Origin of the sequence: Filimonas effusa, from assembly GCF_004118675.1 — a bacterium.
Lineage (GTDB): Bacteria > Bacteroidota > Bacteroidia > Chitinophagales > Chitinophagaceae > Filimonas > Filimonas effusa.
In genome coordinates, this window is sequence record NZ_SDHZ01000002.1 from 1326446 (window position 1) to 1384116 (window position 57671).

46 protein-coding genes and 1 riboswitch (2 of these 47 running past the window's edge) are annotated in these 57671 nt (G+C 46.6%); of the genes, 14 read left to right on the forward strand and 32 right to left on the reverse strand.

Going from position 1 to position 57671, the window contains the following annotated elements; translation table 11 throughout:
* The 3 genes in view from ESB13_RS16575 to ESB13_RS16585 are tightly spaced (at most 50 nt apart) and all read right to left on the reverse strand, a layout consistent with a single transcriptional unit that may run on beyond the window.
* A protein-coding gene (locus ESB13_RS16575; RefSeq protein ID WP_220399692.1) for a TonB-dependent receptor crosses the window boundary here: on the reverse strand, positions 1-2472 show its 5' portion. It extends 624 nt beyond the left edge of the window; 2472 of the gene's 3096 nt are visible here — the first part of the coding sequence; its start codon is at positions 2470-2472; its stop codon lies off the left edge, out of view.
* Positions 2473-2509: 37 nt separating this feature from the next.
* A complete protein-coding gene (locus tag ESB13_RS16580; protein ID WP_129004744.1) occupies positions 2510-3547 on the reverse strand; it encodes a FecR family protein in 1038 nt (345 codons plus the stop codon).
* A 50-nt stretch (positions 3548-3597) separates the two neighbouring features.
* On the reverse strand, positions 3598-4164 hold the full coding sequence (locus ESB13_RS16585; RefSeq protein ID WP_164974245.1) for an RNA polymerase sigma factor: 567 nt from the start codon (positions 4162-4164) through the stop codon (positions 3598-3600).
* A 743-nt stretch (positions 4165-4907) separates the two neighbouring features.
* Here ESB13_RS16585 and ESB13_RS16590 point away from each other — a divergent pair.
* Positions 4908-5138: a DUF3820 family protein gene (locus ESB13_RS16590; protein WP_129004746.1), complete on the forward strand. Its 231-nt coding sequence runs from the start codon at positions 4908-4910 to the stop codon at positions 5136-5138.
* Between the two features lie 191 nt (positions 5139-5329).
* Here ESB13_RS16590 and ESB13_RS16595 read toward each other — a convergent pair whose 3' ends face one another.
* Positions 5330-6418, reverse strand: coding sequence for a DUF5074 domain-containing protein (locus ESB13_RS16595; RefSeq protein WP_164974246.1), 1089 nt, complete (start codon positions 6416-6418; stop codon positions 5330-5332).
* A 173-nt stretch (positions 6419-6591) separates the two neighbouring features.
* Positions 6592-6797, reverse strand: a riboswitch (cobalamin riboswitch).
* 190 nt (positions 6798-6987) lie between these two features.
* Here ESB13_RS16595 and ESB13_RS16600 point away from each other — a divergent pair.
* The gene (locus tag ESB13_RS16600) at positions 6988-7812 is read left to right on the forward strand and encodes a murein L,D-transpeptidase catalytic domain family protein (RefSeq protein ID WP_129004748.1); all 825 of its coding nucleotides are present in this window, start codon (positions 6988-6990) and stop codon (positions 7810-7812) included.
* 13 nt (positions 7813-7825) lie between these two features.
* On the opposite strand, the gene ESB13_RS16605 is transcribed toward ESB13_RS16600, so the two are convergent.
* From ESB13_RS16605 to ESB13_RS16635, 7 genes are all read right to left on the reverse strand, one after another.
* Entirely contained in the window at positions 7826-8485 is a 660-nt protein-coding gene (locus ESB13_RS16605) for a hypothetical protein (protein ID WP_129004749.1), read from the reverse strand.
* Between the two features lie 73 nt (positions 8486-8558).
* Entirely contained in the window at positions 8559-10037 is a 1479-nt protein-coding gene (gene rpoN / locus ESB13_RS16610) for an RNA polymerase factor sigma-54 (protein ID WP_129004750.1), read from the reverse strand.
* A 484-nt stretch (positions 10038-10521) separates the two neighbouring features.
* On the reverse strand, positions 10522-11253 hold the full coding sequence (locus ESB13_RS16615; protein WP_129004751.1) for a DUF4397 domain-containing protein: 732 nt from the start codon (positions 11251-11253) through the stop codon (positions 10522-10524).
* Between the two features lie 174 nt (positions 11254-11427).
* Positions 11428-12264, reverse strand: coding sequence for a CvfB family protein (locus ESB13_RS16620; protein ID WP_129004752.1), 837 nt, complete (start codon positions 12262-12264; stop codon positions 11428-11430).
* A gap of 54 nt (positions 12265-12318) precedes the next feature.
* Positions 12319-14328 (reverse strand): M48 family metallopeptidase, encoded by a 2010-nt coding sequence (locus ESB13_RS16625; protein ID WP_129004753.1) that lies wholly within the window; start codon positions 14326-14328, stop codon positions 12319-12321.
* A gap of 45 nt (positions 14329-14373) precedes the next feature.
* Complete coding sequence (locus tag ESB13_RS16630; RefSeq protein ID WP_129004754.1) at positions 14374-14673, reverse strand: chaperone modulator CbpM; 300 nt, start codon at positions 14671-14673, stop codon at positions 14374-14376.
* Between the two features lie 11 nt (positions 14674-14684).
* The gene (locus ESB13_RS16635) at positions 14685-15596 is read right to left on the reverse strand and encodes a DnaJ C-terminal domain-containing protein (RefSeq protein WP_129004755.1); all 912 of its coding nucleotides are present in this window, start codon (positions 15594-15596) and stop codon (positions 14685-14687) included.
* 97 nt (positions 15597-15693) lie between these two features.
* Here ESB13_RS16635 and ESB13_RS16640 point away from each other — a divergent pair, with 97 nt between their 5' ends.
* Together ESB13_RS16640 and ESB13_RS16645 are read left to right on the forward strand one after the other, a co-directional pair.
* Positions 15694-16509, forward strand: coding sequence for an alpha/beta hydrolase (locus ESB13_RS16640; RefSeq protein ID WP_129004756.1), 816 nt, complete (start codon positions 15694-15696; stop codon positions 16507-16509).
* 130 nt (positions 16510-16639) lie between these two features.
* Complete coding sequence (locus ESB13_RS16645; RefSeq protein WP_129004757.1) at positions 16640-17737, forward strand: GAF domain-containing protein; 1098 nt, start codon at positions 16640-16642, stop codon at positions 17735-17737.
* A gap of 5 nt (positions 17738-17742) precedes the next feature.
* On the opposite strand, the gene ESB13_RS16650 is transcribed toward ESB13_RS16645, so the two are convergent.
* Positions 17743-22920, reverse strand: coding sequence for an AAA domain-containing protein (locus ESB13_RS16650; protein WP_129004758.1), 5178 nt, complete (start codon positions 22918-22920; stop codon positions 17743-17745).
* Positions 22921-22979: 59 nt separating this feature from the next.
* Positions 22980-23195 (reverse strand): hypothetical protein, encoded by a 216-nt coding sequence (locus ESB13_RS16655; RefSeq protein WP_129004759.1) that lies wholly within the window; start codon positions 23193-23195, stop codon positions 22980-22982.
* Positions 23196-23364: 169 nt separating this feature from the next.
* Between ESB13_RS16655 and ESB13_RS16660 the strand changes: the two genes are divergently transcribed.
* Entirely contained in the window at positions 23365-23835 is a 471-nt protein-coding gene (locus tag ESB13_RS16660) for a DinB family protein (protein ID WP_129004760.1), read from the forward strand.
* 82 nt (positions 23836-23917) lie between these two features.
* Here the strand turns inward: ESB13_RS16660 and ESB13_RS16665 are convergent, their stop codons facing one another.
* A complete protein-coding gene (locus tag ESB13_RS16665) occupies positions 23918-24226 on the reverse strand; it encodes a hypothetical protein (RefSeq protein ID WP_129004761.1) in 309 nt (102 codons plus the stop codon).
* A 217-nt stretch (positions 24227-24443) separates the two neighbouring features.
* Here ESB13_RS16665 and ESB13_RS16670 point away from each other — a divergent pair, with 217 nt between their 5' ends.
* Together ESB13_RS16670 and ESB13_RS16675 are read left to right on the forward strand one after the other, a co-directional pair.
* On the forward strand, positions 24444-25442 hold the full coding sequence (locus ESB13_RS16670) for an alpha/beta hydrolase (RefSeq protein WP_129004762.1): 999 nt from the start codon (positions 24444-24446) through the stop codon (positions 25440-25442).
* Positions 25443-25555: 113 nt separating this feature from the next.
* On the forward strand, positions 25556-25999 hold the full coding sequence (locus ESB13_RS16675) for a YMGG-like glycine zipper-containing protein (RefSeq protein WP_129004763.1): 444 nt from the start codon (positions 25556-25558) through the stop codon (positions 25997-25999).
* 3 nt (positions 26000-26002) lie between these two features.
* Here ESB13_RS16675 and ESB13_RS16680 read toward each other — a convergent pair whose 3' ends face one another.
* Complete coding sequence (locus ESB13_RS16680) at positions 26003-27262, reverse strand: NAD(P)/FAD-dependent oxidoreductase (RefSeq protein WP_129004764.1); 1260 nt, start codon at positions 27260-27262, stop codon at positions 26003-26005.
* A 117-nt stretch (positions 27263-27379) separates the two neighbouring features.
* On the opposite strand from ESB13_RS16680, the gene ESB13_RS16685 reads away from it, so the two are divergent.
* Positions 27380-28612: an MFS transporter gene (locus ESB13_RS16685; protein ID WP_129004765.1), complete on the forward strand. Its 1233-nt coding sequence runs from the start codon at positions 27380-27382 to the stop codon at positions 28610-28612.
* A gap of 64 nt (positions 28613-28676) precedes the next feature.
* On the opposite strand, the gene ESB13_RS16690 is transcribed toward ESB13_RS16685, so the two are convergent.
* Positions 28677-29999, reverse strand: coding sequence for a M23 family metallopeptidase (locus tag ESB13_RS16690; protein WP_129004766.1), 1323 nt, complete (start codon positions 29997-29999; stop codon positions 28677-28679).
* Between the two features lie 149 nt (positions 30000-30148).
* Here ESB13_RS16690 and ESB13_RS16695 point away from each other — a divergent pair, with 149 nt between their 5' ends.
* Together ESB13_RS16695 and ESB13_RS16700 are read left to right on the forward strand one after the other, a co-directional pair.
* Entirely contained in the window at positions 30149-31027 is an 879-nt protein-coding gene (locus ESB13_RS16695; RefSeq protein WP_129004767.1) for a hypothetical protein, read from the forward strand.
* Positions 31028-31056: 29 nt separating this feature from the next.
* Complete coding sequence (locus ESB13_RS16700; protein WP_246022588.1) at positions 31057-31602, forward strand: prolyl-tRNA synthetase associated domain-containing protein; 546 nt, start codon at positions 31057-31059, stop codon at positions 31600-31602.
* 13 nt (positions 31603-31615) lie between these two features.
* Here the strand turns inward: ESB13_RS16700 and ESB13_RS16705 are convergent, their stop codons facing one another.
* From ESB13_RS16705 to ESB13_RS16715, 3 genes are read right to left on the reverse strand one after another with little or no spacing between them, the layout of a single operon-like run.
* Positions 31616-32092, reverse strand: a complete 477-nt coding sequence (locus ESB13_RS16705; protein ID WP_129004768.1) for a GAF domain-containing protein — start codon at positions 32090-32092, stop codon at positions 31616-31618.
* 9 nt (positions 32093-32101) lie between these two features.
* Positions 32102-32734, reverse strand: coding sequence for an alpha/beta hydrolase (locus ESB13_RS16710; RefSeq protein ID WP_129004769.1), 633 nt, complete (start codon positions 32732-32734; stop codon positions 32102-32104).
* Between the two features lie 18 nt (positions 32735-32752).
* A complete protein-coding gene (locus ESB13_RS16715) occupies positions 32753-33691 on the reverse strand; it encodes a ring-cleaving dioxygenase (RefSeq protein ID WP_129004770.1) in 939 nt (312 codons plus the stop codon).
* Positions 33692-33835: 144 nt separating this feature from the next.
* On the opposite strand from ESB13_RS16715, the gene ESB13_RS16720 reads away from it, so the two are divergent.
* Complete coding sequence (locus tag ESB13_RS16720; protein WP_129004771.1) at positions 33836-34066, forward strand: DUF6965 family protein; 231 nt, start codon at positions 33836-33838, stop codon at positions 34064-34066.
* A gap of 133 nt (positions 34067-34199) precedes the next feature.
* Here the strand turns inward: ESB13_RS16720 and ESB13_RS16725 are convergent, their stop codons facing one another.
* The 10 genes from ESB13_RS16725 to ESB13_RS16765 form a co-directional block, all read right to left on the reverse strand.
* A complete protein-coding gene (locus tag ESB13_RS16725; RefSeq protein ID WP_129004772.1) occupies positions 34200-34595 on the reverse strand; it encodes an acyl-CoA thioesterase in 396 nt (131 codons plus the stop codon).
* 55 nt (positions 34596-34650) lie between these two features.
* Positions 34651-34908, reverse strand: coding sequence for an outer membrane beta-barrel family protein (locus tag ESB13_RS16730; RefSeq protein WP_246022589.1), 258 nt, complete (start codon positions 34906-34908; stop codon positions 34651-34653).
* Positions 34877-35083, reverse strand: a complete 207-nt coding sequence (locus tag ESB13_RS24075) for a hypothetical protein (protein WP_246022590.1) — start codon at positions 35081-35083, stop codon at positions 34877-34879. The genes ESB13_RS16730 and ESB13_RS24075 overlap by 32 nt, the downstream gene beginning before the upstream one ends.
* A gap of 35 nt (positions 35084-35118) precedes the next feature.
* On the reverse strand, positions 35119-37902 hold the full coding sequence (locus ESB13_RS16735; RefSeq protein ID WP_129004774.1) for a PAS domain-containing protein: 2784 nt from the start codon (positions 37900-37902) through the stop codon (positions 35119-35121).
* A 345-nt stretch (positions 37903-38247) separates the two neighbouring features.
* Positions 38248-40692 carry a beta-galactosidase GalB gene (gene galB, locus ESB13_RS16740; RefSeq protein ID WP_129004775.1) on the reverse strand — a complete coding sequence of 815 codons (2445 nt, stop codon included), beginning with the start codon at positions 40690-40692 and terminating at the stop codon, positions 38248-38250.
* A gap of 9 nt (positions 40693-40701) precedes the next feature.
* The gene (locus ESB13_RS16745) at positions 40702-43314 is read right to left on the reverse strand and encodes a membrane or secreted protein (protein WP_246022591.1); all 2613 of its coding nucleotides are present in this window, start codon (positions 43312-43314) and stop codon (positions 40702-40704) included.
* Between the two features lie 108 nt (positions 43315-43422).
* Entirely contained in the window at positions 43423-44451 is a 1029-nt protein-coding gene (locus ESB13_RS16750) for a glycoside hydrolase family 53 protein (RefSeq protein ID WP_220399693.1), read from the reverse strand.
* Between the two features lie 20 nt (positions 44452-44471).
* Positions 44472-45533, reverse strand: a complete 1062-nt coding sequence (locus tag ESB13_RS16755) for a SusE domain-containing protein (protein ID WP_164974248.1) — start codon at positions 45531-45533, stop codon at positions 44472-44474.
* Between the two features lie 32 nt (positions 45534-45565).
* Entirely contained in the window at positions 45566-47155 is a 1590-nt protein-coding gene (locus ESB13_RS16760; RefSeq protein ID WP_129004777.1) for a RagB/SusD family nutrient uptake outer membrane protein, read from the reverse strand.
* 19 nt (positions 47156-47174) lie between these two features.
* Positions 47175-50093, reverse strand: a complete 2919-nt coding sequence (locus ESB13_RS16765) for a SusC/RagA family TonB-linked outer membrane protein (protein ID WP_246022592.1) — start codon at positions 50091-50093, stop codon at positions 47175-47177.
* Positions 50094-50312: 219 nt separating this feature from the next.
* On the opposite strand from ESB13_RS16765, the gene ESB13_RS16770 reads away from it, so the two are divergent.
* The 3 genes from ESB13_RS16770 (at position 50313) to ESB13_RS16780 (ending at position 55686) form a co-directional block, all read left to right on the forward strand.
* Entirely contained in the window at positions 50313-54509 is a 4197-nt protein-coding gene (locus ESB13_RS16770; protein WP_164974249.1) for a hybrid sensor histidine kinase/response regulator transcription factor, read from the forward strand.
* A gap of 130 nt (positions 54510-54639) precedes the next feature.
* A complete protein-coding gene (locus ESB13_RS16775; RefSeq protein WP_129004780.1) occupies positions 54640-55365 on the forward strand; it encodes a pirin family protein in 726 nt (241 codons plus the stop codon).
* A gap of 9 nt (positions 55366-55374) precedes the next feature.
* A complete protein-coding gene (locus ESB13_RS16780; protein ID WP_129004781.1) occupies positions 55375-55686 on the forward strand; it encodes a hypothetical protein in 312 nt (103 codons plus the stop codon).
* Between the two features lie 16 nt (positions 55687-55702).
* On the opposite strand, the gene ESB13_RS16785 is transcribed toward ESB13_RS16780, so the two are convergent.
* The 3 genes from ESB13_RS16785 to ESB13_RS16795 form a co-directional block, all read right to left on the reverse strand.
* Positions 55703-56281 carry a Crp/Fnr family transcriptional regulator gene (locus tag ESB13_RS16785; protein ID WP_129004782.1) on the reverse strand — a complete coding sequence of 193 codons (579 nt, stop codon included), beginning with the start codon at positions 56279-56281 and terminating at the stop codon, positions 55703-55705.
* A gap of 28 nt (positions 56282-56309) precedes the next feature.
* Complete coding sequence (locus tag ESB13_RS16790; protein ID WP_129004783.1) at positions 56310-57284, reverse strand: hypothetical protein; 975 nt, start codon at positions 57282-57284, stop codon at positions 56310-56312.
* Positions 57285-57457: 173 nt separating this feature from the next.
* On the reverse strand, positions 57458-57671 hold the 3' end of the coding sequence (locus tag ESB13_RS16795) for a hypothetical protein (RefSeq protein ID WP_129004784.1). The gene runs 890 nt beyond the window's last position; 214 of the gene's 1104 nt are visible here — the last part of the coding sequence; the start codon falls outside the window, past its right edge — the gene reads right to left on this strand; its stop codon occupies positions 57458-57460.

The following is a 57671-nucleotide window of genomic DNA, read 5'->3' on the forward strand; positions in this document are numbered from 1 at the left end:
TTTATTGAGGATGTCCCTGTTATTGGAAGCCATTTTATAGTTGGCTACTTCTGTTGCGTAGGTCACATTGGAACTGAGGACCGGTTTCTGGCCTGCGGGGGCGCTTTCCACGGTGTACTTGGGGATAGATGCAAAATGATAAGCATTGATGTTATAATCATTCATTTCGTATCCATTCCTTGTTTGTTCGTAGTAAGCAGTTACAGCGAGTCTTTTCTTTTTAGCAAAAGTCCAGTCGAAGCCCAGTTCGTTCTTGCTGGTTTTCGCAATTTTCAGGTCTTTGTTTTCGGTATTATAGACTTTGGTAGTCATGATAGCCAAACGTTCGGCCGGGTTATCCTTATAGTAGTTGAGGCTAACGTAGTCGAAGTAAGCGTTTTCGGGATAGAGGTATAGCAGTGTAGGCGCTTTGGCGGTAATGCCGTAGCCGCCGCGAACTGCGAAGTTTTCGAACAGTTCGTAAGAGGCGTTGATACGTGGCGCCAATACATATTTACTGTTGTTTGAGAAGGGCTGGATATTATCGTAACGCAGGCCCAACTGGACGATGAGGCTGCGGTTAGCGATCTTAGCGGAGATCCTGTCTTCGGCATAGAGGCCCAACTGGTTAAGCGCGGGGATCTCTTTAAATGCGCGTGTTCTAAAGCCTGCGTTGTCGGTTGTACGCGGCGGCAGTTTTTCGTCGAAGGTTTTACCTGCGCCATAGTTGGCATCGAGTTTCCAGTCGCCTCCAACAATGAAGCTATGTGTGATGGCTCCTGTTTTAACGTAGAAGTTATCGTTGAGTTTGGCGAAGATGTTAAGGGGTTTACCGTCGATCCAGAGCTGGTTGAGGTACCTGGAAGCGAGGTAGTCGACTTCCACCGTTGTATTTTCCCTGGCGGTAGAAACCGGTGAGATGTCGGAGGTATAATATTGTTGCTGGAAGCCTTTCTGATGTGCATAGCTGGCAGAGAGCGTATAATTGAGGCTTCGTGCCAACTGTTTACCCAGCACCCATTTACCCGTGGTAGAGAAGCGGAATGAATAGTCCTGCATTTTACGCACCACCTGATCTATTTCGTAATCGGGATCGACCTTATTTTCGTCGAGGTTCATGGCGAATGCGAAGGTGGTATTGGTGAAGAGCTGTTTTGTTTTGCCGAAAGTGCGTGTATACTGCAGAGAAGAAGTTACCCTTTCGTAGGCATCGTTGGCTTTTATCTGATCGTCGTATGCTTTTGTAAAGTCGATATCTGCAAACAGGGCGCCTTTGTCTTTACCAAGGCCAAAGCCTTTGCCCAGCCAGAACTGGGTAAGTTTGGGATTAATGCGTGCCTTGAACTGGGCTGGTTCTTTGCTTGCTTTTGTTTTTACGATAATAGCTCCTGCTGTAAGATCGCCATATTCGACGGAGGGGATACCTCTTATTACTTCAACCGATTCGACATTGTCGGCCGAAAGCTGCCGCATATCGATACCCATGCCGCTGGCGGTAGAGAAGTTTGCCATTACGCCGCCTGTTGCCGTGTTGGCAGCCTGAAGGTTGGCATTATTGGAAAGGGGCGCTCCATTGATCACTACCGAAGTACCCAGGGAGCTGGCATAGGAAGCTTCGGAATTGTTTGATTCGTACTGGCGGATAGACGTCATGTTCACGTTGGTGAAGCTGGGGTTAAACGCCACTGCTCCGGGAAGCAGCTGCAATACTTCGCCAAGGTTTGTAGCCTGCATGTGTTCTATGGCTGTACGTCCAATGAGCGTAGCGCGCGACAGAGATTTGCTTTCAACGCCCACCACCTGGACTTCTTTCAACGACAGCACATTTTCTTCGACCTTCAGGTGTACTACCTGGCTGATCCCTGCTATTGTGGTCACCTTTTTTTCAAGCGGGACTGTATTTACGCCCTGAACATTAAGTGTGAAGGTTCCTGCCGGCAGATTAGGGAGGCGATAGAGCCCTTTGTTGTCGGTTACTGAGAAAGCGCCCAGTTCAGGAATAGATACGCTGGCTGCTTCGATGGGTTTATTATTGGAAGCATTTGTTACTATGCCTGTAATAAGAGCGCCCTGTGGTTTAAATGCGTTTGGTTCTGCATTCGCAGAGATCGTCCGTGGCGCATTATTGGCGGGCACTATAGCGCCCTGCACGGCCTGCGGTTTGTTTTCCTGTTTGCGGACTATCGTAAAATAATTTTTACTAATAGCTACAAACGACAAACCTGTTTGGCTGAGCACCTGTTGCAGTACCAGTTCGGGTTGTGCTGCTTTAACGGCCGCCCAGTTATAAGTGACTTCGATACCGTTCACGAGGGAACGTTCGTAGGCGAATTTGATATTGTGTGCATTACCTATGATCTCCAAAGCTTTTTTCAGAGAGATGGGTTTAGCACCGGAGGTTTCCGTTTGTGCCTTTAACTGGGCTGACGGGCTAACTACATTGCACATAAATAACAGACACGACAATGCAGCAGGCAGAAGTAGTCGCTTCATCCTGAATGGTTAAGGTTATAGATATTGAGAGATTGCGTTAGTTCTTTTTGAGCACGAGGGTGCCATTTGTGTGCTCACGGAATTCGGCATCGAGGATGCTGGAAAGGGCCATGAGCGCATGTTGTTCATTGTTTAGCGGCAGGATGCCGTCTACACGTTTATCAAGCAATTCCGGGGAAGCGACTTTTACGGTTCTATTGTAGTTGTCTTCCAGCAGTTGCAGGATTTCGCGGACGGAGGTATTGTTCAACATGAGGTTACCGGAGCGCCATTGTGTGGGGATGCTATCCTTTTGCGGGTGGAGTTCAACCAGGTTTTGCTGCGGGTTGAGCTCTACTGTTTCTCCGGGTTTCAGCATCAGCTGTTGTTGCCTTGTTCCGGCGATATTCACTTTTACGGATCCTGATTCCAGCGAAACTGCAGTTTTGCCTCTGCGGTTACGGACCAGGAAAACAGTACCGAGCACTTCTACCGTGATGTTGTCGTTAACATGCACGAGGAAGCGCTGTGCGGGTGTAATATGGGCGGAATCCTTATTCAGGTGATTGATTTCGAAATAAGCTTCTCCTTTCAGCCATACTTCGCGTGGCTTACCGGGCTGCCAGGTATTATAAGACAATGAGGAATTGGCTCCGAGGGTTACAACGGAGCTATCCGGTAAAACCATACGCTGCCGTTGGGCTGCCAGCGTTTGTTGCTGCAGTTGTGGCTGCTTTGAAAGCAGGAGCCATGATGCTACGGCAAGCAGCACGATAGCGGCGGCTACCGCCGCATACCTGATCCAAGAAATGGTTTTGCGCGTCGTGTGGCCGTTGATCTGGGTTTCGATAGTTTTCCATGAGAGCTGCTGACCGTTGAAAGTAGCAGAAGGGGAAGGCTGGCTGAGTTTCCGGATGATGGCTACTGCCTGGCCGATAGTGGCTTCGTGCTGCGGATAGATGCCGATAACCTGTTGCCAATAAGTTGTGGTATTGGCGTCGGCGGTTCCTTTTGCCCAGGTTCTGAACGACGGATCGGCCAGGAAATGTTCCAAGGTAAAGTCCGTGTAGTCTGTCGTCACCTGATTATTTTGCATATGAGAATCCGCGAGGGTATTTTATAATAATACAGTCAGCGGAAACGGAATTATCCCACGGGATTTCTTTTTTTTAAAAAAAACTGCAAACGGAGGCTTTCGAGTGCGCGGTAAAGGAGTTTATAGGCGCCGCCTTTATTCATGTCAAGGATCTCTGCTATTTCGTCGTAGGACAGATCTTCGACGTAAAAGAGGTAGATAATTTCTTTCTGGCGCGGGGTAAGCCCGTTGATCTTATGCTGAAGTGCAGCGGATAAGGGTTGGGCTGCTGTAAGAGAGCGGGGATCGTCGAACACGAGATTGAAGCTGTCGAATTCTTCTATACCTCCTATATGCCTTATTCTTTGCCTGGCGCTGAGTTTATTATAGGCCAGGTTACGAAGGGATTTCAGCAGGTAATGCTTTACTGAAGCGGGGCGTCCGAGGTTGGATCTATTATGCCATAGTTTAACAAACAGGTCCTGGATGCACTCCTGTACCAGTACAGGGTCGTCCAGGAATTTTCCTGCATATGCCAGAAGATGGGCGTAATAGGTATTGTATAAATACTCAAAATCCGCCTTATGACCTTCTACAAAGGCATCCCAGATTTCTATTTCACTGCGCCTTAGGTTCATGTTATAATATTCCAAAATTAGCGGACCAGGCATTTGGGAGCGGTCGTGATGCGGAAAAAAACTTACGGATTAGGGAAAGCTGTATTTTATAATAATATTTGGTCCGAATCGGGAAAAAAGGACCCCGGGGTTCTGTCCGGTAGCCCTTTTATAGCACTTCACCCCAAAACCCTTTACAGCAAAGGGTTTCAGAGGATACCCCTGCTTCAAATCTCATAAAAACAGAAAAAACAGAAGGGAAAAGCGCTTACATTTAACCCCTTTTTTAGAAAATTTTCTACAATTATGTGATTTTTAATTTTGCCAGATCAAAAGAGAATGTAACTTTACTGTATCAAATCGAAACAATAGAAACTTTCTATATAACGAGATTTAAGATGGTGTTTTTCATAGGTTAGCAACGGCCTGTCTTGTCTAAGACTCAGGCCTTTTTTTTTGCCCTTAGCTTTCCTATTCTTTATTTCTGTTATTCAATTAGCACCCCCAAGTTTTCAACTTGATCCCAGTTATCCAGATCCAAGTTTGTTTCGGAATAAGCCTTAGCACAGGTTGTAGTGTTTTCACATGCGTTTAACCGACCGTTGTACTGTTCCAGATTGTATTACCTGTTCATTGTAAAGACTGCCGTGATCAATAGTCTTTCAGGCTATAACAGCAGCTACTACTACCATAGAGATCTATTATAAGCGTTAAGTTTGTAGAGAGATAAGCTTGAGAGATACTATTTTAAAACAAATTATTACGTGGAAATATTTCAGCCTGACTCTTCAATATTAAAGGAGCTAGTGACGATGAAGATGCCATTTGGCAAGTATAAGGATACGGTGTTGTGTTATTTACCGGTATCGTACCTGGAGTGGTTTCAGCGGAAGGGGTTTCCGAAGGGAAAGCTGGGAATGTTGCTGGCGACGATGTACGAGATAAAAACGAACGGATTAGAAGAACTGTTAAGCCAGGTCAGGAAGTCGTTATAGTATCATTTGCATTTTACCGGTATCAACTGGCTGCTGGGCGTGTGCAGCCAGTGCTGCACGAGCGCAGCGATACCAGTAATAGAATTATTTATGAAACGGTTACTGTGCGCCCCGGTTAACGAAGCGCGACTTATACCGCCATATACGAATGAAGGGCAAAAAGAGTTTGCCCCTATGCCCCAAAACATTTACTAATAGAACACAGGCATTGCCGGGAAATGCCATCCGTTATACGTCAATGTTTTTTTGAGCTCACCTGTGGCGGCGTTATAAAAAAGCACCCTATTGATATTACCTGTATAGGCGCCATTAAGTGTAGTGACAATAAGTTCGTCGGCTGCCTTATTATAAGCCACTGCTTTACCATAGCAATACTGGCCTTCGGGTAATGTGATAAAAGGGGTAGTGGCTGAAGCGGTATTTCCCACAACATATTTATAGATCCTGGTAGCGCCGGTGAAGCTTTTGTTTTCGGCGTAGAACACTGCATTTTCCCTGGTTGAGCTGGTTATAGCGGTAGAGCGCCAGGCGCCATAGGGTGAAACAGCGGTGAACGCAAGTTTCACCGTATCGGCGGTGAGGGTTTGGGCGTTGATCTTCAACAAATTATTTCCAGCTATTGCCCAAACACCTGAGCCATCGCCAGAGACAACAGGTCCCATTTGAACGTTTGCAAAAGATTTGACGGTACTGAATGTATTGTTATTCAGGACTACGAGGCCGGTTTTCTGCGAACCGACAAAGAGATACGCGCCCGTTTTAACCATATCGCCGATAGCGCCGGTGATTTCGGTTACTTTGGCGCCAAGAGAAAGCGGGGATAATCCTAAGAGATAGAGGCCATTTGTGGTACCTAACAATCCCTGGTCGTCGTTGAGGCCGAGGAAAGAGACGCCATTGTTGCCCGGCAGGGGTTCAATACGGTTGATTTCCTTCATGGTAGCGGGGTTAACTACTACGAGAGGGCCACCCACTTTTACCACCATGTACATTTTATTATTGAAAATAGTAGCGTATTGGAGGGTGGAGGTAATGGTACCCAATACTTTATCGGGATTTTCGGCCTGATAAATATTAGCCCGGAGAGAGTCGCCCCGGTGGTCGTAGAAGTAAACGGTGCCGGTTTCGTGGCCATACCAGCCTTCATTGATGATAAAGAAGCCGTCCTGATATTTACCGATTTGAGCGGGCGTATCGTCTTTTTGACAGGAGAACAGGAGTACAGGGATTGCGAGCAGGCAGAGCGCCAACCGGCTCCATGAGCGAGACATTGTTTTCATTATATCCATTTTGGTTTAAGACAGGACTGGCAGAAACAATGCTATGGGGCAACTATAACCTGGTGAGGTATAGCGACTACTGTGCTATACTGTCATTACAGCCATTTATACCATAAAATGTGAGAAAGCGTTTATGCTCTTCAATCATTCATGCTTCAATCCCCGGAAGCGTTGAATCCAAGTTGCTAAAGGCAGGTCTTCTGGCTCATTTTCTCTGCCGGGTGACCTTCCCGTGACATGGGTCACAGTGGTATGGAGTACGGCAGTGGTAAAAGTGGATCTTACCTGAAAACTTACAGCTGCGGGACAGCCCCGGATTTACACCGGGTTCCCTTTTAATTCCCGTTGGAAGCGGGAAACCAAAAGCGGCGGCAAATGTAGGGAATTGTTTGAGGAATGTCATAAAACCCGGGAATTGTTAAGGGAAGGGAGGAATGGCGTTAAAAATCCATAAACAGTGGGCAAAATCTTAAAATATTATGAAGAACTGCAATAAATTTACCATTCTGAGCATTAATAGTATGTCGTAATAATTCAATAACCACCCCAACTAAAAAGGAAAGAACTCGATGAAAAAAGTAGTGTTTGCGGTAGCTGTGTGTGTGTGTGCTTTTACATCTATTGCGTTTACAAGTGCCCACCGTGCGAATGACAATGACGGAAAAAAATTCCCCTCCCTATTACCCGACAATGCTAATGCGGTTCCAGCCCGCCGGCTTTCTGATTCCATCTATACCCGTTTAGGTTTAGACAGTAATGGCTTAAGCCGTGAGGCTTTTTTCAAGGCCTATAAGGGTTATCAGTATCTGCTGGAAAAAGGTCAACTGGCGAAACCAGACCTGTTATCAATTGTAGATATGAGCCAGAGCAGTACCAAAAAGCGTTTATACGTTATAGATATCGCTCATTCCAGGGTATTATTCAATACCTATGTATCACATGGCCGTAATTCCGGCGGAGAATATGCTACAAGTTTTTCGAACCTGAACAGTTCACACAAAAGCTCGCTGGGCTTCATGATCACCGCCGAGACCTATACAGGCAAAGCCGGTTACAGCATGCGTTTTGATGGAATGGAAAAAGGCATTAACGACAATGTACGTATGCGTGATATTGTAATGCATGGCAGCACTTATGTAAATGCCAGCCGTTGCGAAAGTGCTATGGGCAGAAGTTATGGCTGCCCTGCAGTTTCTTATTCTGAGCATAAAGATATTATCAATACGATCAAAGGTGGCAGTTGCTTCTTTATCTATCATAATGACAACTGGTATCAGCGCAGCTCCAAGATATTGAATGCCAACTTCATGTGGCCTGCTTTAAAACCTGCTATCGCGCAACAGCCTATAGCCGCCCAGGAGGCATCACCCTTAGCGGACGCTGCCAAGGGATAAGCAAGCTTTTTGATCAGAAAATCATAGTAAAATAGTACGCAATAAACTGGCAGGTAACCCCTGCCAGTAGTCCTATATAGACCTCTGCAGCAGCGTGTTCGCTCAGCGCCAGCCTGGCTGTACAAATAAGGCCGGTAGCCACTACAGCAACAGAAATATCTGCGCCCAAGTGCATGCCGTAAGTAAAACAGGTAAGGATAACGAAAGCCATTGCGCCTGCCGCCCCCATAGCGTGCATACTGATCTTCAGGAAGTTATTAACGACCAAACCGGCTACTGTTGTTAAGAAGATACCCAGATAGAAGCATTTGATCACTATTGGCTGATCGGTGAAATTGCGGCTGAGATACCACATCCACCAGTAAAAGAACATTGTGATCATATATGGCACGATCCTGTCTTTAGGCGTACGCAGCATAATGCTATTGATGAATTTAAGTCGCCATAGCAGCAATACGGCAAATGCGGGGAAGAAGGCTGTCATCCAGAAGACGCTAAAGATCCTGTAACGCACTGCGACGGGGGAAATGCCTGCAAATTCGTAGGGAAAGCGAAAAAGCAGCCATAAAAAAACGAAAGTAGGTATAAACAGCGGGTGGAAAAGATAGGACACCAGTTTTGCCAGTAATTTAACCGGCATGGGCTGCGTTGTAACAGTTTGATTATCAGACATTATATTCAATTGGGCCGGATACAACCGGAATATACTTTAGGGAAAACAGCCGCGTAGAGGCCGTTTTCCTGTTTTATAATTCTTTTCGCAAACGCGCTACGGGAATATTGAGCTGTTCCCGGTATTTGGCAACGGTACGACGTGCAATATTATATCCTTTTTCCTGAAGGAGCTCAGTAAGCCTTTCGTCGCTGAGTGGTTTACGTTTGTCTTCGCCTTCGATGAGATCGCTGAGTATTTTCTTGACTTCGCGGGTACTCACTTCTTCACCACTTTCGGTGCTAAGCGATTCGCTGAAGAAGAATTTAAGGCGATAGGTTCCGAATTCAGTTTGAACGAATTTGCTGTTTGCCACGCGGCTCACGGTAGAGATATCGAGCCCTGTAACCTCTGCTATATCTTTGAGGATCATTGGTTTAAGGTTAGTTTCATCGCCTGTGAGGAAGAATTCGCGCTGGTATTCCATAATTGCGTTCATGGTACTGAGCAGGGTATGTTGCCGCTGCTTGATCATATCGATGAACCATTTGGCCGAGTCGATCTTCTGTTTGATGAACATGACCGCTTCTTTCTGGCGTTTATCTTTTTTAGCCCCTTTGTCGTATTCACGGAGCATATCGCGATAACCTTCGCTGATGCGGAGGTCTGGAGCGTTTTTGGCATTGAGGGAGAGTTCGAGTTTGCCGCCGGAGTTAAGGATAAAGAAATCGGGCACCACGTAACTCTCCGCCTTATTGATCTCACCGAGGTTTCCGCCTGGTTTGGGATTGAGCTTAATGATGGCATTGATGACATCGCGAAGCTGGTCGTCGTTAAGGTTGAGGCCTCTCTGGATTTTTTCGTAGTGTTTTTTTGTGAACTCTTCGAAGTATTTATCGAGCACCTGGATGGCGAGGCTCACCTCTTTTCCGCCGGCAAGCTGTCTTTTCAGTTGTAACAGGAGGCATTCCTGGAGATTGCGGGCGCAAATACCGGGGGGATCGAACTGCTGGATCTTGTGGATCACGGCTTCTATCTCTTCTTCGGAGGCATCGACATTCTGGCGGAAAGCAAGGTCGTCGACCATGGAAGAGAGTTCGCGGCGGAGGTAGCCATCGTCGTCGAGGCTGCCTACTACCTGTTCTGCTATTTTGTAGTTTTTTTCGTCGAGGGAGAGGAGGCCAAGCTGATCGACCAGGATGTCGTGAAAACTGCTTTCAATTTTAAAAGGCAGTGTTTTTTTGTCGTCGGCATCGGGGTAATTGTCGTCGCGGAGTTTATAGTCGGCAACGTCATCGTCGCTATCGGAGACATAATCGCTGATATCTATATTTTCGTATTCGTCTTCGGAGCCATCCATTTCGTACTCCTCTTCCTGGGTATCGAACTCTTCGGCTTCATCGTAGTCATCTCTTTCTTCGTCGGTAACCTCGAGCGCAGGGTTTTCTTCGAGTTCCTCTTTAATACGTTCTTCCAGGTTGGCCGTGGGGACCTGTAGCAACTTCATTAACTGAATCTGCTGAGGAGAGAGCTTTTGTAAGAGTTTCTGTTGTAATGATTGGCTTAATGACATGCTGTTATTAGTTCTTCTAAGATTAACAGGTTCCTTGAGATACTGATTTTTCGGGGTAAATTTACGTACTTCAAACCAATCGAATGCCTAAAATTCTCTTAATATTGTTCATTTTTCTTTTTTCGGCATCTTTCTTGTTCGGCCAAAAAATCACATACAGGTTATCTAAAGACAGTATTTTACCCATTTTTCGTTTACCTGTCACCTATTCGCTGCCAGAACGGGGGAATCCGGGGTTACCGGCCAATTTTTACAGTAGTCATCTGGGGTTTTTCTGCCACAAAGAGCTTCAATTGGAGAAAGCTTCGGGCATACCATTACGAATAAGGTTAGGGTCGTTGTCTTATGTTAACAAGTTAGAGGGGAAAAGGTTCTAAAAAAATGAGGTGATACAAAGTTCAGACTTTTGTATCACCTCAGTGTTATTTTAACCTCGTTTATAACGGCTTTAAAACCCGTTGAAAGCGGCTTTTATTCAACTTTTTTAGTTGGAGAGCTGTGCAAGGGGAGCAAACTTCACATCAATACTATCTGCACCGGTAGAAGAGGGGATTCCAGCAAGAAGCACTGCATAAACCTGATTGCTTTTAATATCCTCTTTCTTTTTCGAAGCCACTATATTGCTGCCGTTGGTAATGGATACTATGACATTGCCTGCAGGCAATTCTTTAAAATCGGATATGGCGCCGAATCCAACGTTGGCATCCGTAATAGCGGGATTACCTTCGGGGGTTATAGTGACAGTAAGTTTTGAAGAATCGGGGATCGTATTAAAATAGCGAATAAAGATATTACCATTGGAAGTTGGCAACTCATCATATTTATCTTCTACTACCAGGTTGCGATAGTTACCATTTGCACCTGCCACCACTACTGAATAATATTTTCCCAATTCAAAATTCGTGGTTGTTTGCGCCATTGTGCTACCTGTTGTAGCGCTATAAGAACGAACTATGCGCTGACCTGTTGCCACTGCCTGATAGCCCCCTGTATAGTTTGCATAACCCAGTGCTGAACTCAGGAATTCGCTGCCTGATAAGGAGATGCCGATTCCATAATTCTGATCCGTTGCAACGTTAAAGGCAATTAATCCGGCAATGGGCGTATTTTCTGCGTCGACAGATTTGGAGCAAGAGGAGAGCGCCAGTGATGCGGCTACAACCGTTCCCATAATTAACATAGTCCTTTTGAGACCTAACGTTAAGTTAGTTTGCATTACTTACAATTTAAAGATTCTCTAATCGGCATTCCTGTGCCATGTTCTAAACGGAATAATGATGCCAATTTGCATAAATCGTTGCCTGCGGTTTGCCACATTAACATATTCTTAAAACAACCTGACCAGGCAGCAAAGCTGCATCCCGGATCATTTATTGTTTGCAGGCGGTTATTAGTCGTTGGACAGCAATTTGATGCCTGATTGTGTAAAGCTGATCTTTTGTTGTTTGTATAAGGCGCCGGTTGTCATTTTAAATGTTTTTTTACTCATGCCGAAGAAGTCGTAGATCTCCTGGGGATCGGATTTGTCGTGATAAGGCAGGTATCCGTCATTTTCACGCAGCAGGCGCAGTATTTTCCCGGTTTCGTCTTCTACTTTATCGTACCCTGGTTTTCCAAGGCCTACGTCGATCTTATTATCTTCTCTTATTTTCTTAATAAAGCCGTCGAGCGTATCGCCTATTTCAAGTTCTTTAAAGACTTCATTGAAGTAAAGTAATCCTGTATGGATACCGTTGATAATGACAACATAGCCCAGTTCTGATCTGCGGTAGACCAGGAGTTTTACCTGTTGTTTTTCGGCAACAGTAAGGTGTTCATTATCAAGGAGGCGTTCAATTCTTTCTGTAGCTGCGACGCGTCCGGTTTGTTCGTCGACATACAGTTTCACAAGATAACCTGCACCTACGCGCATGAAACTCTGTTGTTGTGATTTTGGCACGAAGAGGTCTTTCATAAGGCCCCAGTCGAGGAAAGCGCCTTGCGGTGTGACGGCCACGACCTGCATGAAGGCGATATCTCCAACTACTGCATTCGGCTTCTGGGTAGTAGCAATAAGGCGGTTATCGGAATCGTGGTAGATAAAAACGTCGAGTTCGTCGCCATTTTTTATGTTACGGGGGACAAAACGTTTTGGCAAGAGGATACCTCCTTCGCCATCGTCCATAAAAGCACCTATTTCTACCTGGCGTAACACTTTCAACCTATTGATCTTACCGACCTCAACCATTGTCGTTTAGTTTATTTCAAAGCAAAGGTACAAGTAACGGACCATGTTTCGGGATTAAGCCGGCACCTGTTCGAGCCATTGGCGAAAAGCAAGGAATACAAAATGCGCCATCCAGTTATCGGTTTCTACGACAAGGTTATAGAGATCTTCGATGTCCTTTTCATTAAAGTTTTTTCCATTCCAGTAGAAATGGTAGCTGTTTACGAACGATTCAACGGCTTTGTGCAGTGGCTCGTTGCCCTGGAATCCTTTATTATCAAGCATTTCGCGCCAAAGGGTCAGACAGGCTGGTTCCGGACCTGCTTTCAGTTTTTCGACGGTTAGACTGACCTCTTCCGCCGAAAGGGGCTGATGACTGAAAAATGGCATGATAAGCGTAAGAATTTCTTTTGATACATCGTTAAACTGTCCCTGCCTTGCTGAGCGGGTGATAAAGTCGTGGCCTCCTTCCGGAGCCTGCTGTTTCAGGTATTGAAGTATTTTAAGATCAGTTTCCTGCATTTGCTGATGAAGCCTTTCGATTTCACTTCTCAGATCTTCGACAACGGCAGGCGCTTCTGAAACATCATACTTCTGCCCATCGAAGTCGAAGCTCTTTACATCGATTTTTCCATGGGCAATAGCTTCAACAATCATCATATCGCGTTCATTGGCACGCAGCAGGGTTGGCAGGTTTTGATTCGTTTCATTGACGATATCATTCCATGCCAACGGAAAGACCGGCAATCCGGCCAGTTGTTTTACAACTTCCTGCCCTGGGTAGCGTGCTGAAAACCATGTTCTATATTTCAACGGCAAACTAATTGCTTCGCGGTCTTTAATGAAGTTGTGCTCAAATTCTTCCTTATCGTAGAATGAGAGTGTTTCTGTAACACCCGAGTGTGCGTACATATGCCGCGTCATATTTAATTGCACCTGCTCCGGATCGTTAAAGAAACCCCATGCAGGATCAGCAACCGGTGCAACATTCCAGTTCAACTGGTGAAGCCGTCCGGTACGTTCTTCCGTTGTTGGATGGCTGGCCCATTGATCCTGGTAGTTCACCCGTGAGGGAAGTTCAGCATTAAGAGAAAATCCTTTTCCAATAAGGTTCAAGACCACCCGCTGATCGGCAAACAGGTTGGCAGTGGCTTTATTATCCGACAAGGAGTCTGTAGCCCTGGTCATTGCTTCTTCGTAACAAGAGTGGGCTATCAATATCTTATCCAGGGCGCTTACCAGGTTATTACCTCCGGCAACAGAAGCGGCGATAGCATCGGCATGGAATTCCATTTCGCGGCTAAGTCCCATATATGCTTTATTTACAGGCGCATACATTTTCCTTAGGATCCATTGTATGCCTTCTGCTATTTTAGCTACAGCTACGGTAAACAACTGAAAGATGCCATGAAGGTTACCCCAACTATTGAGAAATCCTCCATATCCTTTGTTTTCGAACAACATATTGTAGATGATGTTGTTCACGTAATAGATGTAGCTACCGAGCCTTAGGCTACGCTGGCTGAAGTGGCCGAATTCGTGCGCCATTATTGCTTTAAATTCCCCAGCGTTCAGCACATTTACCAGCCCCACTCCTATTTCCAGGTTTTTGCGTACCGGGAAAAACATACTCCAGAAGCTAACTTTATATGATACAGAGGCATTCACTATGGGGATGAGGAAGATCTTTTTGGGGAAAGGCGTTTGCGTTTCAACAGTAAGCTTTCTTATAAACTCAAAAAGGATGGGATGTTGCGCCTCTGTAATTTCTATGCTACCATTGTCTTCCTGCTTATGAGCGGCGAAGAGAAACTTAACCAGGAAAAAAACAATAGCGAGTCCGAATGCCATAAGGCCAATACCGAACAAATAAACCCATAACCCTCTAAGGTTAGCCATGAGCGCAATACCACCATAGATACAGCCAATAGCCAATGCTACCGCAGCAATTACCAGTAACAGATAAACAACAAAAAAAAGAATGATCTGCACCACAACCTTACTGACCTCTTTTTTAAAAGCTGCAGATGGAGTTAATAACTGTATGTCAACAGCCACAGGTGCCGGCGGATAAAGCGTATTCATAGTTTAAAGATGAGGGTTGAAAAAGCGCGGCAATATAGGAAAAAACTAATAATGGCTTTCATACCAGGAGAGGCGTTGCTTCACAGTTTTTAGTTCATGTTGTAATTCATTGAGCTTATGCAGCAAGTGCGTAACTGCCTCAATGCCTTCGGAATTGATATCAAGTTCATTATGCAGTCGCACCATCATTTCCAGTTCTTTAAGCTGCGCTATATTCAGTAGCTGGTTATTGTCGACGACGGTGATTTCAATAAGTCCGGCATCATGCAGGCCAGAGATGAACGTGTAAGAGATGTGGTGACAATCACAGAAGTCGCCCAGATTTACGAATTCATTTAATTCCATGGCAATACGTTTTATGAGTTCGCTAATTTCCTGAACAGGTCTTTTTGTGCTTCGGTCAGGCCTGTCGGGATCTTTACATGGTAAGTGATATAAAGGTCACCGAAGGCACCTTCCTGTTTATATATGGGAAATCCTTTTCCTTTAAGCCTGATTTTTGTACCGGTTTGCGTTTCGGGCGGCACTTTCAATTTCAGCTTTCCACCGGGCGTATCTATTATCCATTCACCGCCAAGCACGGCGGTATAGAGCGGCAGTTCAACGGTAGTATAGAGGTCGTTACCCACCCTGTTAAAGCCGGTATTGTTCTTAATGATGAAGGTAATATAGAGATCGCCTGCCGGGCCGCCGTTTTTACCGGGGCCGCCATGGCCTTTGAGCCTTATGACCTGTCCGTCTTCAACCCCTGCCGGGATAGTTATGCGGATATTTTTTTCATTGACAGTGATCACCTGTTTATGCGTCGTATATACATCGTTAAGGTTGAGTTGCAGCTGCGCGTTAAAATCCTGTCCGCGGAATTGCGCCGATTTCGCTGAGCGGCCTGCAGATCGTGCACCGCCGAACATTTGTTCGAAGAAGTCGGAGAATCCCTCCCCTCCTCCGAAGTCGAAGCCTTCGAAGCCTCCTCCTGCGGCGCCCTGGTTATAATAGGTTCCTGTTCCGCCCTGCTGCCGTGCCTGTTCAAACTGGTCGGCCTGCTTCCAGTTTTCGCCATACTGGTCGTATTTCTTTCTTTTTTCGGGGTCGCTGAGCACTTCATTCGCTTCATTGATCTGCTGAAAAGTTCTTTGTGCCACAGCATCATTGGGATTGAGATCGGGATGGTATTTCCTGGCAAGTTTGCGGTATGCTTTTTTGATATCATCGGCCGATGCATTTTTATCGATCCCAAGTATCTTATAATAATCAATAAACTCAGCCATATGTGTTCTTATAGTTATGCTACTAATTTACAAAAAATACGCCGTAGATACTACCTTTGGCAACGTCAAACATATCCTATTGTTTAATTGCTACATCATGAAATATTTTTTCTTCCTTGTTCTTTTCTGTACCTCCACCGTTTTTGCGGCGAAGGTTGATACTATCCAGGTTTTCAGTGCCACGATGCAAAAGAATGTGCCTTGTGTAGTGGTAAAGCCCGATCAAAAGAAGGGTAAAAAAGAGCGTTATCCTGTTGTGTACCTGTTACATGGTTATAGCGGGAACTATCGTTCGTGGGTAAAAGATTTCCCGTCGGTTACAACTGATGCAGACAAGTACGGAATTATAGTGGTATGTCCTGACGGCGGCTTCAGCAGCTGGTATCTTGACAGTCCGCTGGACAGCAGCTATCGTTATGAGACATTTATGATTAAAGAGTTATTGCCTTATATAGATGCGAACTATCCGACCATTGCCGACCGTGCACACCGTGGTATATCGGGATTGAGCATGGGCGGACACGGGGCATTTTATTTAACCTTAAGACATAAGGATCTTTTTGGTGTTGTAAACAGTACCAGCGGCGGCGTTGACATCAGGCCATTTCCCAACAACTGGGATTTAAAGAAAAGATTAGGAGAAATAGCATCTTATCCTCAAAACTGGGAGGCAAATACAGTTATCAATCTTGCAGACAGTTTAAAGAAAGATGAGTTAAAGATTGCATTTGACTGTGGAGTTTCCGACTTTTTTTTACAAGTAAACCGCGACTTACATAAGAAATTATTGGATAATAAAATAGCGCATGATTATACCGAGCGTCCCGGCGGGCATAATGGCGCCTACTGGCGTACAGCCATTTTGTATCACATGCTATTCTTTCATAATTTCTTTACAGATCCCACGTTATAATACTTACAAGCGTTACTGTTCATTGCTTAAGATTTGCTAAGAAAACTTAATTATGGCTTAACCTACTTTACTGTATAAAATATTATGCGTCTCTTTGAGGATTGAATTTTTAGTTTTAATCCTCTACCTAATGAATGATGTGCATGAGACGTTCCGGCTACAGGCTGTACAGAGGTTTTACGAGTTAAGTGGTAATATATCGGCGGAGCTTCAGCAACTGGCTGAGCTGGCCGCCCAGATCTGTAATACGCCGATGGCGTTATTGAGCATGATACACCGGGACAAGCAGTATTTCCTGGGGAAGGTTGGCGTAGTTATATCGGAAACGGACAGGTCTATTTCCTTTTGCACGCATACTATAGAGCAGAATGATCTGCTGATCATTCCGGACACATTGGAAGACGAACGTTTTGTGCATCACTTGCAGGTAAGAGGGTTTCCGTATCTACGTTTTTATGCGGGAGCCACTCTTACCACTGAAGATGGTTTTAATGTAGGCAGCATTTGTGTATTAGACAAGCAGCCGCGCACGCTTGATGAAAAGCAATGTAACGCCCTACGTGCACTATCGGCCCAGGCCACCCGGTTAATGGAATTAAACATCACATTGCAGTATACTTCAAGGCTGCTCGACAACCAGGAAAGCACCGCACTGAAGCTACGTTCTATCCTTGACAGCTCAAATGTGCATCATATATTGCTTGGTAGGAATTACGAAATACTGGCATATAATAAAGCAGCATTCCGGTTCATTAAAAAAGCAACAGGCAAGGGATATATACCCGGAGATAACATACTCGCCTACTCTACCCCCGCTACAGAAGAAATATTCAAGAACTGTTACCAACGGGCTTTAAAGGGAGAGCATATACATGCTGAACGCAAGGTGAGTTACTACGACATATCGCCTTCGTGGTGGGAAATAAGCTATAGCCCTGCGCGGGATGCTGAAGGGAATATTATTGGCGTTGCCTTCAATGCATCGAATATAGATGACCGCAAGAAAGTTGAAGAGCAAATAACGCTGCAAAATACAACACTCAGGAATATAGCCCAGTTACAATCGCACCAGGCCCGGGGCCCGTTATCGTCGATCATTGGCCTGGTTCAGATCATCAAAGAAGAAGAATACAAGCACGACGAAACGTTGATTGGCCTGTTAGACAAAGCGGTTCAGCAGCTGGATGACAGCATCAGGGAGATCGTAAACAAGACGTCGAGTTTGTAATAGTTTTAATTTGAAATAATGAAACCTTGCTGCGCCTGGTAGGTTATTAATTGTTGCATGGCAGCTTCGGCTTCAGCGTCATTAAGATAAGTTCTTATCTGCATCTGGCCTTTTGTGCCTGTTTTTCCAAAACGCATACTGATACGGTTACCGGCACGTGTAATATTCCAAAACTTATCGCCGGCAGCTGACACAAGCTCAGCAGCATTTCCGGACGTTGCGGCAGATGACGGGGCTGCCCCCTCTGTACCGGCAGTTTTTTCCAAGCCAGCTTTAGTTTCCGGCATTTTGTTCTCCAGCGCCAGGAGCACCGTTTGCAGGACCTCTTCCTTATTTTCAAGCCAGTCTTTAGTATAAACGTTTATCACCTGCCAGCCGAAATTCTGCAAAATGGCAGGCCGCAGATAGTACTGTTCTATAACATCCTTATTAAGATAATGCAAGTCATCGTCGACCAGGATGCCGAGGTTGTAGGCCGTATCATTTTTATCGCGCTTTATCGCCAAAGCGCATTTAAAGCTACTTTGCCCTATCGCCTCTCCTACGACAAAACCACGTGCTTCCAGTTCTGCCTTTAGTTGTGTGGCAGTAGCTGTAAATGCGGGGGTATTGGCCATTGCGGCGCGGCCGCTATTTATAACCAGTCCGTCGAGGATATTTCCTGCCTGCTGCATATTTCCTTCGCTCACCATTTCGGCATAATGAAGAAACCGTTTCAGGTAAGAAGCACCTTCATTGTAGTCATTTGTGATGTGCTGGTGTTTGATGCTGCTTATTACGGCCATATGTTTACGCGCCCGGCTAAAGATCACGTTCAATCTTTTCTCACCTCCTTTACGGTTTACCGGTCCAAAGTTCATGAGCATTTTTCCCTGCCGATCATGGCCATAACAAACACTCATAATAATAATATCCCTTTCATCACCCTGCACGTTTTCAAGGTTTTTCACAAAGAGACCTGTAAACTGACCATCTTCTTTTCTATTCCAGGCTTTTTCGAGTAAAGTATCGAAGTTTTTATCGAGATCGGCGAGAGATTCCAGTTCTTCCTTGATCACGGATTGCTGTTCCTGGCTAAAGGCAACAATGCCTATGCTATCGCTGGTTTTCGACAGCAGCAGTTCTCTTATGATAACTGCTATATACCTGGCTTCATCGCGGTTACTTCTTTTTTCATACACACTTTGGGGCAGGTAGTGAAAGCTCATACTATTGTTCAACAGGCGGCCTGCATTTGCGGCGCCCTGTTGCGGCTGCAGTACTTCGATAGCGGGATTGTTGCTGTTATACAGGTTGCGATCCGGAACAGTAAGCAGGTTTGCATTATAGAAAGCATGGTTAGAATAACTGATCAATGTTTCGTAGCGGCTGCGATAGTGCCATTTCAACATCGCATTGTGCAGTTTACGTGTACCCTGAACAAGCAGGCTATCGGCTTCTATGCTAATGATCTCTTCTTCGGTTTCACCATCGAACAGTTCAAGATCATTGGGGTCTTCGACCTTCGCATTGAAGAACTGGCTGGGTGGCATTTGTTTATCGTCGCCTACGATAATGGTTTGCGGCGCACGGAAAAGAGCGGGCACCCCTTCTTCGAGCGGGATCTGGCTGGCTTCATCGAAAATGACTACGTCGAAGAAGCCGGCGTCCAGGGGAAGGCTATCGCTGACGCTGAGAGGGCTCATAAGCCAAACAGGTTTCAGATCTTTCAGCACCCTGCCGCTTTCATTAGATGCGAGGGTACGGATGCTTTTATACTGTTTGGTTTTTGCCATTTCATGTTCAAGCACTTTTCTGCCTTCGGCATATTCTTTTTTGAAGGCTTTTTGCTCAGCGTCCAGCTTAGAGGCGGTGGTATTACTAAGCTGATAGTTGTTTAAGAAGTCCTGGCGCCGCACTGCTCTGATATAATCGCTGTTAAGCTGAAGCAGCTTGTTATAGCCGGATTCCAGTTCACGTACTGTATCTTTAAGGCTCCAGTGGTTTGTATCGGCAAACACGGGGTTCCTGCTTAACAACAGCTGCAGTGTTTTATTGGCCAGGGCGGCTTCGGTTTGCTGAGGCGTTAGCGGAATCTTGCGGATGAGTTCCTGGAGGTCGGCCGGCAATGCCGCCAGCTTTTTAAGGGCGGGCATTAGTTCGCGCAATACATCGGCATTACTCTGAATGGTAGCCAGCTCGTCGCGTAACTGGTTCAGCGATTTGCTTTCATAATTATACAGGCATTGTTTCAATTGCATTTCAAGCTGGTGCAGCATGTTGTTGAGCATACTCAGCTGATGGACCAGTTCATTTGCTTCGGGGTGCTGAAGCAGGAAGTTTATGGCGGGGTCGTTTTTTTTACGGCGGAGCACATCGATGCCGATATAAACTGTATTCAGGTTTTCGACGCCGTATTCCTGTTGTACAGCCTGCAGGTAATTGTTGAGCTGTTCGAGGGCTTTATATTCTTCCTGTAACTGTTGCAGCACGGATGTAAAAGAAGGCGGGATATGATGTGCAGAGAAACTATACGCCTGTTTCAATTGTTTCTTAAGATGGCGCCAGCTACCGCTAAAGAAATTCCAGAAGCTGTTTTCATGTTTTCCTGCAATGTAGAGGGCTTGTTCAGTTTCCTGCTTACTGAATTTGTAGCGCCAGTTGGTATTTATTTTCAGGGCGGCTTCATATTGTTTACGCAGTACCTGTTGCTGCTTGTGAGCCTGCTCAAACGCAGCAGCTTCGGGGGTATCGGGGTTTACTATCTGTAAGTTGCGGTTGCGGGCGACAGGCGCCATCACCGCCGCATCTTTCAGGAGGTTAGATAATGCAGCAAAGCTGTCGTAAAACAATGGCGGCACCTGGTAATGGTGCATGATCTGCGACAACTGTTCAATAATATTGAAAGAATGCGCCGAAAGGTTTTCCAGCAAGGAGAAAGGGTTTTCGGCTGTTATCACTGTATTTGCCAGGTTACTGCAGGGATGACCGGCTAATTCGGGGCCTGCGCCGGAGCGTTCCAAGGCTTCGCTAAGCTGGCTGATAGCCTGGCCAAACTGCTGCCACTCGTTATACACCGGCAATGGCATACCGGGATCGAGGTCTGGTATGTGCGGTTGCAGTTTCAGTGCTTTTTCAAGCAAAGCGCGCATTGAAATACCTGCCTCGGGCAAAAGCGTTGTCTGCTGTTCATGATATGCCTGCAGCAACTGCAGCTGATCGTTAAACCGTTCGAGGGTAGCTTTCCTATCCAATGCTATCATGTGCAGATCCATTGGATGCTGAAGAAAGTTGTCGTATACCGTTTTCAGGTCTTTTATAAATTCTTTTTTATCGCCCTGGCTGTCGTGAATATAACAGCAGAGTTCGGCGAGGCGGGTTTGTTGAAGACGATGAAAGACCACATCGAGCGCCGCTCTTTTTTCGCAGACGAAGAGAATGTTCTTTCCCTGGGCGAGGAAATCGGCTATGAGGTTGGTAATCGTCTGGCTTTTGCCTGTTCCCGGAGGCCCTTGTATCACGTAGCTATGGCCTGAGCGGCTATAAAGCACAGCATTGGTTTGGGTAGGATCTGCCGCCACCACATGGTACCATTGCGCCGGTGATAAAGTTATGTTTACGGCAGGCTGTTGCCTGGGTTCGCTGCCAAACAGTTCGTCGAATACCGGGTGGGCCATGTTTTGTTCTGCGACCTTTGCATAATCGCTTACCAGGCTCATTTTCTTATAATTGAAATTGCCGAGTACCAGGTTGCAGCTATCAACATCCCAGCTATAAGGGTTGATAGCAGGTTCGGGAAGGTTTGCGAGTTCTGCCGGAAGTTCGGGCAGCGGCAACTGTTTTTCCTTCAAGGCAGCATACTGACCCGGCAAGGCGGCGCTTTGTTTTATCCGTTGCCGTTTAGCATATTGCCTGATAGTTTGAAGTGCCATGGCATGCGCCCCGGGGGCCTGGGGCTTATCGCGGAAGGTAAGGATCACGCCCTGTGCAAGTGTATCTATTTTGGCTTTAAGACCCTGGAAGAAGGTTTCGAGACTCATTTCTTCGAGATCTATGCTTTCCGGCAGTTCCAGTCCGTACAAATCTTTCAGGAAATGGGCCAGTACTGGATTAACGATAGCATTGTTATCGGTTATTTCCAGAGTGAAGCGTTGTTCCTTAAGCGCCTTGCTGCGTTTAAGTTTAACCGGCAACAGCAGCAGCGGGCTTTGAATGCGTTCTTTAGGATCCTCTTTAAAGTTATTCCAATGGAGGAATGCTATCACGAGCCTGAGCTGGCTGAAGCCGTATTCTTTTTCATCGGATTCTGCTTCGAGGCGGATGTTATTCAACTGAGCATCGAGATAGAGATGATCTTCGAAGCAGAGATATTTATTGAGAGAGAGGTCTTTTAAGCCTGTAACGTGTGCCGCTATCGTATTATTCCAGTAAAACAGCGTTTCCGTCTTGATAAGAGCAGCTTGTTTTACAGCCGGCACGCTACCAATGGTTAGATTAATAAAGCGGCTGTTTGGCTTATAAAACAGCAGCCTGTTACGCCGGGAGGTATCGAAGAGCCTGTTACGCAGTTTACCGAGAATGAAGGCTTTCCGGTGGGCCGGTTGTTTTACCTGGAGCAGTGCTTCACCGGCGAGATCTTCCTGTTTTTGCGGGTCGTAGTCGCGGTAAAACCGGAGGCGCTGAATACAATCGGCCAGGTCGCGGCAACGTTCTGCACGATCAAGCTCTGTCATTTCCGCGGCAAGTGCGGCGAGCGCCGGATGAATTCTTTCGTTAAGGCCGGCCGGCTGGTTACGAAAGGCTATAAAACGTTCCAGTTCCGTCATATGATACAGGTTCAATCCCATCATAACGGAAGCCATGATCTGGCCCAGGCAGAAGATATCAGACAGGGCATCGTGCCTGCCTGCATTAATTTCTGCCGACTGGTAGGCCGGGAGGTACTGGAGGGGTGTGGGTATAGCTTTAGCATTCGCTGCAACCGGTGGCGAAGGCGGATGAGAACAATTATCCGCTATATACAGTTGATTATCGAGCACCCTGAGGTTACTGGCAGTGTGCTCAAAAGCAGCAACCTGTCCGGCCTGATGAAAAAGCAAGACTTTTTCGAACAGCGGAAGAACAAATGCAACTACTTCGTCGTTTGCCCAGCTGCCATTTTTAAAGGCAGCCGGAAGATATTGTTGAAAGGAAATATCCGGCATAACAAGTGAGGGCCTGTTGGTGAGGCAGGCAAAAAACGCAGGAATGATGTGTTTCCAGCTTAACTGGCTGCAAACACATCTCTTCTTGTAGGAATAACGGTTTTCTCATCATCGCTCAAAAACACCCAGAAGTCACCCAATTTAAAGATGTCACCCGGTTGCTTTTTACCGTTCTCCTCGCTGGTTCTTTCGTAGCTGCCAATGAATTCGCCTTCATACCGCAACTGCACCAGTTTTTGTTCCAGTGTCAACTCCTTAAATTGCTCAATAGTCATATCCCTGAATTAAGAATTATAACGCGAAAATAGAATAATCGGCCGCAATTTAAACAGGTTTGACAGAGTAGTATATAAAAACGGGAATTTTTATTGGGGGAAGTTTTCCGGCAAATGATTTGTGAGTAGCTGTTACAATTTGGTGTACGTTTGAAAAATGAATCAAGCTATGATCCGGTCTATTGACGCCATTCGTTTAACGAGGTCTTTTTTACTGGAGCAGATCCGTGGGCTTTCTACGGAACAGCTTAATATTATCCCAACGGGTTTTAACAACAATATTATCTGGAACCTGGGTCACCTGGTTGCCGCACAGCAATTGATCTGCTATTTCAGGCCCGGCCTTCCGCTGGCGGTAGAGGACGATTTTTTCGGAGCTTACAAAACGGGGTCAAAACCTAGCGGTTTCGTTGGTCCGGAAGAGGTATCGTTGATCAAAGAGTTGTTATTTTCTACACTGGACCAACTAGAGAGGGATCTGAGCGCGCATTTATTCACCTCATTTACGCCATGGACCACCCGTTACAATGTAGAGGTGCGTTCCATAGAAGATGCGATCCATTTCTTACCTTATCACGAAGGTTTACATGCCGGCGTTATTTCGAGCATGAAAAGGCTGATAGCAGCAGGCAAGGTTTAAACCAGCTCATTCCTGCAGGAATGCCTAAAAGTATAACTGCCCCGTTTAAGGAGCAGTTATACCAAATGTTGCATAAACCTGTTTACTGTTTAGCCAGATGTTCTTCGATCGCTTTACCGATAGCCATGCTAAGAAGCGTAGGGCGTTCGGAATCGTTATGTACCCAAAGAATACCGTCATCTTCATCCAGTGATCTTATTTCCTGATCAGGCAGAAATGAATAAGGAGGCATACCTGCAATAACAGGTTTTGCAGCGATTACGTGAAAGGAATGCACCTTGTAAAAAGATGCCGGTTCTGAGTGATGCAGCTTAACGATAGCCTTTACGGGGATCTTCCTGTCGGAGTCTACCAACGGGAAGTCGAAGGTGATCATAAAAGGGTTTTCCATAGTATCTATTTTAAGGTTATCAGGACATAGTTGATAATTCAAAACGCAAGCCATATATATAAGAAACTGGTTATCAACGCAAAAAGATTAATTGTAAGGTTCCCGATAAAAAAGAGGGAAAAAATGCATTAAACAGGCAAAAAAGTGCCTTGCAGCGGGCGGGATGCCAGAGTAGATTTGTGCCATCAAAAATCTTTACACTATAAAAAACTACAAGATGAGCATTGATCAAACCAAAGGAATTACCCCAATCGATCCATCTACGGATCCTGCTATTGAAAGTCGTACAAAAGCATTTTTAAACGCGTTAAACAGTGGTGGCGGCAAACCTATCGAGGAACTAAGCCCTTCTGATGCAAGAGGTGTATTAACCGGCGCCCAGCGTTCTGTAGCCGTAGACTTGTCGGGAATAAGTATCGAAGAGAAGACCATTGTTCAAAGCGGGGTGGAGGTGTTACTATATATTGTAAAACCTTCGGAGGCAGCAGGAGAGCTGCCTGGTTTTATTTTCGTACATGGCGGCGGCTGGGTACTCGGCGATTTTGAAACCCACCAGCGCCTGGTGCGCGACCTGGTGGTACATTCCGGTGCAGCTGCTGTATTTGTTGAATACAGCCGTTCGCCAGAGGCGCGGTATCCTGTAGCTATCAATGAAATATACGCGGCATTGGAATGGGTTGCTGCGCATGGTAAGGAGGTGGGGATAGACAGCAGCCGTCTGGCGGTTGCCGGTAACAGCGTGGGAGGCAATATGGCAGCAGTACTGGCATTGATGGCGAAAGATAAAAACGGACCTGCGCTGAAAGTACAGATATTATTGTGGCCTGTTACCGATGCCAATTTTGATACAGATTCTTATCACCAGTATGCGACCGGACGTTTTCTTACCAGAAATATGATGCAATGGTTCTGGGATGCCTACATTCCCGATGCGGGTGCGCGCAACGATGTTTATGCCTCGCCATTGCAGGCTTCTACCAGCCGTTTACAAGGGTTACCACCGGCGTTGGTTCAGGTAGCTGAAAATGATGTGTTACGCGATGAAGGCGAGGCATATGCACGAAAACTGGACGAAGCCGGTGTGCCTGTGACCCTGGTGCGTTACCAGGGGATGATACATGATTTCGGGCTATTAAATCCTTTACATGATGTACCTGGCGTACGCTCTCATGTATTACAGGCGGGTGCAGAACTGAAAAAATATCTTTTTAGCTAAAAGCATTGATTTGCAGCCCGTAAGTTACTGTTTACGGGCTTTTTTTTAAACTGGCACAGTTTTCATAGTTGGTTTAGCGGAGACAAATATTGTGAGCATTTAAAACAAGAACTATGAAAAAGGTATTGTGCATATTATGTTTCGGGGCGGTATTCACGGCCTGTAAGAACAACAATTCGACAGATTCAATAGGTGCGGCCAAGCAGGCCACCATCGACTCTATCAACACTATCAATACTGTAAAGCAGCAGACGCTTGATTCTGTGAATACGGCTAAAGCAAAAGAAGCAGAACGGAGGGCATCGCAAGCAAGCAGGTCAACTGCCTCCAGCCCGAGCGCAGCGAGTGGAAGTTCTACTACCACAACTACCGAACCTAAGAAAAAAGGCTGGAGCAATACTGCCAAGGGTGCAGTGATAGGCGCCGGTACCGGCGCTGTTGCCGGTGGTATTATAGGCAAAGATGCTAAAGGAGCTGTTATAGGCGGCTTAATAGGTGCGGGTACGGGTGCTGCAACCGGTGCTATCATAGACAGCAAAAAGAAAAAGAAAGATTAGAGATCATTGTTCCTTTTTTGGGCGCAATATGAGCCTGAGCGTTGGGTCGTTGGTAATAAAACTCCAGAACCAGTTCAGCGCCAGTTTACCCTTGTTACGGAATCCTGCAATTGGGATGAGATGGATGAAGATCCAAACTACCCATGCCGGATATCCTTTAAAGAAAATATTCCGTGGTAAGTCAACAACGGCTTTGTATTTAGAGATGATGGCCATACTGCCTTTATCTTTAAATACAAAGGGTTGTGGCTTTTTTCCTTCTGCCAGGCGGGCCAGGTGCGCCGCCATAAACTTACCCTGCTGAATGGCTGGTTGCGCCAGTTGCGGATAACCATTGGGATAGGCCGGGTCGGTAGTTGTTACCGACTGATCGCCGATTGCAAAAATGTTTTCCGTATTCAGTACCTGGCAAAATTCGTTTACTTTAATACGATTGTGTTTATTGATCATATCTGGATCAAGGCCGGGTGCATTGCGGGCGATCACACCTGTAGCCCAGATAAGCGCAGGCGTTTCAATGCCTGATCCATCTGCAAAAATTACTTTCTGTTCATTCGTATAGTCTTTTACACGCGCGTTGAACTTGACCTTAACACCCAGGCGTGTGAGCACTTTTTCTGCTTCCTGCTGGGATTTGGTGCTCATAGGCCCCAGCAGTTCACTTCCGGATGTTACCAGGTAAATATGTCCTCTGCCGTCGCCAAGTTCAGGGTAATCTTTTTTAAGAATATTTCTTGACATTTCTGCGATCATACCGGACACCTCCACACCTGTAGCTCCGCCACCGGCCACCACTATCGTCAGCAATCTTTCTCTTTCGGCGGGGTCTGCAGACCGTACTGCTTTTTCGGCATTCAGGAGAATCCTGTTACGCAGGAGCAGCGCGTCGTCGATGGTTTTCATGGGAAAGGCATTACGGGTAAGCGTTTCCATTCCAAAGTAATTGGTTTCGGTTCCCATTGCCAGTACCAGGTAATCGTAAGAAAGGGTTCCTGTATCGGTGTCGACTGTATTTTCGTGCCTGTTGATCTTCAACAGGGTTCCCATATGAAACCGCAGGTTGGGTTTATGCTGAAACATGCGGCGAAAAGGATAGCTTATATTGGAAGGTTCGATAAATGAGGTAGCGACCTGGTATAAGAGCGGGGGAAAGAAGTGATAATTATTCTTATCTACCAGGACAACATTGATGCTTTTGTTATGCGCGAGACTTTTGGCCAGGTTGATGCCTGCAAAGCCCCCTCCTACTATAATCACCTTCATCTATTAAATTTATGGAGAAAACGGAAGATAATAACCGTTTAACCTAAGGATAGTGTATTATTCCGGGAGATGGCTCATCTTTGTTGCTTCCGGAACAAACTGCCCGGAGCACCGTTTATGCAGAGCCAAGCGCAGGAGATTATCCCTCTTAGTACGTACCAGAAGTTTGTCATATTTATACTTGCCATCACCCAATTTTCAGTTATCCTTGATTTCATGGTGATGTCTCCCCTGGGAGACCTGCTGATGAAGTCGATGGATCTTACTCCCAAACAATTTGGGATAGCGGTATCGGCGTACGCCTTCAGTGCAGGGATCTCGGGGCTGTTGACAGCTGGTTTTGCGGATAAGTTTGACCGCAAGAAATTATTGTTGTTTTTCTATACAGGATTTGTAATCGCCACGTTCTTCTGCGGGCTGGCGCATACTTATCCGCTGCTGGTGACGGCAAGGATCATCACCGGGCTGTTCGGCGGTGTTATAGGCTCTATTTCCATGGCCATTATTACTGATCTTTTCGAAATAAAGCAGCGAGGCCGTGTTTTAGGTTTTGTGCAAATGGGATTTGGCGCGAGCCAGGTACTGGGTATTCCTATTAGCCTGTATATCGCCAATAAGTGGGGATGGCAGTCGCCATTCCTGATGGTAGCGGGCCTGGGGGCGCTTATCGTTACAGCCATTATACTGCGTATGCAGCCTGTAACAGCTCATCTGGCGGTGCAACACGACCGTAATGCAGTGGATCATTTGCTTCATACCCTTAAACGCAGGAAGTACCGCATCGGATTTTCGGCAACAGCCTTACTGGCGATAGGTGGTTTTATGATGATGCCTTTCAGCAGTGCTTTTGCTATCAACAATCTTCATGTTACAGAAAAGCAGCTTCCTTTTTTGTTTATGGTGTCGGGCATCTGTTCTCTTATCATCATGCCAATGATAGGCAGGCTGAGTGATAAGATCGACAAATTCGTTCTTTTCGCTATTGCTTCAGGCTGGTCGATAATAATGGTATTTATTTATACGAATCTTGGCGTAAGTCCGTTCTGGGAAGTGGTTTTATTAAATGTATTAATGATGATGGGTATCATGAGCCGGATCATTCCTTCCACTGCACTGGTAACAGCATTACCGGAGATGCAGGACCGGGGCGCCTTTATGAGCATCAATGCTTCGCTGCAACAAATTGCCGGCGGCGCTGCTGCTGCTGTTGGCGGCATGATAGTGGTACAGGCACATAAGCAAAGCCCGCTCGAGCATTACAATACGTTGGGTTACGTGATGATTACTATAACAGCAATTTGCGTATTCATGCTGTACCGGGTAAAGTTGCTGACGAAGAAAAAGGATTGAGACATCATTTTTGTGCGAACAACAGACTTATAATACGGCTTATCCGGGTTCACCGAAGTTACAGTTATAAGCTCACCCAACCCTCCTGGTTGTTGTAACGGATATACCGGAAAGAGCCATAGGTGCCCATCACATCAACCGTTTCGCCGGTTTTAATCTCTGATTTTATAGCTGCCGAAGCATCCGGCGCATCGTGAAGGAAGGCCGTTGCTTTTACCTGCTGCCGTTGCCAGGTACGGGTAGAAACGAATTTACTTTCAACAAAGCCTTCTTTATTTCCGGGTAACGCTACTTTGTAAAATCCTCCTGTAGCAGCAAGCAGCTGCATGATACTGTTAGGGGGCAGTTTTTCTATGGCAGTGCTATTTTTAGTGGGAGCTGTTGTTATAACAGCAGCGGAAAGGCTGCGCACATTCTGTTGAAGGATACCTGTATCGGCAGCGACGGCAAGCGGCGACGGCCGGTTCTTATTAATAAAGGGTAAAGGATCTATGGCACCTCCACCACTATAAATGCCGAAGTGAAGATGTGAAGGTGTATTGCGCGCATTGCCGGTATTTCCCATAAAACCAATGGTATCGCCAACTGCAACCTCCTGGCCTTCCCGGACCAATTGTTCGTCGAGATGGGCGTAGTATAACAGGTAGGTCTTTCCCTGCGGTCTGAGGAAAATGACCTTACCACCAAGGTTATTTTCCCTTGTGCTGGTAATAACCCCGTTGGCTGCGGCGAGCAATGGGGTTCTGAATTTACTGAAGATATCTATGCCTTCGTGGCTGCGGCGGCCACCGTCGCGGTTATCGCCCCAAAAGCTGCCAATGCGTGATGCCGCTCCGGATACGGGAAAAGCCAGGGAAGGAGCAGTAGTAATAGAAATGGTATATCCAACGCTATTAAGTAATTCGGGCTGAAGACGTAAGAGCAGGTTTCCGTCCTGCTCCACTTCGTAACGGATAACAATGCCAGAGGAGTCGGCTGCTGATAGCAAGGAAGGTTTGCTGTTTTGCGAAGCAGCAGGTTTCCAGAGATCGGCAAAGAGCTTCACACGGCCTTCCGGTTTCGCTTGTACGAGGATGTTAAGCTGGTCGCCGCGGCGCGCAGCGAATACGTAACCTGCAGCATCGGGCTTGTGGGCGGCAAAATAGCCCGTTTCTTTATAAGGCAGGGATACCGACAAAGGACGATTCAAGGCCTTATCTGCAGCCGTAAACCAAAGGCTGCCGAGTGTGCTGGTGGAGAGGCCCGCCTGCGTAATACGGTCGGCATACTTTTCATGTTCCGTTTTCTTCGCAAAGAGACCTCTTTGCGATGTAGTACAGGCCGGCAGCGCCAATATAATACAAAGACAGCAGGCGAGCATGTTACCGGTATATTTAGCGCAATACATAGGTTTCGTTTATCTGATTGTAATACAATTGTTAAGCCAAGGCGGCATATGAATGTATCCTTCACCGGGCGGAGCATACCATAAGTTTAAGGAAATAGATGGGGCTTATGCTGCCGGGATTTGTATATTTAGTTCATCATCCAGAAACTATGCAACGCAACCAAACCAATTTATTACTGCACCCTTTATTTCTCAGCTGCTTACTATTGCTCATTTTGAATGACCACTGGTGGAAACAGGCTTTCCCGGGATTTATCACCGGTAAGCTATCTGACTTTGCAGGGATACTGATGGCCGGGGTATTATGGCGCCAGTTTTTTCCGCAAAGAGTGGTAACGGGCTGCATTGTACTGATAATGGGTTTCCTGTACTGGAAGTCGCCTTTGTCGCAACCGCTGATCGACTGGTGCAACAATGTTATCCGAATACCCGTAGCACGGGTAGTGGATTATACGGACCTGACTGCGCTGATCATGCTGGCGCCAGCGTTCAAAATAAAAGAATATGGCTGGGAAAAGGGAAGCTGGTTAAAGGTGCCGGTATATTGCCTGACCATTTTTGCTATGCCTGCCTCCTCTATGCATTATTTTTACGCCTCCCCGGAATACATGCCTTTTTACGATTCTTTTACCACCAAACAAACCAGGGAAGTACTATTGCAGCATCTTAATAATGCGGGCCTGACATATCGTATCGATTCTGTGGAGTTCATTCCCATTCGTCAAAACTATTATTATCTCCAGGATAGCGGCAGCGGAGAGATCACAGCCGTTGATAGTATGAAACATGTAAGGCTGGTGCAAATAACGCACCGGGGTGCGTATTATTCTATCCCTTCTATTGTGCTAGCTCAGGATACTGTTCGCAATATCCATTTCCAGATCATAGACCGGGGGAAAAAGCGAGAGATCTACCTCATGTCAATTAAGCCTCCGGTTAGGTTTCCACAGGAATTCAAGGGGCGTAACAAAGTACTCAAGGAGTATAGAAAAGCGTTTAAAGCGATCATTACCGGAATGCCCGATTAAAAGAACTGCAACCTCCTTAGTTTTGTGAAATGAGCATGTTTTATATAAGCGAAGTAAAAAGTACCGCTCCTGCTGCATTTCAAACTACATTACAGGAAATGGTATATCACGTATTGCAACAGTTCAACGTATGTTATGAACGCGTTGATACCGATGAAGCTATTACAATGGAAGATTGCCTACTCATAGATGAGAAGCTGAACATGCAAACTGTAAAGACGTTATTTCTCTGCAACCGGCAGCAAACAGATTTCTACCTTCTCATCACTACTGCCGGCAAGCCTTTCAAGACCAAAGACCTGAGCAGCCTATTGGGGATTTCACGTTTATCGTTTGCGCCGGCAGATTTGCTTGAACAGATGCTGGGAACAAAAGTTGGCGGCGCCAGCATCTTTAGTGTAATGCTGGATAAGGACAATAAGGTACAGGTTGTACTTGATGAAGACGCTATATCCAGTGAATGGTATGGCTGTAACGACGGGACCTCTACAAGTTATATGAAGCTAAAGACCGAATGGGTAGTTAATGAATTTCTGGCTTTTGCGCATCATAAGCCTAAGATCATAAAACTATAGCAGGCCTGACCTTCTAAGAGAATTCAATCATTTCGATAATGGCTTCGAGGAAGCGCTGGTCGGTGGTATCGAAATGGTCTGCGAATTCGCTATCGACATCCAGTACGCCTATTACTTCGCCGTTTCTGATAATGGGCACTACTATTTCAGATTTAGACAGGCTGCTGCAGGCGATGTGGCCGGGGAATTTCTCTACATCGGGCACGATGAGCGTAGCGGCCTGTTGCCAGGCAGCGCCACAAACACCCCTTCCTTTCGCAATGCGGGTACATGCTACCGGCCCCTGGAAAGGGCCTAAAACGAGCTCATTTCCTTTTACCAGGTAGAAACCTACCCACCACCATTTAAACTGCTCTTTTAGCGCCGCAGCTACATTTGCCAGGTTGGCAACCAGGTCTGGTTCACCGGTAATGAGCCCGTTAATCTGCGGGATCAATGCTTCGTATTGCCCGGCTTTGGAGCCGGTTGCAATTGTAAGATCTTCTGCCATGATCCAAAGTTACGATGCGGGAGGTACAAAAGCTGCAAACACAATGTTATTAGCCTGCGTGATCTCATCTTCAATAATGGTATGCGGCCTGTTGGCATAGAGCTTTTCCACGACATTGGCGTTTTTATCGCGCAGGATATTAGCAGTGGCGTAAACCCTTTCAACGGGAACATGTGCGTCGGGATTGCCGGAACCAATGAAGACCGGCGTACCGGCAAAGTCGCCTTTGTAGTTTCCGGGATAAATTTTATCGCCTATGAGTCCACCGGTAAAAGCCACGATTCCGCCATACCTGGTTGCATTACGCGTTACAAATTCCAGGGTAAGGCAGGCGCCCTGAGAAAAGCCTGCGAAATAGATATTTTCATTCGCAAAGCCTTCGTTGTTGAGGTCGTCAACCACCTGTTTCAGCAGGTCGAGCGCTGAAGAAAGCCAGGGTTCATTTTGGGCGGGTGGCGCCAGAAATGAATAGGGATACCAGGTATTATTGGTTGCCTGCGGCGCCACAAGTTTAAAGTCGCTGACAGAGAGATGGCCGGCGAGCGAGAGCATGTCTGCGGCAGCGCCGCCACGTCCGTGTATCAAGATGAGCGCTTTACCGGCTGCGCCGGTGCCTTCTGTTATTACTTGTTTCTTGTGCATATAGACTCCTAGTTCAGTTTATTGTAAAGCGGGTAATACTTCTTCTATTTTATTGCGGTAGGCCTCGTACTGAGCGGGCAGCATGAGATGTGTACCTAATTCTTCCAGGGTTTCATCGGTTGCAAAACCCGGGTTATCGGTTGCTATTTCAAACAATACGCCTCCGGGCTCACGGAAGTACAGGGAGAAGAAATAGTTACGATCGATCTTGGGTGTGATATGAAGGCCTTTGGCCTCTACCTTTTCGCGGAATGCCATAAGAGTAGCTTCATCTTTTACCCTGAATGCCACGTGGTGGTTGGTACCAGCTGCACCATATCCGGCCGGAGCATCGGGCACTTCAAGCAAATCTACAATGGCTGCATTTTCTACCGCATTGGTTACGAACCGGTAACGGTTACCTTCCTGTTGCAGCAGTTTATAGCCGAATATACCGGTAAGAACAGCTGCGGTAGCATCTACCTTCTTCAATGTAAGCGTAATATTATAAAAGCCCCTGGTTGCCACGGAGGCATCAATATCATGTGTAGTCCAGGGTTTGCGCGCATCGGGCTGCTGCGGAACTATCAATTCGAGTTGTAAGCCATCGGGATCGCTGAATGCCAGGACTGTTTCTCCCATTCTTTCTACAGGCGCTTTAAACGGAATGCCGGCAGCTTTAAAGCGTTCCTGCCAGAAACCGAGGCTATTGGCCGGTACAGCATAGCCGATACCTGTAGCCATTCCTGCGCCATTACGGCCTGCCCCTTTCTGTCCGCCCCATGGGAAGAATGTAAGGATGGTTCCCGGTGTACCCTGCTCATCGCCATAATAGAAATGGTAGGTGCCGGGGTCATCGAAATTCACAGTTTTCTTTACCAGGCGTAAGCCAAGCTGCCGGGTATAAAAATCGTAGTTTTCCTGAGCGTCGGAGGCTATTGCCGTAATGTGGTGTAAGCCTAATATCCTGTTTTCCATAACTGTTCTGTTTAGTTTGTTGAGTTTGTTCTGATCCTGCTTATTGCCTGATCACAGAACAAAATTACCATGGCGGGCAGGGGCATTACAATAACCTAGATTAAGAATTTAGGCAGGCGTTGGCATTTGCAGTAATTTCGCTTTATGGCTGTATCACTTACTGAATTGGATGAACTGGAAGCTTTTTTTGCTTCTGTTGAGCTACCTGAAACAATTATGCTCAATGCCGCCACGAAACAGAATGCCGTAAAGGAATCTGTACAGGCAGGTATAGCGCTTATACGCTCAGGCGAAATGGCGCCAAGACTTGAAGAAGCCAAGATGAATATACTGCGCAGTATTAAGACAGCGTTGCTGGCACAGCAACAGCAATAGTATTATTGCGACAGGTATGTGGCAGCCTTACAAAGAAGATAGTTCCCATATTTTCTTCGCTTTTGAGCCACAGGTCGCCGTGGGTATTTAAATGCAGCAATACAGGCTGCTTTAATAAGCAGCGAAGCGGGCATTATTCTTCCTCTCTGAGTCTTTCGTCGGTATAAGTGATCTTTGTTTTGCCGTGTGCGAAAGGGACACCATTATCATCTACACATACGAAGACCATTTTATCGATCGTCAGAATTATTTTTTGTGTGATCTTATTTCTTACCTGGCAGGTAAGAGTAAGGGAAGTACGGCCAAAGCTGGTGGCCTTGATGCCAAGTTCAACGATATCGCCTTGCCGGGCAGAGCTGACAAAATTGATCTCTGACATATACTTGGTAACACAGTTATTGGTGCCAAGCTGTATGATGGCATAAATAGCTGCTTCTTCGTCGATCCAACTAAGAAGGCTGCCGCCGAACAGTGTGCCGTGTGCATTCAGGTTTTCGGGTTTCACCCATTTACGTGTGTAAAAATTCATAGCAGGTATATTGGGAGCTCAATTTAAGAAACTGCAATATAGGGAGCGAATCAGTTCATCCTGTTTTTTTCGCCGGAGTTATTGGGATCAATTTTCCTTTTTGAAAACAGTGTACCGGCGTTAAAGCACCAGGAGAAAGAGAGAGTTGCTGTGCATTAAACGGGTCGGCAAACGAAAGGCGCAAACGTGCTTTGTTTTTAAACAGGCTGCGTGAAAAGCCAACTTCAGTATAAAAGATCTCTGCCATTCCTGCATTTACCGTAGTGTAGGAGAAGTTGTATTCAGCCCAGAGATCGATGTCCATCACTTTCATCCATTGGTAGGAATGGGATGTTCGCAGAGAAACAGAGGCGGATCTGCTGTTCGTTAAGATCGCTGTAATCGTGGTAAAGCAACGGGTTATTTTCTGCGGGCCAGCCTTTGGCAATATTGAAAGGCAGGGACAAAGACAATCCGAACCCGATGTTACGGGGGAAGTTCTTAGCCATATATGGATGAGCGGTTGGAGGACTGTTTTTGTTTTTTACACCAGAACGGGAAGGATAATACGGAAGGTTGTTCCTTCACCGGGCATAGAAAATACTTTAAGATCGCCTCCGTGGTTCATCACTATACGTTTACACATGGCAAGGCCGATACCTGAACCTGGATAGGCGGCGGATGCATGCAGCCTTTTGAAGACCTGAAATACCTGGTCGGCATATTTTTGTTCGAAACCGATGCCATTGTCTTTTACACTGATCTCGTAATAGAACCTGGCTCGTGACAACAGGCCGGAAACGGGGCCAAGGTCTGCTGCTTTTACCAGGCGGGCATATACTTCGATCAGCGGTTTTACTTCGGGGCGAATGAATTTAAGGGCATTGCCCAGCAGGTTATAAAAAAGCTGGTTCATTTGCAGTCGTACCGCTTCTACAACGGGGAGTTCACCAATGATCACTTTTGCTTTTTTATCATCAATCACCAGTTCAAAGTCGTTCGTAACATTCTGAAGTACTTTATTAAGATCAACCTTTTCAACCATTCCACCTGTTTCGAGGAGGCGGGAGAAGTCGAGCAGGTCTTTAATGAGCATGCTCATGCGCTGGGCCGACTGATCTATTTTGGCAACCAGTTTCAGATGCTGCTCTGTAAGGTTGGGCTGCTGGCCAAGCATATCGGAGTAGATGCGGATCTTACGCAATGGTTCCTGAAGATCGTGAGAGGCAACATAGGCATATTGTTCCAGCTCCTGGTTAGAGCGAAGCAGGTTTTCATTTGCTTCCTGTAATTCTTCGTTCATAGCGGAGAACTCTTCATTCAATGCGGCGAGTTCTTCGTTAGAGGCTGTCAATTCTTCATTGGAGGCGGCAAGTTCTTCGGTGCGCTCGGCCACTTCGGCCTCCAGCGCTACTTCAAGTTCACGTTGCAGGGTTATATCCTGTGTTGTACCAACAAGCAGGTACGCCTTATTGTCGCTGTTAAAGAAGGCCTGACCGCGGGAATGCATCACCAGCAGTTTACCTGTTCTTGTATTTACGATATGATAGTCCACATCGAGCACACCATTTCCGTTTGGGTTGAGCGCCAGTTGAGTTGCCTGCTCTACCTTCTCCCTGTCGGGGATGGTGGCCATTGCCTGTTCGAGGGTAATAGTCTCGGACGGGTCGTATCCCATCCAGGTTTTCATTCTATCGGAGGGGTTGAAGATATTTTCCAGCGGGCGCAGTTCCCATGTTGCCAGGTTGGCAATATTCACCGCGCTTTCGAGTGTACGTTGCGTTTCCAGAATCCTGTTGCGGTTAAGAACCTGCTCCGTAATATCAACGGCCATATTGAGGATGGCATATACTTCTCCTGATGCGTTAAACAGCGGCTTGTAGGTTACATTAAAGTAGAAAATCTGCGGCTTGCCGTCGACGATCAGCTCTGCACGGGTTTCGTTGGAGTGATAGGCCAGTCCTGAAGAAAACTGCGCCATCAGGATCTTCAGGGATTCATTTCGCTGCAATTCGCCTGTTATAGACGATAACGGTGAGCCAAGGATGGCCCTGTCCTTATTCCAAAGACGGAGCATTTGTTCATTGGCCACTTCAATGATCAGTTCCTTACCCACATAAAGGGCAGTGGCAATAGGGGCTTCTTCAATGAGAGAGCGGAAGCGGCGTTCCGATCTTTCCAGTTCAGCCTTTGCAGCCAGTTGTGCCCGCAAGTCTTTTGCAACACAGGCAAAGGCTATAGGGCGGCCGTTCATAGGACTATCGAGGCGGAATGCGTCGACCCCAAAAGGAATCAACTCGCCGGTAATACGGTTACGCAGCCATTGCTGGCCCTGCCATTTACCATTGGAGAGCAGAGAGGGCAGTACTTCGTTTGTAAACAAAGGCAGGTATTCCTGGTCGAACAGGCTAACGAACCTTTTGGTTCTTGCGTCTTCCGCGCTATCGAAGCCCAGTAATTCCAGTCCTGCTTTATTGATATACGTAAAAACAGTATCGAGATCTGTTACGACGATGAGGTCGCTGCTATGTTCTACCAGGGAAAGCAGTTTCTGCTGTTCTTTTCTGGCGGCAACTTCGTGACTGATGTCCTGGGCGATGCCCGAAAAGGTAATTGCGCGGCCGCTGAGGTCATAGAAATATTTCCCTTTGGTTTTAATCCAGTGAACAGAGTTGTCTTTCCAGACGAAGCGTGCTTCGTAGCTGACGATGCCCGTTTGTTCGGCGCGTTGGTAGGCGGCATCCCGGACAGGGATATCACCGGGGTGGATATGCCTGATAAAGATATCCCTGGTTGCTTTAGGGTCGGCATCGCCTGTAAGAAGGTAAGCAAGCGAAGGAGAAAAGCGAAAGGCGTTTGTGGTAAGGTCTATAGAAAATGAACCCGTATCGGCCCCATCGAGCGCAAGCGCTGCCAGGCTTTCGGCGACATACATTTCTTCTCCCACTTTCATTTCGGCGCTTGCATCCGAAACAATACCGGAAAAGCGGAGTGGCCTGCCGTCATCGTCCTGAAAAGACCGTCCCTGGATGCGCAGCCATCGTTTCCCTCCTGTGGTTCTAAATTTTATATCTACGGCGTAGTCGGCTTTACGCATCAGTGCCTTATTAAAGGCATCTATAAGGCGTTGCTGATCGTGTGCGTATATTTTATCGAGCAACACATTATTTGTAACAGGTTCGTCGGGGGTAAATCCGATGAGCTTCCTGCTTAAGTCATCTATCGTTATTTTATCTTCCTGCAAATACACATCCCAGGTTCCGATACCTGCGGCAGTTAATGCAAATTGAACGGTGTCAACCTGTTGTTTTGGGTTAAATGCATTCATCGTTCTTATACACTCGAATTAGGCACTAATTTACTGTAATAATCAGCAAATACCAGTGGGGTATTAATTCCACGCAGCAGGAAGCATAAAGGAGACGATTGTTATAGTCGCCGGGGGCAGGCGGCAGACAAGTGCGATGCAAGTGCGATACAAGTGCGATGTATGTGCGATGCAAGTGCGGTCATGGTATACTTATGGAAGCTTTAAGGCAGGTCTGCGCTTTGCCTTAAGTCAGCTTTTAGAACAATTGCGCTGCCAGGCAGGATTAGTTAAAGCAGACGGGGCCGGCCATTTGTTTTGGCCAGCCCCGTCATCAACCGTAAAAGGTTGTTTATGTGGTGGTTGTTATTGAACAGGGATGGTTACAGTGGCAGGCTGAAGTCCTTTGCCTTTTACCTGTAACTGCAGGTTACCCGGTTTTCCGGCAGATTGAACGGTTACTACCAGCTTGCCGCTGAATACTTTCATGCGGGGGAGCTGGAAAGGTTCCAGGCTGGTGGCGTTGCCGTTGGCAACTACCTTGAAAGCACCTGCTCCTTTCACCTGGAATTCGAGCTGGTTATCGGCATGAGGGCAAAGATTACCGTCTTTATCAACGATGCTGGCTGTAACATATGCGAGGTCTTTGCCATCGGCTGTTATTTGTTTTCTATCGGACTGAAGTACGATATGATGCGGAACGCCGGCGGTTTTTATGCTTTGTTCAGCCATTGCTTTACCAGCTGCATCGTAGGCTACTACTTTAATTTCTCCGGGCTCATATTTCACGTCGTTCCACATCAGGCGGTAACGCGTTTGGTTGTTGGTTTTATTCCTGGACTGGCGGCCCATACTTTTACCATTCACAAATAGTTCGGCAGAAGGATAGCTTGTATAACAAAATACCGGAGTTACCTGTCCTTCTCTGCCGGGCCATGTCCAATGCGGCAGGAGATGTAACGTTGCAACATTGGTATTCCATTTACTGCGATAGAGATAATACCTGTCTTTAGGTAAACCAGCCAGATCGAAGATGCCGAAGTAAGAGCTATGTGAAGGCCATTTAGCATCGTAGGGAGTAGGTTCGCCCAGATAATCGAAGCCGGTCCATACAAACTCCCCGATCACATAGTCGAGATCGTCTTGCTGAACGAATTCATCATCGGGCACCTGAGACCAGGAGCAGGCTTCAAGATCGTAAGAGGAAGATTGGTTATCGTTGTAGGTTTTATTCTTATAAAATGCAACCGGGAATTTATATACGCCGCGTGAGCTTACTGTAGAAGCGGTTTCCGTACCCAGGATAAATCCTTGTGGCAAAGCGGCCTGTGCTTCGGGATAGCGGTGTGGTTTATAATTAAAGCCGGGGATATCGAGTACAGCAGCAAATCCTTTTTTCACTGCATCATCGAAACGGTCCATGCCTACTGTAACAGGGCGGGTAGGATCTTCTTTGTGGCAGAGATCCTGCAGGCGTTTGGCTATATCCTTACCATTGACCGTACTTTGGTCCGGCACTTCATTACCAATACTCCACATGATATTGGAAGGGTTATTACGGAAATGATGTAACATGTTAAGCAGGTCTTTTTCCACCCATTCATCGAAGTATTTGTTATACCCGTTTTTCATTTTGGGCGCCTTCCATTCGTCGAAGGATTCAACCATCAACATCATACCCATTTCGTCGCAAAGCTGCACGAGCTCCGGCGCCGGCATGTTATGAGAGGTTCTGATAGCATCGCAGCCCATCTCTTTCAACAGGGAGATCTGGCGGCGTAAGGCCGCTACGTTTATAGCAGCGCCAAGCGGACCAAGGTCGTGATGGTTACATACTCCTTTGAATTTACGTTGCTTTCCGTTCAGGAGAAACCCTTCACCGGCGTTGTATTCAATAGAACGGATGCCGAAGGTTGTTGTGTATTCGTCCTTCAGCGTACTACCCTGATAAACTTTGGTTACCGCTTTATAGAGTGCGGGTGATTCCGGCGACCAAAGTGCAGGCTTTTGAATAGTGAACTCCTGTGCTACAGGATCTTCAACACTTTTAACAGGGGTGTTGACAAAAGCCACCTGCTGTCCTGCGCCATTCACTATTATTGTTTGCAGGTGCAGGTCTTGTATGGATCCCGCGCCGGCAATTGTCGTTTTTAGTGAAACAGAGGCCTTTTCTTCGTTTACATCAGGCGTAGTGATATAAGTACCCCATACGGGTATGTGCACATTGTTGGTTACAATGAGGTGTACGTTGCGATAAAGACCAGCGCCGGGATACCAGCGTGATGATTGTTCAAAGTTCTGCAAACGCACCGCCAGCGTATTCTTACCTGAAGGATTGAGGAAAGGGGTTACATCGAAAAAGAAAGAATTGTAGCCATAGGCCCAGTTACCTGCTTTTTTGCCATTGACATATACTTCGGCGTTGCTCATAGCACCATCGAAAAGGAGTGCTACTTTTTTTCCTGCTTTAAAGCCCGGCACTTCAAAAGACAGGCGATACCAGCCGATGCCTATAAATGGCAAGCCGCCGGTTCTGCCGGCTTTCAGCGAAGCTTCCTGTTCGCCGTTCTGAACAATCTTTACGTTTTGGAGATCGTTGTTTCCATCGAACGGGCCAGTGATAGCCCAGTCATGGGGTACGGATACTTTTTGCCATTTGGCGTCATTAAAGCCGGGTTGCCATGCATTGAGCTGTTCGCCTTTAGAAAATTTCCAGTTCTTTTCGAGCAGGTATTCCTGTCGTTCCTGTGCAACACTATGCAGGCAGGCGGCGAGCAGCGCTACGAGCAATGATCTTTTAACTATTCTCATATCCTCATTTTACTTTTTTAGCCAAAGGGATTCGATTTCTATAGTGTAAGGCGATGATGTGGTTTTATTATCAGCCCCGGTGTAATTGGATACTTCTACCCTATCGAGCGACTGCAGGCTCAACTGCTGCGCCATGCCGCCGGCCTCTGCGTTAGCAGCCTGAAACCACCAGGGCATAAAGCCGGGGTAAGGCCTTGGCAGCAGTAATGCGGGGGCTGGTTGAAAGCTGCTGAGCGGCAGCTCTATATCGCTAAAGGATGCAGCTAGTTTTGCATGTGCTGCAAATGAAACTGCATCGGATGAAATAAGTCCTACTCTTGCTACAGCCGATTGTGCACCTACCACCCTTGCCCTGATAACTACTTTGGAGAAGTTGTTATGCTGTGAAAGCCTGGCTTTGATATCGGCTGCAACAACCCTGCTTACAGCGGAAACAGAATCGGCACCGGTTCCATTTCCTTTCAGGCATACTGCCAGTGCTGCCGGTGTAGCGCCACTTGTAAACGAAAGTCCGGGCCAGGAAGGCACCAGGAAGAGGTCGTTATCTGAAGCAACATCGATCAAAGATAAGGTAGCTCCGGGCGCAGCAATGTTTGTATGATAGTATTCGTTGTTCAGGTTATCCCACGCATAAGGATCGCCTTTATAATTGCCGGGAAATACAATGAAGTTCGTATCATGATGCACGACAATTCTATAGTCGAGGCGGCCTGGTTGCAGTAAGCTGTCGGGCAGGGTTACCGTATAGATGCCATTGCCCTGATCCTGAAACCGGATATTAAACCAGGGACCACCTTTGCAGGCGCCTTCGATATAAATGGATGGCAGATGGTGCAATCCGGATGTTGGGATGGATGTTATAGTTGCCTGAAGCAGCAATGGCTGACCAGCCGGGGCTTCACGAAACGGTGTATGATTTACAAATACCGAATTACTGAACGGCTGGGGGGCGGCAAACTCTCCGAGTTTAACGGCACCGGCAACTGTTGTATTCTTATCACCGTTAAAGGTTTTGCCGTTTGCAGTAAGAATGTAAGTTCCGGGTGTTAGTGCAACCGTGTGTTGCAAGACCGTTGGGTGAGTGCTGCTTTCCCTGCTGGCAGCACTCACAGAAAAACCCTCTCCCAAATCCGGCAGCAGAACAGAGACCTGCTGCGTGTTCCATTCCATTCTCCTCAATTCTGTACTGGGCGAAGATTTTCCAAACGGGTCTCTTAACGCTATCACATCCGGCATCAGTTCCAGTCGCCATACGCCTTCGCTGATCTTATCGAGGAAGTAGGCTCCGGTTCCCTTATACTTCACTACGGGAGAACTGCCAGTGCCGGCAACGTGTTGCAATGTGGGCAGGTTCAGCGGTTGTGTAGCCGTATTGCCGGTATAGTAAAACTCATTTATTGTATTCCATTCGCTCAGCTGCTGATGATAGCTGATACGTGTGGCTCCGAACAAAGTGTCTGCGGGGTAGGCTCCATAACTTTTATACAAGGGAAGTGTATGGAATGCCTTGCCTGCTATGAGCAGGCTGATTGCTTTTGCCGGAGTATAGGCGAGGTTCAGGTAATGTGTCTGGTACTCGGTATTACAATAAGCCGTGTACATAGGATCGTAAGCAAACTGGGTAGCCCATTGGAAGCCGGCGGTACGGAAGCTCCGGGCCATTGCAGGATACATGATGGGCTGCATTACATCGGCGGCATCGAATTCATAGATCATCCTTGCCTTATTTTTAAAAGCAGGAATGGTATCATATGGAATCGCATAGTTGTCGACATTGGGCAGTACATTATTCTGCAGGGCATGGTTTGCCAGCAGCCCCGTTGGGTACCACTGGAAGCTAACGCCATCGATATTGGCAGCCGCTATAGCAGCAGCATAATAGGGAGATTCGCTGATGTTATAGAATACAGGTTTTTTCCAGCCTGCACTTCTGATAGCAGCTGCAAGCCTGTTTACATAACTGGTAGCTCCTGCAAGCGGGCCGCTATGATTAGGCTCGTTGTTTATTTCTGTAGCAATAACATCGGGGTCATTAGTATAAGAGAGGCCGGTATATGGATTTACATGTGCAAAGAATTGTTTGAGATAGTTTTCCTGTGCGCGGATAGCAGTATCATTTACAACCGCTCCGCGTTTGCCATAGATATAGGAAAAGCTGCCGTTGTTTTCATCTTTTTCAGGATAACCGTTGCCCCAGAATGCAATGGGTGTAATAAAGATCCTGATATTCCTTTCTTTCAGTTTTGCCAGCAGATAATCGAATAGGTTGAGATGCTCGTTCAGGAGCAGGTTACCGTTGGCATCGGCAATCTCGGTATCCCAAACGTGTACGCGAAATGCATCCAGGCCAAGACGTGCAAAGTGATAAACATCGGCGTCGATCGCTTTTTTCAGATCAATTCCCAGCGCCTTGTGCGCGCGATAACCATGCGCAAAGGGTACAGTATAGTTAACACCAAAAAAGGCTGCTTCTTTGTTATCGGCTGTATAACGCAGTATTCCTTTTTTATCGACGTACACCAGTGGTTTTCCCGGCGCAGTTTTAACGTTGCGCTGGGAAAAGGCCGTTTGGTGCAAACCTATAAACAGTATAAAGAAAAGCATTACGGAACGAGCAAACATCCTATTCAATTAAAGTTAAGCAATCAAGGCAAGCCTGTTTAGCAGGTATGCACAATATGAAGATAACCGGCAGCATGGATTCTCCTTAAAGCTTTTGGCAAAAGGGTTTTACCGGAAAGCTTCGAGCGCTACAGTAGGTTTGCCTGTTGCATCGAAAGCGCCGAGCCCATACCCCTGCCAGGAATTATACGCCTGTGGTTCCCAATAGAAGAGACCGAGGCCTTTTTGTCCGGGCAGGTTATAGATCCTTTCACTCAGGTCTTCTATAAATCGCTTGCAACTGGCAGCGCTGGTAGCAGGCATGCCAACCTCTGACAATATAACTTCTTTACCATATTTCGCAGTAACGAATTTCATGGTAGCCTCACACTGTTTGTTCATCTCAGGCCAGGTAGTTGGCTCAGGATAAAGCGACATACCAATCACATCATACTTTGCATTGTTTGCAGTAAGTCCGTCGAACATCCAGCGAAAAAGTGAGCTATCATATCCATTGGAAATATGAACGATCACTTTTGCATTGCTATTCACTGCTTTTACCGCATCGTAACCCGATGAAATAAGACTGGCGAAGTTTGCCATATTCGATGAGGCACGGCCGATAGGCCATAACATACCATCATTGGTTTCGTTACCTACCTGTACCCAGTCGGCAGTGATACCATCTGCTTTAAGACTATTCAACACTTTGAAGGTATGGTTATACACAGAGTCCTTCAACACCGTGAAATTTGCGGCAGACCAGGCAGCAGGCATAACCTGTTGCGCAGGATCGGCCCACGAATCACTATAATGAAAAGCGATCATGAGTTTTAGTCCCAGTGCGTGCGCTCTCTTAGCCTTCGCGGTAACGTCTGCAAGGTTATTCCAGCCATCGGCAGGATTTACCCACACCCTTAACCTTATGGCTTTTACGCCAAGGTCTTTCATGAGCTGAAAACCATCTTTCGCTTCGCCGGCAGCATTATAGAATTTAATGCCTGAAGCTTCCATCTGAGTGATCCAGCTATTGTCCGTGCCCAACACCAGCGTATTGGTATAGTCGTGCGAAGCAGGTTCGCTGGAGGGCATGTCGTATTTTTTACATCCTGTAACCATTACCAGCAACAGGCTTGTCAGCATCCAAATATGTTTCATGTTCTACACGTGTTGATGGTTTATAATTTTTGAACAGACCAGGTATAGTTGCCTGCCTTGGTAAGATTAAGGGTTACTTTATAATTACCGGCGCCCTGCGGAGCGGTAAGGTTGCTGCCATCTACTTTGAGCTTATTATTATCGACGCCATAATTCAGCGTCCAGGCCTTATTGGCCCTGAACTTAAACGCACCTGTAGCTTTAATGGCTACTGAATTGTTTACCAGTGCGCCGGTAGCTTCGTCGTAAGTAAGCGGGATATCGGTATTCCAGTCATCGGCAACGGCGTCGCCAACAAGCGACCATGTAGTGGTCAATGCACTCCAGTCTTTTGTTTCTGTATTGGCATTAATTTTTACGAGGCCTGCAGCAGGCGCCCAAAAATTACCGGAAGCGCCAAGCGCCATTTTAGTATCGCTTACATAGCCGTAGGCATTATCCCAGTTCTGGGCCGTAAGGATCTTAAACAACAGGTCGGAAGATGTGGCAGGAAAATAAACATAGCCTTCGTAAGCCCCGTTAAAACCGGTATCAGCAAGTGGAATGGCAGTAGAAGCACTCCATGACTGGAAAGAACCGGACACCCATAATTTAGGATAGTCGGCGCCGGGATAAGGTGTTACATCAATAGATATCACTGCAGAATAAGTAGCGGGGATAGCAGAAGGATTGGTGGAAGTGCCATTTTGCTTCACCTCGGCCTTTACACGAACATCCAGTTTTCCTTTTACTTCTGCCGGAAGGCCTCTTCCCAAGGCAGCCGCATTCAATGCCGCCACAGTAACAGACGCGGTATGCATGTCATCGCCGATGACAGTGGTCTGTGGGTTTTCAAATTTACCTCCGGATACATCGAACTGGAGAGAGTAGGTAACTGCCGCATTGATACCGAAATTTACTTCCGACCAGGCGAAGGCTACCGCTTCGTTGTTCTTCTTAGTGCTATCGAGCACGATAGCGCTGATGCTGGACGTAAAAGAAGGAACTCCTGCCGGCACCTTATATACCGACAGCGATTCATCTTTTTTACAAGCGGCGAACAGCAGCAGTACTGACAGCAGGCCTATAATATGTTTTTTCATTTTCAACTTATTTAATTGCAAGCATTTCATAATTAATATTCACTATTCTGCTTCAGGTTGGGGTTGGCAATAAGATCGGCAGTAGGTATGGGGAACATGTTATATCTTTTGTTGACGCCAATACCTTGCGCCACGCCACCTTTCCAGGGCCATACATAGCTGCCATCGGTAAATTTGCCGAAACGGATAAGGTCTGTTCTGCGTTGTCCTTCCCAATAGAGCTCCCGGCCTCTTTCGGCAAGCAGGAAATCGAGGGTAAGCGCACCGGAGGCAATATTGCCGCTATTGTTGCCATAGGCTCTCTGCCGAAGCAGGTTTACATAATTCAAGGCATTGCTCAGAGAGCCACCGGAGCCCCCTCTTACCACAGCTTCTGCATACATCAGGTACACATCACCTAAACGGAACATGGGGAAGTCGGTATCGGTAAAGCGACCGGTAGGATCTTTACCCGCCTGACCGGTAGAGCTTTTATTTACAAACTTGGGAACAGCATAACCATTGGTAAAATCGCTCAGGCTCGTTATTTCGAGCGACTGCCCGTTTGTATAAAAGATGGCCCTTTTATCGGTTAGTCCTGTAGGATCGGCAAACTGGTTCACCATTGTTTTGGTAGCCCTCATACCGCCCCAGGTAGTAGACATGCCATAGTCGGCAGGGTTCATTTTACCGCCCAGTGCACAAAGAATAATAAAGGAAGTATTGCCATAAGACTGGGAAGTAACACCATCTGCTGCGATGGGGAAAATAATTTCACCGGTAAGGTTGTTATCGGTTTTAAAGAGGTTGGCATAAGAAGACGACAGTCGATACACCGGAGCGCCGATCAGCTTATTACAGTAGGTAATAGTTTCGGTATACCTAGCCGTACCGGTATAGATTGCACTATTCAGGTATATTTTAGCCAGCAGCATCCAGGCTGCTCCTTTATCAACACGGCCATATTCATTTGTACCGGGCTCGGGGAGCAGGTTTTCGAGTTCTTTCAATTCAGTTTCAACATAAGTGAAGATTTCGGACCTGGATTTTTGAGGAGGCTGGAAAAGGCCTACAGGGTCGTTTTCTGTAACAAAGGGTATATTTCCATACATATCCATGGCAACCCAGTAATAGAGGGCACGGAGAAAACGGGCTTCATATCTGTAGTTCTTAATATTGTTTCTTTCTGCTTCTGTGAAGCTGCTCATTTTGTCATCGGTCGTCTGGCGCAGAAACTCGTTACAGGAAGCGATACCAAAGAAAAGACGATCGTACATGATCTTGAGATACTTCCCATCGGGCGTCCAGTTCAGGTTGTGGTAAGCGAGTAAATCGCCGTCGTTCCAGCCAATTACAGCTTCTTCCGTTGTAAACTCCTGCAGCGACCACCAGGTACGCAGGAATACAACAGAACCTGCATCGGTAGTATACAAGTCGGCTAAAGAAGCATTCTCGTAATCCTGACCGCTAAGTGATAAGCCGCCATATAATTTGGCAAGCACACTTTTGATTTTGGCCGGATCTTTATAAACAGACTCAGAGGTCTCCTGCACATAAGGAGTTCTGTCCAAATCCTTGGTACAGGATGCAGCTGTTAAACTAATGGCTGCGGCTATTATTGAGATATATTTATTAATAGTCATAATACTGCGGCGTTTAAGATTAATAGGAAATGTTGATACCTAAGGAATAAATCCTGGGTCTTGGATAAATGTTATTATCTATACCGCTATATACTTCGGGATCGAGGCCCGTATATTTTGTGATCACGAACACGTTTTGAACAATAGCGCTCAACTTCAGCGAAGCCTTGTTGCGCCAGATCCTGCCGAAGTTGTAACCGAAGCTAACGTTGTCCATTCGCAGGAATGATGCGTTCTCCACATAATAATCAGAGAAGAACTGGCTGTTGGTAAAACGTGTGTTCAGATAGTCGACATTGGTATTGCCTATATAACCCATACCCGTGCTTACACTGTTAAAGGCGCCGCTGCCGGAGCGTACGTTATTATACAGGTAGTTGCCGATATTGCTGCGCAATACAAAGGAGAGATCCCATTTTTTATAACTCATCTGTGAAGTGAAGCCCATTGTGAGCTTAGGGTTCGCAGACTTATACCTGTAGAAAAGCGCACCATTATTTTGTTTGTCAAACACACCTTCTACCGGTTTGCCGTCGGCATCATACACCTGCTTGTAAACGTAGAAGGTCTGGGGGGCATACCCTACGCTGTTGATCTGGATAGTATTGTCTTTACCGCCGGAGATAGCACCTGTTAAAATGCCTTCGGAAGTAGAGTCGCTTACGTTAGACAGTTTCAGGATCTTATTTTTATTGTAAGCAATATTGAAGTTTACATTCCAGCTAAAGTCTTTACCCTGTATCACACCTGCATTGATAGCCAGTTCCACCCCTTTGCTTTCAATGTTACCTACGTTGGTAAGCAACATATTACCGGGGTTTACACCTGCTGCTGTAGGAATGCGTGTAAGCAGGTCTTTTGTTTTCTTATAATAGAAATCGAGCGTACCGGTGATCCTGTTTTTCAGGAAGCCGAAGTCGATGCCTGCGTTCCAGGCTGTGGTGGTTTCCCATTTGATATTTTTATCGTAGGGTTCAGACCTGTAGGTGTAGTAAGAGCTATCTCCAAAGGGATAACGCACGTTGCTGCCGCCGAGTGTATAAATAGGCAGGTAAGGATAATAGGCATCCAGGTCCTGGTTACCGGTGATACCAAAGCCTACACGCAGTTTCAGGTCGGAGAACGTTTTGTTACTTCTCATGAAACCCTCGTCTTTAATTCTCCAGGCAAGGGCAGCAGAAGGGAAATTACCCCACCTATTGTCTTTGCTGAAGCGGGAAGAACCATCGCGGCGCATAGAAGCTGTCAACAGGTATTTGCCTTTAAACGTATAGTTCAAACGGGCAAATACGGAGAGTAACGTGTTGCGGCTGGAGTCGGGAACCGGCATGCTCAAAACATTTCCCGCAGCATTTCTTACAGGATAAGCGGGACTTCCGCGGAAGAAATCCTGGTAGGAATAACCTGCCGTAAGATCCAGTTTACTATCAATTTCCTTCAGGTCTTTTGCGTAAAGCAGGTAGAAATCGAGCAGTTTATCTTTTCTGCGCTGTGAGTATTCGGTCATAGAGCCACCTCTCTGGTAAGAGAGCGCTGCAAATGCAGGGATGAATCCGTTACCTTCTGTTTTAGAGATATCGTAACCGGCGTTAACAGTAGCGGTAAGCGCTGGCAGGAAAGGCAGTTTATAGTCCAGTTTAATGCTACCGATGCTACGGTAAACATCACTCAGGCTGGAATTGAGCAGCAGCTGGCCGAGCGGGTTCTTGGGCGCCAGTTCAATAGGCGTACCTGTTTCGTCGAGCCATTCATAGAAGTTCCCGAATTTATTGCTGGCATAAACAGGCTGGGTAGGATCGAAGCCTGCGGCTGCTCCAATAGCGCCTTCATTGGCGAACCTGGTTTTCTGATAAACGCCTTTGAGGTTGATATTTACTTTCAGCGAGTTGTTGAAGAACGAAGGCGTGAGGTTCAGGCCCAGGGATGTTCTTTTTACGTTGCTGGTTTTGAGGATACCATCCTGGTAGGTATGACCTACAGAAAAACGGTAGGGCAGTTTTTTAATACCACCTGAAACGCCAAGGTTATAATCGCCGCCAAAGGCATTCTGGAAAATCACATCCTGCCAGTTGGTATTGGCATTACCGAGCATTGCCTTTTCGGCATCGGTTCCCCGCTCGTTCACTACAGAACGGAACTGATTGGCATCGAGCACTTTCACTTCATTTCTTTTTACAGACTGGGAAAGAACGGAGTTGAAGTTCAGTTTCAGCTTGCCGGCGGCGCCGCTTTTTGTAGTAATGATAATAACACCGTTTGAAGCCCTGTTACCATAGATGGCGGTAGCGGAGGCGTCTTTAAGAATGTTAAACGATTCGATGTCGTTGGGGTTAACGAGGCTTAGCGGGTTAGAAACGCCGGAAACGCCATCGTTGGTAAGCGGTACTCCGTCGACAACAATAAGGGGGTTATTGCTGGCGCTCAGGGAAGTACCACCGCGAACACGGATGGTACCACCTGCGCCGGGGGCGCCGCCATTGGGCGTAATAACGACACCTGCCACCTTACCTGTTACCAGCTGATCGGGTGTGGTAACGGCGCCAGTCTGGAAATCTTTTGCCGAAACGGTGGCAACCGATCCGGTGAGGTCTTTTTTAGAACGGGTGCCATAACCAATAACCACCACATCGTTAAGCGTGGTTACGGCAACCTGGAGGGTAATATTAATAGTGTTGGCCGAGATCCTTACTTCTTTCATTTCAAAGCCAACCGAAGTAGCGATGAGGGTATCACCCAATTTTGCCCTGATAGAGAAATTACCGAGAGAATCGGCACTGGCACCATTGCCTGCTCCTTTCACTACGACAGAAGCCCCCGTCAGGGGTTCGCCGGAAGAAGCGCGCAGCGTACCTTTGATCATTTGTTGGGCGGAAGCGGGCATAAAAGCCAGCAGGGTAATCATCACACACATCACTCCACAGAGCAATCGTTGTTTCATTTTCATCCGTCAATTTTTATTTTTTCAATGGCTGGATAACAGGCAGTTTTAGATGCCGTTTGCCTGAGAAACCAGGCATACAAAGTAAAATACATTGATATTGAGCGCTTTATCCGATCGTTCATTTTTTTGGTCCTATTGATCTAATTTTGAATGGTGCGTGCGCTTCCCCCCATAATCCGGGCTATAATATATTATTGCCATAGTTACCTCCACTGTATGACAGTGGCAATATTGCTATTCTGCCAGAGTCCGCTGGCGGCCCAGGCGCCGGAACTTAAATTCCGTCATCTGGGAAATGAACAGGGCCTCTCGAACAGTACCATAGAAACCATTTTACAGGATAGCCGCGGTTTTATGTGGTTTGGCACCCGCGACGGACTCAATAAATATGATGGTTACCAGATCACGGTTTACCGGTACGATGCATTGGACAGCAATAGTATCAGCGATAACTATATTAAGTGCCTTTATGAAGACAGTGAACACATGCTGTGGGTAGGTACGTTAAATGGCCTGAATCGTTTTAATCCGGCAAAAAATAATTTCACCCGCTACCGTCATACTCCCTCCCATAAAAACAGTCTTAGCTATAACCAGGTTACCAGCATCTGCGAAGACAGTCAAAAACATCTGTGGATAGGCACTTATGGCGGCGGATTGAACAAATTTGACCCGAAATCAGGCATTTTTGAGCACTTTGTTACTAAACCCGGCGCAAAGTACGGTCTTGCCGACAATAGAATAAATGTTCTTTTTAAATCCCCCCAGGGAGCCATCTGGGTAGGAACAGACAATGGCTTACATATCTTAAATACTGAAAAAAATGAACTGCGCGATTGGGCCTTACCGGGTAGTTTCGACAGGGAGCACAATGTCATCCGGGAGATCACCAGCGCCGGAGAGGGAAAATTATGGCTGGGTACCGAAGAACGTGGTCTCCTGTTCTTCAATCCTGAAAACGGAAGTTTTACCCGGTTCGGGCATCTCGATAAAAACGTCCGCAGCCTGTCGGGCAACCAGGTGCGTGCTATTCTGCGCGACAGCAAAGGTCAGTTTTGGGCCGGCAGCATCAACGGTGGTCTCGATCTGTTCAATCCTGCCGACAGCAGTTTCTTCCATTACCAGAATGACCCCGATAACAGCCGCAGCCTTTCACAACGCACGGTATCAGCGATTTACGAAGACCGCCAGGGTATTTTATGGGTAGGAACCCATCGCGGGGGTATTAATATATATGTACCGGGCGCAGAAAAATTTGGCCTCTATCAACAGCAGCCAGATGTTAACAGCCTGAGCTATAACGATGTAAAAGCTTTTTGTGAAGACAGCAAAGGCCGGATCTGGATAGGAACAGATGGGGGCGGGCTTAACCTGTTCGACCGGCAAAAGCAAACCTTCCGTTATTTTAAATACGATCCGTACAATACCCGTACACTTGGCTCCAATGAAGTGCTGAGCATCATGCAGGACCACGACAGCCAGTTATGGATCGGCACCTGGGGCGGCGGGCTCAATTTATACCGTGAGACCGACGGCAGCTTTACCAGGTTTATGAATAACCCGGCAGACGCCAATAGCCTCAGTTCCAACTATGTGCAACAAACCCTCGAAGACAGCAAAGGAAATTTATGGGTAGCCACCTACTATGGGGGACTTAGTTTATATAATCGCGCCACCCGTCAGTTCACGCGTATAAAAGGCAGCGGCGCCAACACCATCTCCGGTAATAATATTGTATCACTGGTGGAAGACCGGAAGGGGAATTTATGGATAGGCACCGACGACGGGGGGCTTAACTGCTATAACATAGCCACCGGAAAGCTGCGTCATTTCTTCAACAATGAAGAAAAAACGCCGGATCTGAGGGTTTTGTTTGTCGATAGTAAAGGCCGGTTGTGGGTGGGACAATCGGGATTATACCTGTTCAATACCGCCGAACAGCGCTTTTCATTATACACGCAACAGGCCGGATTAGGATCGGAGTTCATCAAGGGCATCGCAGAAGATGAAAAGGGGAATTTCTGGGTATCAACATCACGGGGCATCACCCGTTTTCACCCGGAACAAGGCGGTTATAAAAAATACAATACAGGAGACGGACTGCAAGGTCTGGAATTTGAAGCCAATGCCTACCTGAAAACGCGCGACGGACAGCTGTATTTTGGCGGCATCAACGGGTTTAACGCCTTCTATCCCCAAACCATTACCACTAATAGCTATGCGCCCCCGGTGTATATCACCGATCTGCAGCTCTTTAATCTTAAAATGCTGCCTGGCGGCAACCATTCTCCTTTGGAACAGGATATCAGCCTTACCCGGCAACTTGTGTTAAACTACCACCAGTCGTCGTTTTCATTCGGGTTTGCGGCACTCGATTATACTGCGCCGGAAAACAATCAATATGCCTATAAACTCGACGGCTGGGATAAAGACTGGAACTATGTTGGCAATGAAAGAAAAGCAACCTATACCAATCTTGATCCTGGCACTTATACCTTTCATGTAAAAGCATCGAACAGTGATGGCTCCTGGAACAATAAAGAAACCACCATCACCATAATAATACACCCGCCGTTCTGGAAAACCTGGTGGTTCCTGTTGCTGGTGTTTGCCATCCTGTTTTATACCTCCTACCGAATACTTGCCTTCCGCAGAAATGCAGAGCTGAAGAAGATAAGCGAAAAGAAACGAGAAGAAGTTCATCAACTGAAACTCCAGTTCTTTACCAATATTTCGCACGAATTCAGAACCCCTCTGACGCTGATACTAGGGCCATTGGAAAAACTGATCCGCGAAGAGCAGTCGGCAACCCAGCTGCATTCCTATAAACTCATGCAAAAAAATGCCTACCGCTTACTTGACCTGGTGAATGAAGTAATGGATTTCAGAAAAGTAGAATCGGGCGTGCTGCAGCTTAAGGTGATGCCAGGCAACCCGGAAGCATTTCTCCACGAAATATCAGAAGAGTTCCACGAATGGGCCGTAGAAAAGAATATCCGCTTTTCCGTATCCTATCACGACCAGCCCACTGAAGCATGGTTCGACAACCAGGTGCTGGAAAAGATCATTTATAACCTGTTGAGCAATGCCTTCAAATATACTCCTGCCGGGGGAAAGATAGACCTCGAAATGTTCACGTCGTTACAGGATCTGAAACCGTCGTTTGCCCACGAGCTGGTGATCACCAACGACTACAAAGCGGCAGGCTATCTTCATTTCCGGATCACCGATAATGGTATCGGCATTTCAAAGGAGTCGATAGACCACCTGTTTGAACGCTATTTCAGGGTCAACGAAAATCACCTCGGCTCAGGCATTGGGCTGGCATTCGTTAAAAGTCTGACCTTATTGCATAAGGGCAATATCAAAGTTTACAGCGAGCGCCATAAAGGAACGGAGATCATTATATCACTGCCTTATCGTAAAGAAGATTATACAGAAAATGAACGCTGGATAGGCGATCCGGAGCTTAAAGCAAGACAACTGGAGAGCATTGTTTCAAACCAGCGCTACAGCGTTATGCCTTCGGCCGATATGGAGCATACAACTTCCGGACAAACAGACAACACCGAAGCTCCGGTCAATGGAATGGCAGCTGGCAAAACAATAGCCACAAACGGTACATCCAAAGGGGCAGATGGGCACACCAGCGGGGCAGTGATCCTGATCGTTGACGACAACAGCGAGTTGCGTGCCTTCCTCAAAAGCGCACTCGCCGATGATTATACCATCCTGGAAGCATCAGACGGACAACAGGGTTTGGAAAAAGCAAAGGCCTTACTTCCCGATATTATCATCAGCGATGTAATGATGCCTGTAATGGATGGCATCACCTTCTGTAAGCTGGCTAAAGAAAACCTGGAAACAAGTCATATTCCCTTTATGATGCTCACGGCTAAAACAACTTTATCATCCAACATCGAGGGTGCCGCATCGGGGGCAGATTTCTACTTTGGCAAGCCACTGAGTATGGAGTTATTACAGCTTACCATACGCAACACGCTGGAACAAAGAAAAAAATCGAAAGAGCGTTTCCTGAAGGACTATTACTATGAAGCCAAAGAGCTCGTGAACTCTACCAGGGACAAGGAATTCATGGATAAGCTGATGGCAGAAATAGACAACCATTTAATGAACCCCGATTTCGACGTTAGTATGCTTTGTGCGAATATGGGCATGAGCAAAACCAATCTTTATCAAAAGATCAAACAGCTAACCGGCCAATCCACCGGCGACTTTGTACGCACAATACGACTCAAGAAAGCCGCTAACATAATGACCCATGAAGATGTTCCTATATCGGAGGTGATATTAAGAATAGGTATACAAACACAGTCTTATTTTACCAAGGCATTTAAAAAAGAGTTCGGCAAAACACCTACACAGTTTTTGCAGGAGCTGGGGAATAGGTAACGTTCTTTAACTATGATAAGCTTCTCCAAACATTGGGAGAATAAAATAGAATTGTAGAGAGATTTCTTAATCTAGATTAATGGACCCAAAGGCATAGCAGTTGCAACTTTACCGAAAGAAATCTACTGACATGCCAAACCATATTTTACATAAAGCCGCTACCAGGGGCCACGCAAACCACGGATGGCTTAACAGCTACCAGACATTCAGCTTCTCCAGCTATTATAACCCGGAAAGAATACAGTTTGGGGCGCTGCGGGTGTTAAACGACGACATCGTTGCAGGAGGAAAAGGCTTTGGCATTCACCCGCACGAGAATATGGAAATCATCAGTATTCCACTCGAAGGCGCACTGGAACACCAAGACAACCTGGGCAATACACAAGTAACAAAAGCCGGGGAAATACAGGTAATGAGCACCGGAAGCGGCGTCTTCCATAGCGAATACAATTACAACAAAGACAAGGACGCGAAATTTCTCCAGATCTGGTTATACCCCCGCGAGCTGAATGTAACGCCACGTTATGTCCAAACAGTGCTTAACACAGCGCAACAGCACAACCAGCTGCAGCAGATCATTTCCCCCGATCCTGAAGACGCCGGCAGCTGGATCCACCAGGATGCCTGGTTCCACCTGGGAACGTTCGATAAAGACCAGTCATTTGATTACACAGCCCGCAAAGCAGGCAACGGCATATACGTTTTTATCATCAGCGGTTCAGTCAATACCAACGGCCAGCTGCTGGAGCAGAGAGATGGTCTTGGCATCACAGGAGCAGCAACCATTAATATTACCAGCCTGGAAGACAATTCTCAAATACTCCTCATGGATGTTCCCATGGAAATAAATTTGTAATCACCCGTTATGAACCTATCAGCATTAAGAATATTGGGCGTTGGCCGCAACAAGGAGATCATGGACGTCATTTACAGGCTGCTTAACACGCCTGAAGGAAGGGCATGCAAAGTAGTGCTCTCCACCGAAGAAGCAGTAGCAGCAGTAAAAGCAACCAGCTATCATATGGTGCTTTTATGCGGAGGAATAACTCCTGTCGAAGAAAATGATCTGCGAACACAACTGCTGGCCATAGATAACAACCTTATTATTATCCGCCACTACGGCGGTGGCAGCGGTCTCCTGGAAAACGAGATCATGCAGGCGCTTGCAAACCGGTAAACTTTAACATCTGCCGCTATTTCCTGTACATACTGCTTTTCACCTTGCTAAGAAATTCCGGTGAAACGCCAATATAACGTGCAATCTGGTGCTGGGGAATACGCTGTACAACGGCAGGATAACGTTCTATAAAGTCCCTGTAACGCTCTTCAGCAGTCTGCGAAACCGAAGCATAGAAACGCTGCTGCAATACCGACAAAGAACGTTGTACCAGCAAGCGGAATACACGTTCAAAAGCAGGGATCTTTTCAAAAAGTAAGGATTTGCTGCGGTAATCTATTACCAGCAGTTCGCAATCCTCCACCGTTTCAATAAACTGCATGGAAGGCTTTTGCTCGGAGAAGGAACCTATATCACTTACCCACCACCCTTCTACCCCAAAAAGAAGAATGGTTTCATATCCTTCTTTGTCGATATAGTAAGTGCGGGTACAACCTTTTACAATAAAGGCTTCAAAGTCGCAAACTTCACCCTCCTGCAGAAGGAAGCTTTTCTTTTTCACTTTCCTGAACTTCAGCAGGGAATGAAAAAAACTGGTTTCTTCCTCCGTTAATGCAATATGTTTTGCAACAAACTGGTCTATCGATTCAAACATCCGGTAAGGTTTGTCCAAAAATAAAACATTATTTTCTTGACAACAGGAATACGGGGATGTCTACTGATAAGCCAAGGCTGATACGCCATACAACAACATTATCGGTAACAGCCTGCTGCCCGTCTTTGATCTGCCTTAATGCAGGCGCATACTGGAAACCAAACTTACGGGCGATAGGACTGTTTTTCCAGCCATGAACATAAAAAAGTCCCGGGAAGAAGATCTGGCTTAAGGTTATCTTGCGCGGCAGGTCTATTGAATCGTTCTGCCACCGGAAACTTAAGGCCGCCCCTATATCAACAAGACTAACGAATAGGGAATGAGAAGCCATTGCCTCATCACCTGCCTTACTTGCTTTATACCTGCCCCAGTTGAAAGAAAAACCAACAGGCGCTGTAACGCCAAAAGAAGCGGCTCCCGATTGATGATCACTGAAGCTTTTTTCTCCCCCAACATATACACCGGGATAAGCGGCCAGGGTTACAGAACGCTGTGACTTGCGGACTGTTCTGTAAGAATGTGGAGGAGCTGCAAAAGCGGCAACATGATAATTGGTTAATACAAACACCCCCTGGTTAAAAGCGCCGGTGCCTGCTACCTTCATTCCACAGGAGCCCCACTCCGTCTCATTTTTCCTCGAAAGACTGTCACCAGGAGAGAAAGCAAACTGGAAAGAAGCAAATCCTGCTTCAACAATATCTGTAGGGATACAAACGCCTTTGTAGTAGAGCTGTGGCGGAATAGGAACGGCCGGCTTTAACTGTTTTTGCTTTACCTGGAATACAAGAAAATGCCCTTTCAGTATATCACCCGCACTTCCTATACGCTTATCGGCAATAGAGATCCCGGTAATATTCTTATCATGCAGCAGGTATCGCAACAGGAAATAAGCCTGTGCTTCTGCCATCAATATCATGTACTCATTTTCCGGCAACTGAACCGGGGTCTGCAATTCAAATTCTGTTTCCACAAATCCGCCGCTCCAGTAAAAGCAGTTATCCAATGGAGCATAATACCATATGCTGTTACCATCCAGTTTTTCACCTGCTACTACTCTGGAAATAATAACAGCATCCCCGGGCTTCCTGTAAAAAGGACAAAAGCCGATACCGCCGGTTTTTCCTTGCGGGCATTGAGATACTTGGATACGGTTAACTGCATAGTACCTGTATTTTATTAGCCGACCCTTTCTGCCGGCAGCACTCCCGGCATTGAAGCAGGCTGCTCTTTGGAATCCGATGCACGCAACTTTATTACTTTGCTAAGCAGATTAAACCAGAAAGGCGCTCCCAGCGATATAGCCAGCGTGGTAATAAGCCATCCCAGGATAGTACCTCCTCTTCCCTCCTGCAACGGATGGAATTGAAGCGGCTTATTACCGGCGGGCGTT

Bases quoted from the DNA above. Each gene is read 5' to 3' on its own strand.
- ESB13_RS16580 (WP_129004744.1), bottom strand. From the start codon at position 3,547: ATGCAAAATAATCAGGTGACGACAGACTACACGGACTTTACCTTGGAA.
- ESB13_RS16585 (WP_164974245.1), bottom strand. From the start codon at position 4,164: ATGAACCTAAGGCGCAGTGAAATAGAAATCTGGGATGCCTTTGTAGAA.
- ESB13_RS16595 (WP_164974246.1), bottom strand. From the start codon at position 6,418: ATGAAAACAATGTCTCGCTCATGGAGCCGGTTGGCGCTCTGCCTGCTC.
- ESB13_RS16600 (WP_129004748.1), top strand. From the start codon at position 6,988: ATGAAAAAAGTAGTGTTTGCGGTAGCTGTGTGTGTGTGTGCTTTTACA.
- ESB13_RS16605 (WP_129004749.1), bottom strand. From the start codon at position 8,485: ATGTCTGATAATCAAACTGTTACAACGCAGCCCATGCCGGTTAAATTA.
- rpoN (WP_129004750.1), bottom strand. From the start codon at position 10,037: ATGTCATTAAGCCAATCATTACAACAGAAACTCTTACAAAAGCTCTCT.
- ESB13_RS16615 (WP_129004751.1), bottom strand. From the start codon at position 11,253: ATGCAAACTAACTTAACGTTAGGTCTCAAAAGGACTATGTTAATTATG.
- ESB13_RS16620 (WP_129004752.1), bottom strand. From the start codon at position 12,264: ATGGTTGAGGTCGGTAAGATCAATAGGTTGAAAGTGTTACGCCAGGTA.
- ESB13_RS16625 (WP_129004753.1), bottom strand. From the start codon at position 14,328: ATGAATACGCTTTATCCGCCGGCACCTGTGGCTGTTGACATACAGTTA.
- ESB13_RS16630 (WP_129004754.1), bottom strand. From the start codon at position 14,673: ATGGAATTAAATGAATTCGTAAATCTGGGCGACTTCTGTGATTGTCAC.
- ESB13_RS16635 (WP_129004755.1), bottom strand. From the start codon at position 15,596: ATGGCTGAGTTTATTGATTATTATAAGATACTTGGGATCGATAAAAAT.
- ESB13_RS16640 (WP_129004756.1), top strand. From the start codon at position 15,694: ATGAAATATTTTTTCTTCCTTGTTCTTTTCTGTACCTCCACCGTTTTT.
- ESB13_RS16645 (WP_129004757.1), top strand. From the start codon at position 16,640: ATGAATGATGTGCATGAGACGTTCCGGCTACAGGCTGTACAGAGGTTT.
- ESB13_RS16650 (WP_129004758.1), bottom strand. From the start codon at position 22,920: ATGCCGGATATTTCCTTTCAACAATATCTTCCGGCTGCCTTTAAAAAT.
- ESB13_RS16655 (WP_129004759.1), bottom strand. From the start codon at position 23,195: ATGACTATTGAGCAATTTAAGGAGTTGACACTGGAACAAAAACTGGTG.
- ESB13_RS16660 (WP_129004760.1), top strand. From the start codon at position 23,365: ATGATCCGGTCTATTGACGCCATTCGTTTAACGAGGTCTTTTTTACTG.
- ESB13_RS16665 (WP_129004761.1), bottom strand. From the start codon at position 24,226: ATGGAAAACCCTTTTATGATCACCTTCGACTTCCCGTTGGTAGACTCC.
- ESB13_RS16670 (WP_129004762.1), top strand. From the start codon at position 24,444: ATGAGCATTGATCAAACCAAAGGAATTACCCCAATCGATCCATCTACG.
- ESB13_RS16675 (WP_129004763.1), top strand. From the start codon at position 25,556: ATGAAAAAGGTATTGTGCATATTATGTTTCGGGGCGGTATTCACGGCC.
- ESB13_RS16680 (WP_129004764.1), bottom strand. From the start codon at position 27,262: ATGAAGGTGATTATAGTAGGAGGGGGCTTTGCAGGCATCAACCTGGCC.
- ESB13_RS16685 (WP_129004765.1), top strand. From the start codon at position 27,380: ATGCAGAGCCAAGCGCAGGAGATTATCCCTCTTAGTACGTACCAGAAG.
- ESB13_RS16690 (WP_129004766.1), bottom strand. From the start codon at position 29,999: ATGTATTGCGCTAAATATACCGGTAACATGCTCGCCTGCTGTCTTTGT.
- ESB13_RS16695 (WP_129004767.1), top strand. From the start codon at position 30,149: ATGCAACGCAACCAAACCAATTTATTACTGCACCCTTTATTTCTCAGC.
- ESB13_RS16700 (WP_246022588.1), top strand. From the start codon at position 31,057: ATGAGCATGTTTTATATAAGCGAAGTAAAAAGTACCGCTCCTGCTGCA.
- ESB13_RS16705 (WP_129004768.1), bottom strand. From the start codon at position 32,092: ATGGCAGAAGATCTTACAATTGCAACCGGCTCCAAAGCCGGGCAATAC.
- ESB13_RS16710 (WP_129004769.1), bottom strand. From the start codon at position 32,734: ATGCACAAGAAACAAGTAATAACAGAAGGCACCGGCGCAGCCGGTAAA.
- ESB13_RS16715 (WP_129004770.1), bottom strand. From the start codon at position 33,691: ATGGAAAACAGGATATTAGGCTTACACCACATTACGGCAATAGCCTCC.
- ESB13_RS16720 (WP_129004771.1), top strand. From the start codon at position 33,836: ATGGCTGTATCACTTACTGAATTGGATGAACTGGAAGCTTTTTTTGCT.
- ESB13_RS16725 (WP_129004772.1), bottom strand. From the start codon at position 34,595: ATGAATTTTTACACACGTAAATGGGTGAAACCCGAAAACCTGAATGCA.
- ESB13_RS16730 (WP_246022589.1), bottom strand. From the start codon at position 34,908: ATGAAAGTGATGGACATCGATCTCTGGGCTGAATACAACTTCTCCTAC.
- ESB13_RS24075 (WP_246022590.1), bottom strand. From the start codon at position 35,083: ATGGCTAAGAACTTCCCCCGTAACATCGGGTTCGGATTGTCTTTGTCC.
- ESB13_RS16735 (WP_129004774.1), bottom strand. From the start codon at position 37,902: ATGAATGCATTTAACCCAAAACAACAGGTTGACACCGTTCAATTTGCA.
- galB (WP_129004775.1), bottom strand. From the start codon at position 40,692: ATGAGAATAGTTAAAAGATCATTGCTCGTAGCGCTGCTCGCCGCCTGC.
- ESB13_RS16745 (WP_246022591.1), bottom strand. From the start codon at position 43,314: ATGTTTGCTCGTTCCGTAATGCTTTTCTTTATACTGTTTATAGGTTTG.
- ESB13_RS16750 (WP_220399693.1), bottom strand. From the start codon at position 44,451: ATGAAACATATTTGGATGCTGACAAGCCTGTTGCTGGTAATGGTTACA.
- ESB13_RS16755 (WP_164974248.1), bottom strand. From the start codon at position 45,533: ATGAAAAAACATATTATAGGCCTGCTGTCAGTACTGCTGCTGTTCGCC.
- ESB13_RS16760 (WP_129004777.1), bottom strand. From the start codon at position 47,155: ATGACTATTAATAAATATATCTCAATAATAGCCGCAGCCATTAGTTTA.
- ESB13_RS16765 (WP_246022592.1), bottom strand. From the start codon at position 50,093: ATGAAACAACGATTGCTCTGTGGAGTGATGTGTGTGATGATTACCCTG.
- ESB13_RS16770 (WP_164974249.1), top strand. From the start codon at position 50,313: ATGACAGTGGCAATATTGCTATTCTGCCAGAGTCCGCTGGCGGCCCAG.
- ESB13_RS16775 (WP_129004780.1), top strand. From the start codon at position 54,640: ATGCCAAACCATATTTTACATAAAGCCGCTACCAGGGGCCACGCAAAC.
- ESB13_RS16780 (WP_129004781.1), top strand. From the start codon at position 55,375: ATGAACCTATCAGCATTAAGAATATTGGGCGTTGGCCGCAACAAGGAG.
- ESB13_RS16785 (WP_129004782.1), bottom strand. From the start codon at position 56,281: ATGTTTGAATCGATAGACCAGTTTGTTGCAAAACATATTGCATTAACG.